The sequence below is a fragment of the Agromyces sp. Marseille-P2726 genome, assembly GCF_902809835.1.
Classification (GTDB): Bacteria; Actinomycetota; Actinomycetes; order Actinomycetales; family Microbacteriaceae; genus Agromyces.
Genome location: NZ_CADDWM010000015.1, coordinates 55,015 through 112,685 on the forward strand (window position 1 = coordinate 55,015; position 57,671 = coordinate 112,685).

General features: G+C 69.4%; 56 protein-coding genes (2 of these 56 only partly in view). 45 read left to right on the plus strand and 11 right to left on the minus strand.

All coding sequences use genetic code 11. The annotated features are described in order from the left end of the window. On the plus strand, positions 1-317 hold the 3' portion of the coding sequence (locus HUS56_RS12870; protein ID WP_173923848.1) for a VOC family protein. The gene continues 190 nt to the left of window position 1, outside the view; the window shows 317 of its 507 coding nt (coding positions 191-507); its start codon lies beyond the left edge, outside the window; it ends in the stop codon at positions 315-317. A gap of 166 nt (positions 318-483) precedes the next feature. Beyond that, a complete protein-coding gene (locus HUS56_RS12875) occupies positions 484-1,320 on the plus strand; it encodes a hypothetical protein (protein WP_173923849.1) in 837 nt (278 codons plus the stop codon). Between the two features lie 13 nt (positions 1,321-1,333). Here HUS56_RS12875 and HUS56_RS12880 read toward each other — a convergent pair whose 3' ends face one another. From HUS56_RS12880 to HUS56_RS12890, 3 genes are all read right to left on the minus strand, one after another. After that, positions 1,334-2,017 (minus strand): NAD(P)H-hydrate epimerase, encoded by a 684-nt coding sequence (locus tag HUS56_RS12880; RefSeq protein WP_173923850.1) that lies wholly within the window; start codon positions 2,015-2,017, stop codon positions 1,334-1,336. Positions 2,018-2,022: 5 nt separating this feature from the next. Continuing rightward, positions 2,023-2,316, minus strand: coding sequence for a GNAT family N-acetyltransferase (locus tag HUS56_RS12885; protein ID WP_173923851.1), 294 nt, complete (start codon positions 2,314-2,316; stop codon positions 2,023-2,025). Positions 2,317-2,383: 67 nt separating this feature from the next. Then, positions 2,384-2,755 (minus strand): RNA-binding S4 domain-containing protein, encoded by a 372-nt coding sequence (locus HUS56_RS12890; RefSeq protein WP_173923852.1) that lies wholly within the window; start codon positions 2,753-2,755, stop codon positions 2,384-2,386. A 77-nt stretch (positions 2,756-2,832) separates the two neighbouring features. On the opposite strand from HUS56_RS12890, the gene HUS56_RS12895 reads away from it, so the two are divergent. Continuing rightward, on the plus strand, positions 2,833-3,282 hold the full coding sequence (locus HUS56_RS12895; RefSeq protein ID WP_254431447.1) for an NUDIX hydrolase: 450 nt from the start codon (positions 2,833-2,835) through the stop codon (positions 3,280-3,282). 7 nt (positions 3,283-3,289) lie between these two features. Here the strand turns inward: HUS56_RS12895 and HUS56_RS17365 are convergent, their stop codons facing one another. Next, positions 3,290-3,484, minus strand: coding sequence for a hypothetical protein (locus HUS56_RS17365; protein WP_254431448.1), 195 nt, complete (start codon positions 3,482-3,484; stop codon positions 3,290-3,292). 227 nt (positions 3,485-3,711) lie between these two features. Here HUS56_RS17365 and HUS56_RS12905 point away from each other — a divergent pair, with 227 nt between their 5' ends. The 4 genes from HUS56_RS12905 to HUS56_RS12920 all read left to right on the plus strand — a co-directional run bounded on the left by HUS56_RS12905 (position 3,712) and on the right by HUS56_RS12920 (position 6,219). Continuing rightward, complete coding sequence (locus HUS56_RS12905) at positions 3,712-4,335, plus strand: CDP-alcohol phosphatidyltransferase family protein (RefSeq protein WP_173923854.1); 624 nt, start codon at positions 3,712-3,714, stop codon at positions 4,333-4,335. 113 nt (positions 4,336-4,448) lie between these two features. Beyond that, a complete protein-coding gene (locus tag HUS56_RS12910; protein ID WP_254431509.1) occupies positions 4,449-4,862 on the plus strand; it encodes an FHA domain-containing protein in 414 nt (137 codons plus the stop codon). Further along, positions 4,862-5,554: a MerR family transcriptional regulator gene (locus HUS56_RS12915; RefSeq protein ID WP_173923855.1), complete on the plus strand. Its 693-nt coding sequence runs from the start codon at positions 4,862-4,864 to the stop codon at positions 5,552-5,554. Before HUS56_RS12910 ends, HUS56_RS12915 begins: the two co-directional genes overlap by 1 nt. A 110-nt stretch (positions 5,555-5,664) precedes the next feature. Continuing rightward, positions 5,665-6,219 carry a MerR family transcriptional regulator gene (locus HUS56_RS12920; protein WP_173923856.1) on the plus strand — a complete coding sequence of 185 codons (555 nt, stop codon included), beginning with the start codon at positions 5,665-5,667 and terminating at the stop codon, positions 6,217-6,219. Between the two features lie 59 nt (positions 6,220-6,278). Here the strand turns inward: HUS56_RS12920 and HUS56_RS12925 are convergent, their stop codons facing one another. Next, complete coding sequence (locus HUS56_RS12925) at positions 6,279-7,112, minus strand: ParA family protein (RefSeq protein WP_173923857.1); 834 nt, start codon at positions 7,110-7,112, stop codon at positions 6,279-6,281. Between the two features lie 75 nt (positions 7,113-7,187). Between HUS56_RS12925 and HUS56_RS12930 the strand changes: the two genes are divergently transcribed. The 3 genes from HUS56_RS12930 to def all read left to right on the plus strand — a co-directional run bounded on the left by HUS56_RS12930 (position 7,188) and on the right by def (position 12,521). Continuing rightward, complete coding sequence (locus tag HUS56_RS12930; protein ID WP_173923858.1) at positions 7,188-10,592, plus strand: pyruvate carboxylase; 3,405 nt, start codon at positions 7,188-7,190, stop codon at positions 10,590-10,592. Between the two features lie 166 nt (positions 10,593-10,758). Continuing rightward, entirely contained in the window at positions 10,759-12,018 is a 1,260-nt protein-coding gene (locus tag HUS56_RS12935) for a MinD/ParA family protein (protein ID WP_173924586.1), read from the plus strand. An 11-nt stretch (positions 12,019-12,029) separates the two neighbouring features. Continuing rightward, positions 12,030-12,521 (plus strand): peptide deformylase, encoded by a 492-nt coding sequence (gene def, locus HUS56_RS12940; RefSeq protein ID WP_173923859.1) that lies wholly within the window; start codon positions 12,030-12,032, stop codon positions 12,519-12,521. Between the two features lie 61 nt (positions 12,522-12,582). Here the strand turns inward: def and HUS56_RS12945 are convergent, their stop codons facing one another. Next, a complete protein-coding gene (locus tag HUS56_RS12945; RefSeq protein WP_173923860.1) occupies positions 12,583-14,415 on the minus strand; it encodes a long-chain fatty acid--CoA ligase in 1,833 nt (610 codons plus the stop codon). Positions 14,416-14,558: 143 nt separating this feature from the next. Here HUS56_RS12945 and HUS56_RS12950 point away from each other — a divergent pair, with 143 nt between their 5' ends. From HUS56_RS12950 to HUS56_RS12960, 3 genes are all read left to right on the plus strand, one after another. Then, positions 14,559-15,509: an ROK family glucokinase gene (locus tag HUS56_RS12950; protein ID WP_173923861.1), complete on the plus strand. Its 951-nt coding sequence runs from the start codon at positions 14,559-14,561 to the stop codon at positions 15,507-15,509. A 126-nt stretch (positions 15,510-15,635) separates the two neighbouring features. Beyond that, positions 15,636-16,325 carry a 1-acyl-sn-glycerol-3-phosphate acyltransferase gene (locus HUS56_RS12955; protein WP_173923862.1) on the plus strand — a complete coding sequence of 230 codons (690 nt, stop codon included), beginning with the start codon at positions 15,636-15,638 and terminating at the stop codon, positions 16,323-16,325. Between the two features lie 80 nt (positions 16,326-16,405). Next, complete coding sequence (locus HUS56_RS12960; protein ID WP_254431450.1) at positions 16,406-17,776, plus strand: class II 3-deoxy-7-phosphoheptulonate synthase; 1,371 nt, start codon at positions 16,406-16,408, stop codon at positions 17,774-17,776. 51 nt (positions 17,777-17,827) lie between these two features. Here HUS56_RS12960 and pknB read toward each other — a convergent pair whose 3' ends face one another. Next, positions 17,828-19,759 (minus strand): Stk1 family PASTA domain-containing Ser/Thr kinase, encoded by a 1,932-nt coding sequence (gene pknB, locus HUS56_RS12965; RefSeq protein WP_254431451.1) that lies wholly within the window; start codon positions 19,757-19,759, stop codon positions 17,828-17,830. Between the two features lie 111 nt (positions 19,760-19,870). Next, positions 19,871-20,905: a LysM peptidoglycan-binding domain-containing protein gene (locus tag HUS56_RS12970; protein ID WP_173923864.1), complete on the minus strand. Its 1,035-nt coding sequence runs from the start codon at positions 20,903-20,905 to the stop codon at positions 19,871-19,873. Between the two features lie 178 nt (positions 20,906-21,083). On the opposite strand from HUS56_RS12970, the gene HUS56_RS17370 reads away from it, so the two are divergent. Further along, positions 21,084-21,422, plus strand: a complete 339-nt coding sequence (locus HUS56_RS17370; RefSeq protein WP_254431452.1) for an Rv2175c family DNA-binding protein — start codon at positions 21,084-21,086, stop codon at positions 21,420-21,422. Positions 21,423-21,445: 23 nt separating this feature from the next. On the opposite strand, the gene HUS56_RS12980 is transcribed toward HUS56_RS17370, so the two are convergent. Then, positions 21,446-22,558 (minus strand): polyprenyl synthetase family protein, encoded by a 1,113-nt coding sequence (locus HUS56_RS12980; protein ID WP_173923866.1) that lies wholly within the window; start codon positions 22,556-22,558, stop codon positions 21,446-21,448. Between the two features lie 74 nt (positions 22,559-22,632). Between HUS56_RS12980 and HUS56_RS12985 the strand changes: the two genes are divergently transcribed. The 24 genes from HUS56_RS12985 to HUS56_RS13100 all read left to right on the plus strand — a co-directional run bounded on the left by HUS56_RS12985 (position 22,633) and on the right by HUS56_RS13100 (position 49,715). Beyond that, a complete protein-coding gene (locus HUS56_RS12985) occupies positions 22,633-23,016 on the plus strand; it encodes a DUF3040 domain-containing protein (protein ID WP_173923867.1) in 384 nt (127 codons plus the stop codon). 310 nt (positions 23,017-23,326) lie between these two features. After that, positions 23,327-23,758 (plus strand): division/cell wall cluster transcriptional repressor MraZ, encoded by a 432-nt coding sequence (gene mraZ, locus HUS56_RS12990; protein ID WP_148735185.1) that lies wholly within the window; start codon positions 23,327-23,329, stop codon positions 23,756-23,758. Positions 23,759-23,856: 98 nt separating this feature from the next. Beyond that, positions 23,857-24,810, plus strand: coding sequence for a 16S rRNA (cytosine(1402)-N(4))-methyltransferase RsmH (gene rsmH, locus HUS56_RS12995; RefSeq protein WP_173923868.1), 954 nt, complete (start codon positions 23,857-23,859; stop codon positions 24,808-24,810). Continuing rightward, on the plus strand, positions 24,807-25,388 hold the full coding sequence (locus HUS56_RS13000) for a hypothetical protein (RefSeq protein WP_173923869.1): 582 nt from the start codon (positions 24,807-24,809) through the stop codon (positions 25,386-25,388). Before rsmH ends, HUS56_RS13000 begins: the two co-directional genes overlap by 4 nt. Positions 25,389-25,410: 22 nt before the next feature. Next, positions 25,411-27,252 carry a penicillin-binding protein 2 gene (locus tag HUS56_RS13005; protein WP_173923870.1) on the plus strand — a complete coding sequence of 614 codons (1,842 nt, stop codon included), beginning with the start codon at positions 25,411-25,413 and terminating at the stop codon, positions 27,250-27,252. A gap of 13 nt (positions 27,253-27,265) precedes the next feature. Continuing rightward, on the plus strand, positions 27,266-28,813 hold the full coding sequence (locus tag HUS56_RS13010) for a Mur ligase family protein (protein ID WP_173923871.1): 1,548 nt from the start codon (positions 27,266-27,268) through the stop codon (positions 28,811-28,813). Further along, a complete protein-coding gene (gene murF, locus HUS56_RS13015; RefSeq protein WP_173923872.1) occupies positions 28,810-30,222 on the plus strand; it encodes a UDP-N-acetylmuramoyl-tripeptide--D-alanyl-D-alanine ligase in 1,413 nt (470 codons plus the stop codon). Before HUS56_RS13010 ends, murF begins: the two co-directional genes overlap by 4 nt. Further along, complete coding sequence (gene mraY / locus HUS56_RS13020; protein WP_173923873.1) at positions 30,219-31,316, plus strand: phospho-N-acetylmuramoyl-pentapeptide-transferase; 1,098 nt, start codon at positions 30,219-30,221, stop codon at positions 31,314-31,316. The genes murF and mraY overlap by 4 nt, the downstream gene beginning before the upstream one ends. Beyond that, on the plus strand, positions 31,301-32,875 hold the full coding sequence (gene murD, locus HUS56_RS13025) for a UDP-N-acetylmuramoyl-L-alanine--D-glutamate ligase (RefSeq protein ID WP_173923874.1): 1,575 nt from the start codon (positions 31,301-31,303) through the stop codon (positions 32,873-32,875). The genes mraY and murD overlap by 16 nt, the downstream gene beginning before the upstream one ends. Next, complete coding sequence (gene ftsW / locus HUS56_RS13030) at positions 32,817-34,088, plus strand: putative lipid II flippase FtsW (protein ID WP_173923875.1); 1,272 nt, start codon at positions 32,817-32,819, stop codon at positions 34,086-34,088. Before murD ends, ftsW begins: the two co-directional genes overlap by 59 nt. Next, entirely contained in the window at positions 34,085-35,185 is a 1,101-nt protein-coding gene (gene murG, locus HUS56_RS13035) for an undecaprenyldiphospho-muramoylpentapeptide beta-N-acetylglucosaminyltransferase (RefSeq protein WP_173923876.1), read from the plus strand. The genes ftsW and murG overlap by 4 nt, the downstream gene beginning before the upstream one ends. Positions 35,186-35,268: 83 nt before the next feature. Next, on the plus strand, positions 35,269-36,669 hold the full coding sequence (gene murC / locus HUS56_RS13040) for a UDP-N-acetylmuramate--L-alanine ligase (RefSeq protein ID WP_173923877.1): 1,401 nt from the start codon (positions 35,269-35,271) through the stop codon (positions 36,667-36,669). 13 nt (positions 36,670-36,682) lie between these two features. Then, positions 36,683-37,735: an FtsQ-type POTRA domain-containing protein gene (locus tag HUS56_RS13045; protein ID WP_254431454.1), complete on the plus strand. Its 1,053-nt coding sequence runs from the start codon at positions 36,683-36,685 to the stop codon at positions 37,733-37,735. A gap of 259 nt (positions 37,736-37,994) precedes the next feature. After that, on the plus strand, positions 37,995-39,203 hold the full coding sequence (gene ftsZ / locus HUS56_RS13050) for a cell division protein FtsZ (RefSeq protein ID WP_173923878.1): 1,209 nt from the start codon (positions 37,995-37,997) through the stop codon (positions 39,201-39,203). 31 nt (positions 39,204-39,234) lie between these two features. Beyond that, positions 39,235-39,906, plus strand: coding sequence for a YggS family pyridoxal phosphate-dependent enzyme (locus HUS56_RS13055; RefSeq protein ID WP_254431455.1), 672 nt, complete (start codon positions 39,235-39,237; stop codon positions 39,904-39,906). Positions 39,907-39,939: 33 nt separating this feature from the next. Next, positions 39,940-40,416, plus strand: a complete 477-nt coding sequence (locus tag HUS56_RS13060; RefSeq protein WP_173923879.1) for a cell division protein SepF — start codon at positions 39,940-39,942, stop codon at positions 40,414-40,416. 9 nt (positions 40,417-40,425) lie between these two features. Further along, the gene (locus tag HUS56_RS13065) at positions 40,426-40,743 is read left to right on the plus strand and encodes a YggT family protein (RefSeq protein WP_173923880.1); all 318 of its coding nucleotides are present in this window, start codon (positions 40,426-40,428) and stop codon (positions 40,741-40,743) included. Between the two features lie 128 nt (positions 40,744-40,871). After that, positions 40,872-41,555, plus strand: coding sequence for a DivIVA domain-containing protein (locus HUS56_RS13070; protein ID WP_173923881.1), 684 nt, complete (start codon positions 40,872-40,874; stop codon positions 41,553-41,555). Then, positions 41,545-42,204: a signal peptidase II gene (lspA, locus tag HUS56_RS13075; RefSeq protein ID WP_256368817.1), complete on the plus strand. Its 660-nt coding sequence runs from the start codon at positions 41,545-41,547 to the stop codon at positions 42,202-42,204. Before HUS56_RS13070 ends, lspA begins: the two co-directional genes overlap by 11 nt. A gap of 2 nt (positions 42,205-42,206) precedes the next feature. Next, positions 42,207-43,127 (plus strand): RluA family pseudouridine synthase, encoded by a 921-nt coding sequence (locus HUS56_RS13080; protein WP_173923882.1) that lies wholly within the window; start codon positions 42,207-42,209, stop codon positions 43,125-43,127. A 156-nt stretch (positions 43,128-43,283) separates the two neighbouring features. Then, positions 43,284-46,754 (plus strand): DNA polymerase III subunit alpha, encoded by a 3,471-nt coding sequence (gene dnaE / locus HUS56_RS13085; protein ID WP_254431512.1) that lies wholly within the window; start codon positions 43,284-43,286, stop codon positions 46,752-46,754. A 22-nt stretch (positions 46,755-46,776) separates the two neighbouring features. Then, complete coding sequence (gene hisD / locus HUS56_RS13090; RefSeq protein WP_173923884.1) at positions 46,777-48,084, plus strand: histidinol dehydrogenase; 1,308 nt, start codon at positions 46,777-46,779, stop codon at positions 48,082-48,084. A gap of 46 nt (positions 48,085-48,130) precedes the next feature. After that, positions 48,131-48,604, plus strand: a complete 474-nt coding sequence (gene nrdR / locus HUS56_RS13095; RefSeq protein ID WP_173923885.1) for a transcriptional regulator NrdR — start codon at positions 48,131-48,133, stop codon at positions 48,602-48,604. A 43-nt stretch (positions 48,605-48,647) separates the two neighbouring features. After that, positions 48,648-49,715, plus strand: coding sequence for a quinone-dependent dihydroorotate dehydrogenase (locus HUS56_RS13100; protein ID WP_173923886.1), 1,068 nt, complete (start codon positions 48,648-48,650; stop codon positions 49,713-49,715). Positions 49,716-49,718: 3 nt separating this feature from the next. Here HUS56_RS13100 and HUS56_RS13105 read toward each other — a convergent pair whose 3' ends face one another. Beyond that, positions 49,719-50,777, minus strand: coding sequence for an App1 family protein (locus HUS56_RS13105; RefSeq protein WP_173923887.1), 1,059 nt, complete (start codon positions 50,775-50,777; stop codon positions 49,719-49,721). 112 nt (positions 50,778-50,889) lie between these two features. On the opposite strand from HUS56_RS13105, the gene HUS56_RS13110 reads away from it, so the two are divergent. From HUS56_RS13110 to HUS56_RS13130, 5 genes are all read left to right on the plus strand, one after another. Further along, entirely contained in the window at positions 50,890-51,552 is a 663-nt protein-coding gene (locus tag HUS56_RS13110; RefSeq protein ID WP_173923888.1) for a TetR/AcrR family transcriptional regulator, read from the plus strand. A 133-nt stretch (positions 51,553-51,685) separates the two neighbouring features. Then, the gene (locus HUS56_RS13115; RefSeq protein ID WP_173923889.1) at positions 51,686-52,498 is read left to right on the plus strand and encodes an ABC transporter ATP-binding protein; all 813 of its coding nucleotides are present in this window, start codon (positions 51,686-51,688) and stop codon (positions 52,496-52,498) included. Continuing rightward, positions 52,495-53,184: an ABC transporter permease gene (locus HUS56_RS13120; protein ID WP_173923890.1), complete on the plus strand. Its 690-nt coding sequence runs from the start codon at positions 52,495-52,497 to the stop codon at positions 53,182-53,184. The genes HUS56_RS13115 and HUS56_RS13120 overlap by 4 nt, the downstream gene beginning before the upstream one ends. Next, entirely contained in the window at positions 53,181-53,924 is a 744-nt protein-coding gene (locus tag HUS56_RS13125; RefSeq protein ID WP_173923891.1) for an ABC transporter permease, read from the plus strand. Before HUS56_RS13120 ends, HUS56_RS13125 begins: the two co-directional genes overlap by 4 nt. Next, the gene (locus HUS56_RS13130; RefSeq protein ID WP_173923892.1) at positions 53,921-54,847 is read left to right on the plus strand and encodes an ABC transporter substrate-binding protein; all 927 of its coding nucleotides are present in this window, start codon (positions 53,921-53,923) and stop codon (positions 54,845-54,847) included. Before HUS56_RS13125 ends, HUS56_RS13130 begins: the two co-directional genes overlap by 4 nt. On the opposite strand, the gene HUS56_RS13135 is transcribed toward HUS56_RS13130, so the two are convergent. After that, positions 54,844-55,722 carry a DedA family protein gene (locus HUS56_RS13135; RefSeq protein WP_371808312.1) on the minus strand — a complete coding sequence of 293 codons (879 nt, stop codon included), beginning with the start codon at positions 55,720-55,722 and terminating at the stop codon, positions 54,844-54,846. The two genes, HUS56_RS13130 and HUS56_RS13135, sit on opposite strands and share 4 nt — an antisense overlap. A 125-nt stretch (positions 55,723-55,847) precedes the next feature. Between HUS56_RS13135 and HUS56_RS13140 the strand changes: the two genes are divergently transcribed. Together HUS56_RS13140 and pabB are read left to right on the plus strand one after the other, a co-directional pair. Next, the gene (locus HUS56_RS13140) at positions 55,848-57,386 is read left to right on the plus strand and encodes a M20/M25/M40 family metallo-hydrolase (RefSeq protein WP_254431456.1); all 1,539 of its coding nucleotides are present in this window, start codon (positions 55,848-55,850) and stop codon (positions 57,384-57,386) included. 77 nt (positions 57,387-57,463) lie between these two features. After that, positions 57,464-57,671: the start of an aminodeoxychorismate synthase component I gene (pabB, locus tag HUS56_RS13145; RefSeq protein ID WP_173923894.1), read on the plus strand. 1,235 nt of this gene lie beyond the right edge of the window; 208 of the gene's 1,443 nt are visible here — the first part of the coding sequence; its start codon is at positions 57,464-57,466; the stop codon falls past the right edge of the window.

Genomic DNA, 57,671 nt, shown 5'->3' on the forward strand with positions numbered 1-57,671 from the left:
TCCACAAGGAGGCGATCGACCGGGTGGAGGCCGGCGGTGCCGAGAGCCCGCACATCCGTCTCGCCTTCGAGGTGACGGACACCGAGGGCATGACCCGGCGACTCGAGGGCGCGGGCGGCCGGGTCATCGCGGAGCCCGTCGTCACGCCCTGGCAGTCCCTCAACTCCCGCCTCGGCGCACCGGCCGGTGTGCAGGTCACGCTGTTCCAGGAGTTGCTCGAATCGGGGGAGCGCGCGGTGCTCGACGGCTTCTCCAGCGAAACGGAGCGTCGCGAGGGCGGCCACCGCCCGAGCGAACGGCCGCCCGCCACCGGGTGACGACCTAGCCGCCTCCGACGGCCGCCCGGGGTGCGATCGGTTCGATGCGCGGACATGGATTGCACAGGCAGGACTGAGGTTCCGTCCAGATTGACAGGGCAGGGTAGGGGACTTGTGTGCTCGCTCGGAGTGCACCCACCCGATTCCCCGAGCCTTTCAGACCCCCATGCGAAACGACGACATCATCACGCCCGAACCCGCCCTCGACTCCCAGCCCGAAACCACCCGGCGAAGCATCCGTCGACGTCGCGTCGGACGGAAGCGTCTCCTGATCGCCGGTGCGGTGGCCGCTGCCGGCCTCGTCGCCGGCACGGGATTCACCGTGCAGAACGCCGTCGCGACGCAGGAGCGCATCGACGCCACGGCAGCGCTGAACGCGACGAGCGGACTTCGCGCCGAGCAGCTCGGCGCCTATCGCGGGATCGCCGAGGCCAAGGCCGTCGACCACGCCGAGGACACCATCACCGCAGCGAATGCCACCCTCGCGGCTGTGGATGGAAAGGTCGACGCCTCGGGGCTTGCGGCATCCGTCGCATCGCTGAGCGAGTACCGCACGATTCCGCTCGACGACCTGGTCGAGCGCACCGCCGCCACCAAGGTCGAGGCCGCCAAGGCCATGGAGGCGGCCGCCGCGTACGACGCCGCGCAGGCCGAGGCCGCCCGAGTCGCCGCCGAGGAGCTCGCGGCCGCCAACACCCCCGACGGTGCTCGCGCATTCGCGGCCGAGCTCGCGGCCTCGAGCTACGGCTGGGGCGCCGACCAGTTCCAGTGCCTCGACAAGCTGTGGCAGAAGGAGTCGGGATGGAACTACCAGGCCTACAACGCGTCCAGCGGCGCGACAGGCATCCCGCAGTCCCTGCCCGGCAGCAAGATGGCGACGGCCGGCGCCGACTGGGAGACCAACGCCAGGACGCAGATCACGTGGGGCCTCGGGTACATCAAGAGCGCCTACGGCACCCCCTGCAGCGCCTGGTCGCACTCGCAGGCCGTCAACTGGTACTGATCATTCGGTCGTGTCAGTGGGTCGTGACGAGCGGCGTCATGCGCGCCAGCTCGTCGCCGAGCCCGAGATCGACGAGGTCCACGCGACCCGCGTAGCGTGACGCGGGTTCGAGCAGCAGACCGGCCTTCACCGCTCCGAACGTCACCGTGACGGTGGCCGGAAGCACGGTGGGATCGGGCACGGTGCCGTCGTCGGGATGGATGCCGCTCGGCAGGTCGACCGCCACGACGGGCGTGCCGCGGCGGGCGACGATCGGGATGGCGGCCGCCCCGATCCCCCCGGCGGCACCGCGCAGCGCGGGCGAGGCGCTCGTGCCCGTACCGAGGATGCCGTCGACGAGGAGCGCGGCCGACTCGATCGCGTCGGTCGCGGCATCCGAGGGCGTCGGTTCGACGAACCGGACCTGCGCGTCACGTGCTGCCTGCTCGCCGGCGGCGTGCCGACGTTCGGATGTCGGTATCGCGATCACCTCGACGCCGTCCTGGGCGAGTTCCGCGCCCGCGAAGAGCGCATCGCCGCCGTTGTCGCCCGACCCGACCAGGAGCACGACCGGCCCGCCCGCCGCGTCGCGCTCTGCGAGCATGCCGCGGATCGTCGCCGCCAGGGCGGTCGCCGCTCGTCGCATGAGCGGTTCACCCGCGGCGAGATGCGGCGCCTCGGCGGCACGGACCTGAGCGGCGGAGTAGCCGGCCACCATGCGAATCACACCGTTCTGGGGTCGAGCATCCCGGCGCGATCGGGGTGCCGGTCGAACCACTCGCCCACGTACCAGCAGCTCGGCACGATGTGCCGCTCCGAATTGGCCTCGACGTCGTCGACTGCGAACGCGACCAGCTCGCCCGCGAGCCCGCTCCCGCGGTAGGGCGGGTTCGTGAAGGTGCGCGTGAACGCGACGGACTCGCCGAGTACGCGGTAGTCGAGCACGCTCGCGATGTCACCGTTGACGCGGAGCACGTATCGGCGGGCATCGGGTTCGTGGGTCAGTTCCTTCTGCACCGTCTCAGGCTAGCCCGGTTCGGATGCCGCGCCGGCACCCCTGGGCCAGCGGCCGGCGACCGTGGGCTCAGCGTCCGCGGAGCCGCTCGAGGTCGCGTCGCTCGCGCTTCGTCGGACGACCGGCGCCACGATCGCGCACGGGAACCATCGGCACCGCCTCGCGAGGTGGTGGCGGCGGCGTCCGGTCCTCCACGGCCGTGGCGGCGATCGCCGCCGAGACGCGCTTCACCAGAGTCTGGCGTACCACCAGCATCCGGTCGAATCCGCCGACCCGGACGCGCACCTCGTCGCCCGGCCGCACTTGCTGCGCGGCCTTCGCACGCTCGCCGTTCACGCGCACGTGCCCGGCGCGACACGCCGCAGTGGCTGCGGAGCGGGTCTTGAACTGCCGCACGGCCCACAGCCACACGTCGATGCGCACGGCGGAGTCGGAGGTCATGATCCCAGCGTAGGCGGGCGAGGGCGCGATGGAGCCCGGCGGCGACGCACCCGCCGATGGTGCGTCATGCTGGAGAGGTGATCAGATCGAGCGGCGACGCCTGGGTCGAGGGCCCCGACGGTGCGCGGTACTGGGGCCGGTTCGGCGCCGCAGGACTGCTCGCCGTGAGTCCGTCGTTCGAGGTGCTGCTGCAACACCGGGCAGCGTGGAGCCACTTCGGCGGCACCTGGGGGATGCCCGGCGGGGCCAGGCACGAGCACGAGAGCGCCGTCGACGCGGCGGTGCGCGAGGCCACCGAGGAGGCCGGCGTACCGGCGACGCTGCTCACGGTGCGCTTCACCTCCGTGCTCGACCTCGGCTACTGGACGTACACGACGGTGGTCGCGGATGCCGCCGAGCGGTTCGCACCCATCATCAGCGACCCCGAGAGCATCGCGCTTCGCTGGGTTGCGGTCGGCGACGTCGACGACCTGCCGTTGCATCCGCGATTCGCGGAGGCCTGGCCGGTTCTGCGCGACCGGCTCTGACTCGCGCTCAGGCGACACGTTCGCCCGCCGTGGCGGCCGGCCGCTTCGGGAACCACGGCACGATCGCCGACGTGCGAGCACGGTACGCGTCGTAGTCGGGGTACTTCGACCGCGACATCGACTCCGTAAGCCTCGTCGAACCGATGAAGAGCAGCGTGAGCAACAGGAGGATGAGCACGTTCTGGGAGATCGAGATGAACACGAGGTTGAACCAGCACGGCCATCACCACGAGTCGCGCATCGAACCCGCTCGCCACGGCGAACAGCCAGACGTATCCGATCGGCGCGACTGACCACACGCGGTCGACCCAGGAGTACTCGCGCGTCACGATCGACAGCACCCAGGTCGCGACGATGAGCGCGAGGCAGATGACGAGACACACGAAGAGCGGGTCCATGGCCGCATTCTAGGGGCCATAGGATCGCAGCGTGACGGGGGAGAACGCGCACGCTGCCGGATCGCAGATCTGGACGATACCGAACGTGCTCAGCATGCTCCGCCTCGCTCTCGTGCCGGTCTTCCTCGTCTTCATCGTGCTCGGCGACTACGTCGCGGCACTCATCACCCTCGTGGTGGCCAGCCTCACCGACCTGCTCGACGGCTACCTTGCGCGCCGCCTGAAGCAGATCACACGACTGGGGCAGATCCTCGACCCCGCGGCAGACCGTCTCTACATCTTCGCCGCCCTCGTCGGGCTGGCCGCGAACCAGCTGGTGCCGTGGTGGATCGTGCTCGTGATCGTGGCCCGCGACGTCCTCCTCCTGGTGCTCGGGGTCGTGCTGGCCAACCACGGATTCGGGCCGCTGCCGGTGCACCAACTGGGCAAGGTCGCGACGTTCGCCCTGTTCTTCGGCCTGCCCGTCATCATGCTCGGGCTGGCCTTCCCGGCGGTCGAGCCACTGAGCGAACCGATCGGTTGGGCCATCACCCTGTGGGGTGCGTTCCTGTACTGGTGGGCCGGCATCATCTACGCGATCGAGACGGTTCGGGTGGTGCATATTCCGCTTGCGGCAGACGAGTCGCGATCCGATACGCTTGAAGAAGGAGGTTAGTCGTGGCGGATACCGACAACACTGAGGCGAGCGGGGCGGGCAAGCGGGCTGACGGCGAGTTCCCCGACGAGACTCCGACGAGCGCGATCGGCAGCGACACCGGCGACACGACGATCGGGTTCAGTCGTGAGGCGGCGGCACAGCTCTCGGCCGTCGACAACGACATCACCGCCGAAGAGCAGGAGGCCATCGCGGCGCTGCCCTCGGGTTCGGCACTGCTCATCGTGCGGCGCGGCCCGAACGCGGGCGCTCGGTTCCTCCTCGACACCGACGTGACCACGGTGGGTCGCCATCCCGACGCCGACATCTTCCTCGACGACGTGACCGTCTCTCGGCGTCACGCGGAGTTCCTCCGCCACGCCACCGCCTTCGAGGTGCGAGACCTCTCCTCGCTGAACGGCACGTACTTCGACGGGGTGCGCATCGAGACGGCCCTCCTGAGCGATGGCGCCGAGGTGCAGATCGGCAAGTTCCGGCTCACCTTCTACGCCTCCCGACGCGACCTGGCGCCACTGGCGAGCGGCTAGTGCCGGGCACCGCCGCCTCCGCACGTGCGAGCGGCCCGTCCCGGCTCCTCGGCATCGGTCAGGTCCTCGCTCTGCTTCAGCCCGAGTTCCCCGAGCTGACGCCGTCGAAGCTGCGGTTCCTCGAAGAGCAGCGACTGATCGCCCCGGCACGCACGGCCGCCGGCTACCGCAAGTTCTCCGAGGCCGACGTCGAGCGCATCACCGTCGTGCTCTCCATGCAGCGCGACCACTACCTGCCGCTCAAGGTCATCCGGGCGCATCTCGAGGCCATCGATGCCGGAGAGACGCCCGCCCTGCCCGGCGCGACGAGTGCATCGTCGTTCCTCACCGGCTCGCGTCGGTTTCGCCGCGACGAGCTCATCGAGGCCGCCGGCGCGACTCGTGCGCTGCTCGACGACGCCGTGTCGGCTTCCATCCTCCCCGCGGCAGAGCACTATGGCGACGACGCCCTCGGCGTGCTCCGCTCGCTGGTGGCCCTGCGCGCCGTCGGCATCGAGCCCCGGCACCTTCGAGGACTCCAGGCGGCAGCCGAGCGTGAGGCGGGGCTCGTCGAACGCGCCATCGCGCCGTCCAGGCGATCGGATGCCGCGGGCAGGGCACGCACGGCAGAGCGCGCCCTCGAGCTCGCCGGGCATCTCGAAACGGTCCGTGGCACGGTCATGCGGCAGGCGCTCGCACGACTCGCGCGCTGAGTCGCGACACGCCGTGACGTTCGGCGCGATGTGTTTGGTGGAGTCACTCGCCCTCGGTAGCGTGGATGACGCGCCATCCGGGTGCCGGCGTGAGAGTGAGGGGCGATCGCATGACTGAGCTCGACCGGAGTGAGCGCGATCGGTACGACCTCGGCCTGCTCTTCACCGACGGCATGCCCGAGCACGACGACGGCGCCGGCTACCGGGGCGCAGTGGCGGCCCGCGCGGCCGGCATCAGCTACCGCCAGCTCGACTACTGGGCTCGCACGCAGTTGGTCGAGCCCACCGTTCGCGGCGCCGCCGGGTCGGGATCGCAGCGGCTCTACGGCTTCCGCGACATCCTGGTGCTGAAGCTCGTGAAGCGGCTGCTCGACACGGGAATCTCACTGCAGCAGATTCGCACCGCAGTGACCCAGCTCCGTGAGGCCGGCATCGAAGACCTCGCCCAGACGACGCTGATGAGCGACGGTGCCAGTGTCTACCTGTGCACGTCCGACGACGAGGTCATCGACCTCGTCAACCGCGGGCAGGGCGTGTTCGGCATCGCCGTCGGAAAGGTGCTCCGCGAGGTCGAGTCCACGCTCGTCGAGCTCGACACCCAACCGGTGGATCCGGTGGATGAGCTCGCGGCGCGCCGAGGGGCGCGTTCACGCAAGATCTCCTGACGCGCGAACCGGCCGCGCCCGCTGCCCAGGCGGCGTAGCGGTGATGTGCCGACGCGTCGTCAGATGACGGGGGACTGGAGCTCGAGGGGAGTGCCCGCGTACTCGCCGATGCGTGCCGTCCGCAGGATGCGGTCGAGCAGCTGGTCGAAGTTGCGCGACATCTCTTCGGCGCTCTCGCCGGGCCACATGTGCAGCGGCTTCGCGGCACCCTGCGCCTGCTGCAGCGACGTGCGCTCGGGCAGCTGGGGCGACAGCACGAGCGGGCCGAACATGTCGCGCAGCTCCTTGATGCGGAACTGGTGCTCGAGCGACTGCACCCGAGCCCGGTTCACGATGATGCCGAGCGGCTGGAGTCGTGGCGAGAGCCCTCGCCGGATCTCCTCGATCGCGCGCAGGGCGCGGTCGGCGGCGGCCACCGAGAAGAGTCCGGGTTCGGTGACGACGGCCACCCGGTCGCTCGCAGCCCAGGCGGTGCGCGTCAAGGCGTTCAGCGAGGGTGCGCAGTCGATGAGCACCAGCTCGTAGTCGGCTTCGACGTTGGCGAGCGCCTCTTCGAGCTTCCAGATGTCGCGGATCGACGGATGCGGGCCGTCGTAGTTGATCGCCGACGGGCTTCCGATCATGACGTCGATGGTCGACTGCGGGTTCGAGCGGGCCCAGCCGCTTGGGGCGATAGCCGAGCGGACGATCTTCTCCTTCGGCGACGCGAGGACGTCGGCGACGTTCAGGTGGCCCGACATCTGGATGTCCATGCCGGTCGAGACGTCGGACTGCGGGTCGAGGTCGACGACCAGGGTACGGACGCCGCGGGCGAAGGCCGCCGACGCCAGTCCGAGGGTGACGGTCGTCTTGCCGACGCCGCCCTTCAGGGAACTGACGGAGAGAACGTGCACGAACAGATACGTTACCTTTACTACTCGGGCGATACCTAAATGTTCGCTGTGCGCAATCCCCTCAGAAAGGGCTGCATGTTCACGAAGATCCTGGTTGCCAATCGCGGTGAGATCGCCATTCGAGCATTTCGTGCGGCCGTCGAGTTGGGGGCGAAGACGGTTGCGGTCTATCCGTTCGAGGATCGGAACTCATTGCATCGCCTGAAGGCCGACGAGGCGTACCAGATCGGCGAGGAGGGGCATCCCGTTCGGGCCTACCTGGACGTGTCTGAGATCATCCGGGTCGCGAAGGAGTCGGGCGCCGATGCGATCTACCCGGGCTACGGATTCCTCTCCGAGAATCCCGAGCTGGCGCAGGCCGCTGCCGAAGCCGGGATCACGTTCATCGGACCCACCAAGCAGGTGCTCGAGATGGCGGGCAACAAGGTCACCGCCAAAGAGCACGCCATCGCCGCGGGGGTGCCCGTGCTCAAGTCGACGCCGCCGTCGAAAGACATCGAGGCGCTGATCGGGCAGGCCGACGACCTCGGCTTCCCCCTCTTCGCGAAGGCGGTGGCCGGCGGCGGCGGTCGTGGCATGCGCCGGGTGAACTCCAGGGACGAACTGCGCCCTGCGCTCGAGGAGGCCATGCGCGAGGCCGGAAGCGCGTTCGGCGACCCGACGATGTTCCTGGAACAGGCGGTCCTGCGACCGCGGCACATCGAGGTGCAGGTGCTGGCGGATGCCTCGGGCGAGACGGTGCACCTGTTCGAGCGCGACTGCTCGGTGCAGCGTCGACACCAGAAGGTCATCGAGATCGCGCCGGCGCCCAACCTGTCCGACGAGATCCGGGAACGCCTCTACCGCGACGCGGTGGAGTTCGCGCGTTCGATCGGGTACGTGAACGCGGGCACGGTCGAGTTCCTGCTCGACACCGCGGGCGAGCGGGCCGGGCAGCACGTCTTCATCGAGATGAACCCGCGTATCCAGGTCGAGCACACGGTGACCGAGGAAGTGACCGATGTCGACCTCGTGGTGTCGCAGATCCGCATCGCGGCGGGGGAGTCGCTGGCCGATCTGGGGCTCCTGCAACCCGACATCCGGCTGCGTGGGGCCGCCCTGCAGTGCCGCATCACCACCGAGGATCCCACCGCCGGGTTCCGGCCCGACACCGGCAAGATCACGACGTACCGATCGCCGGGTGGAGCAGGCATCCGGCTGGACGGCGGTACCGTGAACCCGGGCGCGCAGATCAGTCCCCACTTCGACTCGATGCTGGCGAAGCTGACCTGCCGCGGCCGCGACTACCCGGCCGCGGTGGCGCGCGCGAAACGTGCACTGGCCGAGTTCCGCATCCGCGGCGTCTCGACGAACATCTCCTTCCTGCAGGCGGTGCTGGAGGATCCGGCGTTCGTCTCGGGTGATCTCAGCACGTCGTTCATCGATGAGCGGCCGTGGCTGGTCCGAGGGCGCACGTCGAAGGATCGCGGCACGAAGATCTTGAACTGGCTGGCGGATGTCACGGTGAACCAGCCGAACGGACCGGCTCCCATTCACGTGAGCCCGATCGAGAAGCTTCCGCCCGTCGACCTCGGTGCCGCCGCGCCCGACGGGTCGCGGCAACGGCTCCTCGAGCTGGGGCCGGCCGGGTTCGCGGCGTCGCTGCGCGCGCAGACGCCGCTCGCGGTCACCGAGACCACGTTCCGCGACGCCCACCAGTCGCTGCTGGCGACCCGCGTCCGCACGAAGGACCTGCTCGAGGTCGCGCCGTACGTGGCGCGCACGACGCCCGAGCTGCTGTCGATCGAGGCGTGGGGCGGTGCCACCTACGACGTGGCGCTGCGGTTCCTCGGCGAGGACCCGTGGGAGCGGCTCGCCGCACTGCGCGAGGTGCTGCCGAACATCACGATCCAGATGCTGCTGCGCGGTCGCAACACGGTCGGATACACGCCGTACCCCGCTGAGGTGACCGACGCCTTCGTCCGCGAGGCGGCGTCGACCGGAGTCGACATCTTCCGCATCTTCGACGCGTTGAACGACGTCGACCAGATGCGCCCGGCGATCGACTCGGTGCTCGCCACCGGCCACGGCGTGGCCGAGGTCGCCGTCTGCTACACGGGCGACCTGCTCGACCCCGCCGAGGACCTCTACACGCTGGCCTACTACCTGCGGCTCGCCGACGACATCGTGGGGGCGGGAGCGCACATCCTCGCGATCAAGGACATGGCCGGGCTCCTGCGGCCAGCGGCGGCGGAGAAGCTCGTCACCGCGCTGCGCGAGCGGTTCGACCTCCCCGTGCACCTGCACACGCACGACACCGCGGGCGGCCAGCTCGCCACGCTGCTCGCTGCGAGTCGGGCGGGCGTGGATGCGGTGGATGTGGCGAGCGCGCCCATGGCGGGCACCACCAGCCAGCCGTCCGCGTCGGCGCTCGTCGCGGCGCTGGCGCACACCGAGCGCGACACCGGCATCTCGCTGCAGGCGGTGTCCGACCTCGAGCCGTACTGGGAGGCGGTGCGCCGCATGTACAAGCCGTTCGAGTCCGGGCTGCCCGGCCCGACCGGACGCGTGTACCACCATGAGATCCCCGGCGGGCAGCTCTCGAACCTCCGTCAGCAGGCGATCGCCCTCGGCCTCGCCGACGACTTCGAGCTCATCGAGGACATGTACGCGGCGGCCGACCGGATCCTCGGCCGGGTGCCGAAGGTGACCCCGTCGTCGAAGGTCGTGGGCGACCTCGCCCTGCACCTCGCGGCGGTGAAGGCCGACCCCGCCGATTTCGCCGAGAACCCCGACAAGTACGATGTGCCCGATTCCGTGGTGGGGTTCATGGCCGGGGAGCTCGGTGACCTTCCCGGCGGGTGGCCCGAACCGTTCCGCAGCAAGGTGCTCGCCGGCAGGGACGTGCGCATCGGCGTGACCGAGCTCACCACCGAACAGCGTGAGGCCCTCGAGGCCGACAGCGCCACCCGACGTGCGACGCTGAACATGTTGCTCTTCCCGGCACCCACGCGCCAGTTCGAGCAGATCCGCGAACTGTTCGGCGATCTCTCGGTGGTCGACACGAACGACTACCTGTACGGGCTTCGCCCGGGTTCCGAGCACGTCATCGAGATCGAGAAGGGCGTGCGACTCTACGCCGGGCTCGAGGCCATCGGCGAGGCCGATGACAAGGGCATGCGCACGGTCATGACGGTCCTGAACGGCCAGCTCCGGCCCGTCTTCGTCCGCGATCGCAGCATCGCCGTCGAGTCCCGAGCCGCCGAGAAGGCCGACACCTCGCAGCCCGGTCACGTCGCCGCGCCATTCTCCGGTGTCGTCACCCTCCAGGTCGAAGCGGGTGCCGAGATCGCCGCAGGTCAGGCGGTCGCCTCCATCGAGGCGATGAAGATGGAAGCCGCCATCACGGCACCGATCGCCGGCGTCGTCGACCGCGTCGCGATCCCCAAGACGCAGCAGGTCGAGGCCGGCGACCTGCTCGTCGTTGTGCGTCCGCGCTAGGCTGTTCCTGTGTTCGCACTGATGAGGAGGCGAATCGGTGGCTGAGAAGCGCAGCGATGACGCTCTACCGAAGCGCCGCGCGGCGGCCGGTCGCTCCGAACCGTCCGACCGTGGCGAGCTCCCTCCGTCGTCCGGTGCGCACGCCGCCGACGCCGTTCCCGACAGCATGAACCTGCGCGTCAACCTCCCGCCCGCGCCGAGGCCCGAGGTCCCCGAAGACGAGGTCGCCGTCGCCATCGACGATGTCGCGGTGAATCCGGGTTCGGTCGCAGGCGGAGGCCCTGACACCACGTCGGTTGACGTCGTCACCCCCGCACTCGGCAGCGGGAGCTACCGCGGTTCGTATCGTCGTGACGCCTCTCCCTACAGCGCCCTGCTCGCGACGGATGCCGCGGCAGCGCGCCGTGAGCGGGCGACCACCGAGAGCGGAAGCCATGTGGCCGTCGTCGACGCTCCCGACACCGGCGGGCCCGCCGAGGCGCCCGAGACCTCCGAGTCACTCACGCCCGACCGCCTCATCGATGTCAACCGCGCGACCAAGCCGGCGCCCCACGGCGGCTTGAACCGGTTCCTGTACGAGGCCTCGCTGCATCTCATCAACCTGGGCGACTCGGCCAAGGTGCGGGCGTACAAGGAGTTGAGCGGCCGCATCCAGAAGCGGTTCGAGGGCGGGGCCCGCTTCATTCCCGTGCTCACGCGCAAGGGCGGCGTCGGCAAGACGACCATCACGACCCTGCTGGGAATGGCCCTCGCCGACGCGCGCGACGACCGCATCATCGCGATCGACGCGAACCCCGATCGCGGCACGCTCGCCGAGCGGGTCGACCGCCAGACCCGCGAGACCGTGCGCGACGTCGTGACGAAGGCCCCATCGATCGGCGGCTACACCGACTTCTCCAGGTACGTTTCGCGCGACGAGACCCGCCTCGACATCCTCGCGTCCGACACCGACCCGACGCTCTCCGAGGCGTTCGACGACAACGACTACAACGTCGTCGCCGATCTCGCCGCTCGCTACTACTCGTTCGTCCTGACCGACTGCGGCACCGGCATCGTGCACTCGGTCATGCGGGCGACACTCCAACGGGCCGACTCCGTCGTGATCGTCTCGGGCGGCAGCGTCGATGAGGCACGGCTGGCCTCTGAGACGCTGACGTGGCTCGAGGCCAACGGCTACGGCGACCTCGTCCGCAACGCCGTCGTCGCGATCAACCTCGCGACGCAGGGCACGCACCTCGTCAAGGTCGACGAGATCGAGGCGCACTTCCAATCCCGCGTCCGTGAGATCGTGCGCATCCCGTACGATCCGCAACTCGCCGCCGGCTCCGTCGTGCACTGGAGCGATCTCCGTCCGGTCACCCGGCAATCGGCGCGCGAGCTCGCGGCACTCGTGGTGGAAGGCCTGCCCGCCGACCGCGGGCATTGAACGGAGCACAATTGCCGGAACGTCCCATTCGCCTGTTCGGCGACCCTGTCCTGAAGACCGTCTCCGTCCCCGTCGAGCAGATCGACGATGGCGTGCGCGCGCTCGTCACCGACCTCCTCGACAGCGTGAAGCTGCCGGGTCGCGCCGGGGTCGCCGCGTCACAGATCGGCGTGAACGTTCGCGCCTTCAGCTACAACGTCGACGGCGAGATCGGATACGTGCTGAACCCCGAGCTCGTCGAGGTGTCGGGAGAGATCGCGCTCATCGACGAGGGATGTCTCTCAGTGCCCGGGTTGTGGCACAAGACCCCGCGTCATCCGTTCGCGCGGGTGCGGGGAACTGATCTCGACGGCAACGAGATCGAGATCTCGGGCACGGGTCTCATGGCGCAGGCACTCCAGCACGAGACCGACCATCTCGACGGCATCCTCTATCTCGACCGTCTCGAGAAGGACGAACGGCGTGCCGCCATGAAGGCGGTCCGCGAGTCCGACTGGTTCTGATCTGCCGACGTCGAAGCGCCCCGCGGATGCCGCGGGGCGCTCGAACCTGGCAGGCACCGACTCAGCGGACGATCGAGTGCCCCTCGGTCGCCGGTGCGCCCGAGTACATGCCCTCGATCTCACCCGCGAAGTCCTCGAGGATCACGTTGCGCTTGATGCTGAGCTTCGGCGTGAGGTGGCCGCTGGCCTCGGTGAGCTCGGTCGGCAGGATGGTGAACTTGCGGATGGACTCGGCGCGCGACACGTGCTCGTTCGCCGCGTCGATCGCGCGCTGCACCTCGGCGAGGACGGCCGGATTCTTCGTGGCCTCCTCGAGGCTCATGCCGGCGTCTTCGTCGTTGTTGTTGAGCCAGACCGGAAGCATCTCGGAGTCGAGGGTGACGAGGGCCGAGATGAACGGCTTCTTGTCGCCGACGACGACCACCTGGCCGACGAGCGGGTTGGCGCGGATGGGGTCCTCCAGCGCGGCGGGAGCGACGTTCTTGCCGCCCGCCGTGACGATGATCTCCTTCTTCCGACCGGTGATCGTGAGGAAGCCGTCACTGTCGAAGGAACCGAGGTCGCCGGTCTTCAGCCATTCGCCGTCGAACGCCGCGGCCGTTGCCTCGGGGTTCTTCCAGTACTCCTTGAAGACGTCGATGCCCTTCACGAGGATCTCGCCGTCGTCGGCGATGCGCACGCCGACCCCGGGAAGAGCGGGTCCGACCGTGCCGATCTTCGACTTGTGCACCAGGTTCACGGTGGCGGGTGCGGTGGTCTCGGTGAGGCCGTACCCCTCGAGGATCGTGATGCCGAGCGCGTGGTAGAAGTGGCCCAGACGCGGCCCGAGCGGCGCGGACCCCGAAACGGCGTACTTCACCTTGCCGCCCATCGCCGCGCGGAGCTTGCCGTAGACGAGGCGGTCGAACAGCGCGAACTTGGCCCTGAGGCCGAACGGCACCTTGCCGGACTCCTTCGCCATGGAGTAGGCGACCGCGGTGTCGGCTGCGGCCCGGAAGATCTTGCCCTTGCCGCCGGCCTCGGCCTTCTGCTCCGAGACGTTGTAGACCTTCTCGAACACGCGCGGCACGGCGAGGAGGAAGGTCGGCTTGAAGCTCGCGAGCGAGGGGAGGAGCTGCTTCGTGTCGGGCTGGTGGCCGACCCGGACACCGGCATGCACGCACAGCACCGTGATGAACCGGGCGAACACGTGCGCGGTGGTGATGAAGAGCAGCGTCGAGGCGCCGTCGGGATCGAGAACGACCTCCTCGAGCGCGACCGCCGCATTGCGGGAGAGCTCGACGAAGTTGGAGTGGGTGAGGACGCAGCCCTTGGGCTTGCCGGTGGAGCCCGACGTGTAGATCAGGGTTGCGATGTCGGAGCCGACCGCCAGGTTGCGCCGGCGCTCGATCTCTTCATCGGTGACCCCGCTGCCCGATGCGGCGAGCTTGTCGAGATCGCCGAGGTCGATCTGCCACACGTTGCGGATGGCGGGGAGTTCGGGGTGCACCTCGTCGAACCGAGCGAAGTGATCGGGCGTCTCGACGATGACGGCGATCGCCTCGGAATCGCTGAGGTTCCACTTGACCTGCCCCGGGGAGCTCGTCTCGTAGATCGGCACGAGGACGGCGCCCGCGAACCACGCGGCGAAGTCGATGAGCGTCCACTCGTAGCGGGTCTTGGACATGAGCCCGATCTTGTCGCCCGGCTGGATGCCGGCTGCGACCAGCCCCTTGGCGAGGGCGATGACCTGGTCGTAGAACTGTCGAGTCGTGACCGGCGACCACCCGCCGTCACCCGTGGGAAGTGAGAACAGCACTGCGTCGGGGGTCGCCGCGACGCGCTGCACGAGCAGGTCGGTCGTATTCGCTTGGGGATCGGGCGTGACGACGGCGGGAGTCTCGAATTCGATCACGGTAGCTCCTTCGGCACCGGGGGAGGTTCAGCGGGCGGGGCGCACGTGAAGCCTCGACATTGGGGTCGCTTACACTCTAGTCGGTGCCCGAGCGGCCTTCAGGCCCCCGATGACCGCCCTCACCCCGTCGAAAGGCAGTATCCGTGCACGCGATCGGTATCGACATCGGCGGAACGAAGATCGCCGGCGCGGTCGTCGACGAACTCGGCACCATCATCCGGAGTGAGCGCGTTCCCACGCCAGCCGGCGATCCGCAGCTCCTCGAGGACTCGGTCGCGACGATGATCGAGTCGCTGTCGACCGATGCGTCGATCGTCGCTGTCGGCGTCGCGGCCGCGGGATTCATCGATGCCGCCCAGTCCACCGTCTACTACGCCCCGAACATCAACTGGCGCAACGAGCCCTTCCGCGAGAAGCTCGAGGCTCGCGTCGGCACAGCCGTCGTCGTCGACAACGATGCGAATGCGGCCGGCTGGGCGGAGTTCCGATTCGGCGCCGGCCGGATGGTCAGCGACATGGTCATGCTCACGATCGGCACGGGCGTCGGCGGGGCGATCGTGGCGGGCGACCGACTGTTCCGCGGCGGCTTCGGTGCCGGTGCAGAGCTGGGGCACCTCCGAATCGTTCCCGAGGGCATCGCCTGCGGCTGCGGCCAGCGCGGATGCCTCGAGCAGTACGGCTCGGGTCGCGCCCTGCTGCGCACCGCCAACGAGATCGCCGACGCCGGTGGCATCGGCGTCGGCCTGGCGAACGCCCGCGCCGAGCACGGCGCCCTCGACGGCCCCGTGGTGGCCGCGCTCATCCGAGCGGGCGACCCGGGCGCACTCGCCGCGCTCCACGAGCTCGGACAGTGGCTCGGCCCGGCGGCGGCATCGCTCTCCGCGGTGCTCGACCCGCAACGATTCGTGTTCGGCGGCGGGGTCGCCGCCGCCGGCGAGCTGCTGCTCGGCCCGGTCCGCGAGGCCTACCTCGAGCACCTGCCCGCGCGTGGCTACCACCCCGAGCCCGACTTCGTCATCGCGGAGCTCGTGAACGACGCCGGCGTGGTGGGTGCCGCCGACCTCGCCCGCGTCTGGGTCGACGAGCACGCGTGAGCATTCGGCGGCGTGTACGGCGAATGGGAACGTCGCGCCGCAGGGGCGGCGGCGCACGAACAGGACACAGCGTTCGGCTCGGCGTTAAGCTGAGTCGTCGACGGACCGCCGGAGGGGATGCGCACGGTGTTCTACTGGATCATGAAGCACATCGTGGTGGGTCCCATCCTGCTCGCGATCTTCCGCCCCTGGGTGGTCGGGCTCGAGAATGTGCCGAAGCAGGGCGCCGTGGTGCTCGCATCCAATCACCTGTCCTTCATCGACTCGATCTTCCTGCCGCTCGTCGTCGATCGTCCGGTCGTGTTCCTCGCCAAGAGCGAGTACTTCACGGGCAAGGGCCTGAAGGGCTGGGCGACCCGGGTCTTCTTCCAGGCGGCGGGTCAGCTGCCCATCGACCGGTCGGGGGGCAAGGCGTCGGAGGCCTCGCTCGAGACGGGTCTCCGCGTGCTCCGCGAGGGCGGCATCCTCGGCATCTACCCTGAGGGCACCCGTAGCCCCGACGCCCGCCTGTACCGCGGTCGCACCGGAGTCGCCCGCATGGTGCTCGAAGCCGGAGTTCCCGTCATCCCGGTCGCGATGCTCGGCACCGAGAAGGTGATGCCGATCGGCACCCGGCTCCCCAGGGTGCGTCGCATCGGCATCATCATCGGCCGACCACTCGACTTCACGAGATTCGAGGGGATGGAGGGCGACCGGTTCGTGCTGCGCTCGGTGACCGATGAGCTCGTGTACGAGCTTCGGGCGCTCAGCGGACAGCAGTACGTCGACGTCTACGCGAGCTCGGTCAGGGAGCAACGAGCCGCCCAGACGCGGTAGGCTCGAGGAGGCGGCGGCGCGACGTGCGTTGCCGCATTCCCGTTCCGGCGCCGTAGCGCCCGCACCCTCAGGACAGTCCAGTGGTACAGCTCGTCGAGCCCGTCGTCTCCCCAGATCCCTCAGTGATCGACGGCCTCGACTATTGGCGCACGCTGCCGATCAAGCAGCAGCCCGTCTGGCCCGATCCCGACGCCGCGCACGCGGCGGCCGCCGAGCTCGCGACCCTGCCGCCGCTCGTCTTCGCCGGCGAGGTCGACATGCTGCGCACCCGGTTGGCGTCGGCGTCGCGGGGCGAGGCGTTCCTGCTGCAGGGTGGCGATTGTGCAGAGACGTTCGCCGGCGCCACTGCCGATCAGATCCGCAACCGGGTGAAGACCGTGCTGCAGATGGCCGTCGTGCTCACCTACGGTGCCTCGATGCCGGTCGTCAAGATGGGTCGTATGGCGGGCCAGTTCGCGAAGCCCCGCTCGAGCGACACCGAGACCCGTGGCGAGGTCACCCTGCCCGCCTACCGCGGCGACATCGTCAACGGCTACGACTTCACCCCCGAGTCGCGGCAGGCCGATCCCGCCCGCATGGTGCGCGGCTACCACATGGCGGCATCGACGCTGAACCTCATCCGCGCCTTCACCCAGGGCGGGTTCGCCGACCTGCGGCAGGTGCACTCGTGGAACCAGGGGTTCGCGGCCAACCCGGCGAACGCCAGGTACGAGTCGCTCGCCCGAGAGATCGACCGCGCCATCAAGTTCATGGACGCGTGCGGCGCCGACTTCGAGGCGCTGAAGCACACCGAGTTCTACACGGGCCACGAGGGCCTCCTGATGGACTACGAGCGGCCGATGACGCGCATCGACTCGCGCACGGGCACGCCGTACGACACGTCGGGTCACTTCATCTGGATCGGCGAGCGCACACGCGACCTCGACGGCGCCCACGTCGACTTCCTGTCGCGCGTCCGCAACCCCATCGGCGTGAAGCTCGGGCCCACCACCACGCCCGAGACCATGCTCGAACTCGTCGAGAAGCTCGACCCCCACCGCGAGCCCGGCCGCCTCACGTTCATCACTCGCATGGGGTCCGAGAAGATCCGCGACGCACTGCCGCCACTGCTCGAGGCCATCACGCGCAGCGACGCGAATCCGCTCTGGGTCACCGATCCGATGCACGGCAACGGCATCACCACGCCGACCGGCTACAAGACCCGACGCTTCGACGACGTGGTCGACGAGGTCAAGGGATTCTTCGAGGCCCATCGCGCTGCCGGAACGAACCCGGGCGGCATCCATGTGGAGCTCACCGGCGACGACGTCACCGAGTGCCTCGGCGGATCCGAGCAGATCGACGAGGAGACCCTGGCCACCCGTTACGAGTCGCTCTGCGATCCGCGGTTGAACCACATGCAGTCGCTCGAGCTCGCATTCCTCGTGGCCGAGCAGCTCGCCGCGCGGTGACGCCCGAGCGCCCGCTCGGCCCGTGCCCGGGCGGGCGCCGGTGACCGGGCGTCACGGCTGGAAGTTCACCGTGATCTCCGAGCCGCGTTTCAACGTCTCGCCGGCAGCAGGGCTCTGAACCGATGCCACCACGGCACCCTCGAGGAACTGCGGCACGTTCGACGTGACGACGAAGCCGAGCGCCTCGAGCTGTTCCCGCGCCTGGGCGATGGTCTGGCCGGTGATGACGTTCGGCACCGCGACGAGGTCGGGACCCTTCGACGTCGTCAGCACGACGGAGTCGCCCGGGTGCATCGGGTCGTTCGTGTAGGTCGCCGTGATCACGTGATCCGCCGGAACCTCGTCGTGGAACTCGGGGTCGGCGAACTCCACGACCAGTCCGACGCCCTCGAGTGCGCCCTGGGCCTCCCCGACGGGCAGGCCCTCGACAGGCGGGATCGCGCCGACGGAGACGACGAGGGCGACGTCGCCGAGCTCGGGGTAATCGGCACCGGCCTCGACGATGTTGCCGTCGGCGCCGAGCACGGCGATGACCGTGCCCTCTGCGGCATCCGATGAGAACTGCTGGACGTTCTGCTCGGCGACCGTGAACTGTTCGAGGGCCACACGGGCGTCGGCTTCAGCCTGTCCGATCACGTCGGGCATCGGGATGAGGCTCGGCCCGAGCGAGACGAACATGGTGACGGCCGATCCGCGCTGTGCCTGCTCACCGGCGGCGGGGTCGGTGCCCGAGATCTGGCCCTGCGGGACGAGCGGGTCGTTGCGTTCGCCGGGGACGACCTGGAAGCCTTCCTGCTCGAGCACCTGCTGGGCCTCTTCGGGGAGGAGGGTCGACACGTCGGGAACCGTGACGAGGGCTCCGGGCCCGACTCCGAAGTACCAGCCCGTTCCGGCGGCGAGGCCGGTCAGCAGCAGGACGAGGGCGAAGATCCAGTAGCCCCGCCGCTTGCGCCGCTCGGTCGTCGCGGTCAGCGCGGCGGTGTCCTCGCCGACCTCGGACGCCTCGAGCGTCGGGGCCGCGAGCACGGGCACACCGCCGCCGAGGATCGCCGTCTCGGCCGTCGCGCCGGCCATCGGCGCCGCGGCGTTCGGGACCACCATGGTCGGTTGGGTGGCGCGCACCACGACCCCGGGAGCGCGGATCGCCGGCTCCACCTCGTGGAGGCGGTCGAGCATGGCACGGGCGTCGTGCGGTCGACGCTCGGGATCGCGCGCGGTCGCCCACAGCACGAGCTCGTCGAGTTCGGCGGGCACGGCGGGGGTCTTCGTGCTCGGGGCGGGAACCGAGTCGTTCGCGTGCTGGTAGGCGATCTGCATCGGGGCTTCGCCGACGTACGGCTGCTCGCCGGTTAGCATCTCGTACATCATGATGCCGACGGCGTACACATCGCTCCTGGCGTCGGCCACGCCGCGCGTGACGAGCTCGGGGGAGAGGTAGGCGATCGTGCCGAGCAGCGCTTGGCCCGTGGCGGTGTTGGCGCTGGCGGCTCGGGCGAGTCCGAAGTCGCCGAGCTTGATCCGACCGTCGTCGGCCAGCATGACGTTCTCGGGTTTCAGGTCGCGGTGCACGATGCCGGCCTTGTGGGCGGCCGCGAGGCCCGACAGGACGGCGTCGAGGATGTCGACCGTCTGCTCTGGCGTGAGCTTCTTGTAGTCCTTGAGCAGATCGCGGAGGGTGATGCCCGGCAGGTACTCCATCACGAGGTACGCCGTCTCCGCGTCCTGCCCCTGGTCGAAGACGTTGACCACATTGGGGTGGGCGAGCCGCGCGGCCGAACGCGCCTCTTGCACGAACCGAGTCTTGAACGTGTTGTCGTCGGCGAGGTGGCCGTGCATGATCTTGATCGCGACCCGTCGTTCGAGGCGCAGGTCGGTCGCGAGGTAGACCGTCGCCATGCCGCCTCGGGCGATCCGCGAGCGCACCTGATAGCGGCCGTCGATGAGACGGCCGATCATCGGGTCGGCGGGCGCGGTGGTCACCATTCGAGTCTACGAAGGCGTATATGCCCGCCGGGTGTCAAACGCCGCGAACGTCGCACATCGCAACGGCTTCGTGATGACGGGATGCCGCGACGCGTCGCGGCATCGGACGCGTCACCCCAGCTCCGAGAGCCAAGCCGTCGCAGCGGCCTCCCACTTCGCGAAGTGGTCGGGATGCGCCGAGAGCTGCACCGCTTGCGCCGCCTCGGTGACGGTCATCGTCTCCCAGCCGGGAATGTCGAGGAGGCCACGGGTGCGGCCCGCGTTCGGGTTCGCCTCGCCTCCGTAGAATGCGTGGGTCGCGCGCACGGGATCGAGGACCTCGTCGATCGAGCCCCAGCCCTGGCTCGGGCGCTGCTGGAAGAGCCCCAGTGAGTCGCGGTCGCCGTGGCGCAGGTTCTTCAGTCCCGACTCCTGGGCGGCCGCGGCGAGCGCGACGACGAGGCCGCGATCGGGCACGCCGAGTGCGCGTCCCACTTCGATGATGAGCCGGGCGTTCGACCGCATCTCGTCGTCGAGGGGCATGCTGACGGATGCCACGGGAAGCATGTGCTCCGTCTCGGGGATGGTGGCCGCTGGGCCCGGGTCGGGTTCGACCTGCGGAGGCGCGGGCGCCGTCGCGGCGACATCCGGTGCCGTCCCCGTCAGCGGGAGGACGATCGACTCGCCGGGGAAGATGAGGCTCGACGGCCCGAGCCCGTTCGCGCTGAGAACGCTCGCCAGGTCGAGTCCGTACGCCGACGCGATGCCGCTCAGCGTGTCACCCGCGACGACCACGTGCTTCGCGATGTCGGGCGGCGGGCCTGCAGCAGGTGCCTGCGCCGGTGCGCCGGGAAGGGCGAGTCGCTGGCCGGGGAAGATGGGGCTCGACCAGCTCAGGCCGTTGTGGGCGAGCACCTCGGCGGTGGCGAGGCCGAAGTGCTCGGCGATTCCGCTCACGGTGTCGCCTTCGACGACGGTGTACTCCGCGGGTGCAGCGGCCGCCGGCGAGGTCTGGGCGGTCCGAACGCCCGCCGGCTGGGTCTTCGCCTTCGCCTGCCGCTTGGCCGGCTGCGGCACTGCCTCGGCGGGGTGCGCGATGCCGAGGGTCACCGCGACGGTGCTCACGACGGCGAGCGGGACGCTCAGTGCTCGACGGAAGCTCCCCATCGTTCCCCCTCCGCCGACGTGGTTCCTCGGCGTTTGCGGTCACCGTCGCACAGGGCCGGAGTCGAGTCAACGACCTCGCCGCGCGTCTTCCGAGTCCGTGCTCCGACGGGTGTCGACGGCCCGGGCTCCGTGCGGATGTCGGCTTCCTCCGGCGCCGGAGGTCTGGCAATCTGGTGACGTGACCGACGCCGAACAGACCGAGTGGCTCACCGTTCCCGAGCTCGTCGAGTTGCTCGGGCAGAGCCCCAGCCGAATCCGCCGCCTCATCGACGACCGCCATCTGCTCGCCACACGCGTCGACGGCGTGCTGAAGGTTCCGGCCCTGTTCCTGCGAGACGGCGCTCCCTTGCCCGAGCTGCACGGGACGGCCATCGTGCTCGCCGACGGCGGCTTCAGCGACGGCGAGGCGCTCGAGTGGCTGCTCTCCGAGGAGGACAGCCTCGGCACGACGCCCATCGCCGCGCTCCGTGCCGGCCGCAAGTCCGAGGTCCGCCGGGTCGCGCAGGCGCTGGCCTGATCGCGACCCCGGCCCGATCAGCCTCAGCTCGATCGCCGCGCGACCGCGTTCGCGAGCGATCCGAGCTCGGACTTCGCCTCCCGGGTGAGGCTGGCGTCGGAGAGCACGGCGGTCGCTCGTGCGACGTGGTCGGCGATGAGGCGCTCGACCTCGTCGACGGCACCCGATTCGGTGATCGTGCGCTGCAGCATCCGCACCTGCTCGGGATCGAGGGCGGGGTCGCCCAGCAGTTCATCGAGGAGTCGGCGCTGACCGGGGGCGAGGCGCTCGCGCGCGAGCGCGACGAGCACCGTGCGCTTGCCCTCCCGGAGGTCGTCGCCGCTCGGCTTCCCGGTCACCTCGGGGTCGCCGTAGACGCCGAGGAGGTCATCGCGCAGCTGATATGCCATGCCGAGGGGGAGGCCGAAGCCGCGCAGCGCATCGAGTTGGGCGGTGGATGCGCCCGCGATGGCTCCACCGATGGCCAGCGGCGCCTCCACGGAGTACTTGGCGGACTTGTAGGTGATGACGAGTTCGGCCCTCGCGCGCTGTTCCTCCTCGGATCGCGTGAGCCAGGCGCGTTCCTCGAGGATGTCGAGGTACTGCCCGGCGGTCACCTCCATGCGCATGCGGATGAACTCGTCGCGAGCAGCACGGGCTGCGGCACGGTCGGACAGGCGATCGAGTCCCTCGTCGAGCAGTTCATCGCTCCATCCCAGCAACAGGTCGCCGAGCAGGATCGCGGCGGCGCGACCGAACTCGACCGAGCCCCCCGCCCAGCCGCGGTCGGCGTGCAGCCGTTCGAACAGCCGGTGCGCTGCGGGAGCACCGCGTCGCGTATCGGAGTTGTCGATGATGTCGTCGTGCACGAGCGCGGCGGCATGGAAGAGCTCGAGCGCCGATGCCGCGGACACGACCGGGTACGTGTCGGCACGTTCCTCCGATGCGAACGGATCGAACCCGTGCCCCTCGACCGCCGCCCAGCCCCAGTAGCAGAACAGCGCACGGAAGCGCTTGCCACCGCTGAGAAACCGCTCTGAGATCGATGTCAACGGGGCCAGATCCGAGCTGATCGAGCGGACAATGGAAGAGCGTTCTCCGAGGAATTCCTCGATGCGCGCCTGGACGATATCGACCAGCCGGGAACCGTGAGTCACCCGCCTAGCCTAGCGAGGCGGCGGCGGGCTAGAATGGACTCGGATGCGTCGATCCCGAGCCTGAGGGGAATGAGATGCCGCTTTCAGAGCAGGAGCAACGTCTTCTCGAGGAGATGGAGCGGAACCTCTACCGCAATGACGCGGACTTCGTGCATGCCGTCGGCGGTGTGCGTGGTCGACGTCCCAACTACCGAGCCATCGTGCTCGGCGTGCTGCTCGCGGTAGCCGGCGTCGGCGCCCTCATCGCAGGTGTGGCGCTCCAGTTGCTCATCGTCGGCATCATCGGCTTCGCGCTCATGTTCGCCGGCGTGCTCATCGCCATCACGCCCAGCAAGCGCGGTGCACCCGGTGCCGTGCCAGGGGCGCCTCAGACGGCAGCGAAGATGCAACGATCCCGCGGAGGATTCATGGACCGCCTGAACGAGCGGTGGGACCGGCGTCAAGAGGGCCGCGACTGAGTCCCTCCACTTCGCACCACTTCGACGGGTCGATCTTCGGATCGGCCCGTTTTTCGTCGTCTTCGGCCGACGTGCACCGGCGGGAGATCCGCTGGAAGCAGGTCGTGCGGCCGTCCTCGGGCTGACTCGCGCCGAGCGCTGGTGCCGCTGCACCGCGAAACTCCATTTCCCTCCACCTCCCGAATCCCGCGGATTCACAGGGTTCTCACACGTTCGTGCGCCCGAAATCGAGCGAATGTCGTTGTTGGGTGGATGAGAGTGGAGTAAAGTGGGGTCACCTGGATCCTGGCCGGAGGAAGGGGGTGATGCGATGTTCCTCGGGACCTACGAACCGAAGCTCGATGAGAAAGGTCGCGTCATTCTTCCGGCGAAGTTCCGGGAGGAGCTCTCGACCGGCCTCGTGCTCACGCGCGGCCAAGAGCGCTGCATCTACGTGTTCAGCGCACGCGAGTTCGAGCAGATGAGCGACAAGATCCGCCAAGCCCCCGTGACGAGCAAGCAGGCGCGCGACTACATGCGCGTCTTCCTCTCGGGGGCGTCCGCGGAGACCCCCGACAAGCAGCATCGAGTCACCATCCCGGCCACGCTCCGCAGCTATGCGGGGCTCGACCGAGACCTCGCGGTCATCGGCGCCGGCAGCAGGGTGGAGATCTGGGATGCCGAGGCATGGCAGACATACCTCGCCGAGCAGGAGGCGGCCTTCGCGGAGACGGCGGAGGAGGTGATCCCCGGGCTGTTCTAGTCCCGGACTGCGACTCCCAGCCGTGCGCGCCTGGTGCACTTCCCCGCATCAGGACGAACGGATGGGGATCGGAGTCCGGGACCCATCCCGAAGGAATCATGGACATCGAACGCATCCACACCCCCGTCATGCTCGAGCGCACCGTCGAGCTGCTCGCTCCCGCCATCGAGGGTGAGCACGCCGTGCTGGTCGATGCCACCCTCGGCATGGGCGGGCACAGCCGGGCGTTCCTCGAGCGGTTCCCGAAGCTCACCGTCATCGGCCTCGACCGCGACACCGACGCGCTGGCGATCGCCCGTGAGCGCCTCGCCCCATTCGGCGACCGCGCTCGATTCGTGCACACCGTCTACGACGGCATCGCCCAGGCGATCCGGTCGGAGGGCTTCGACGAGGTGCAGGGCGTGCTCTTCGACCTCGGGGTCTCATCGCTGCAGCTCGACCGCGCCGAGCGCGGGTTCGCTTACGCGAAGGATGCCCCGCTCGACATGCGCATGGACTCGAGTCGCGGTCGCACGGCCGCCGACGTCATCGCCGAGTCGAGCGAGCAGGAGCTGCGCCGCATCTTCCAGGAGTACGGCGAGGAGAAGCTCGCGCAGCGCTACGCCCGTGCGATCGTCACGGCCCGTGCCGAGGCGCCGATCACGCGCTCCGCTCAGCTCGTCGCCATCCTCACCGACGCGACGCCCGTCGCGGTGCAGCGGCAGGGCCACCCGGCCAAGCGCGTCTTCCAGGCGCTGCGCATCGAGGTGAACGAGGAGCTCTCGGTGCTCGAACGCGCCGTTCCCGCAGCCCTCGACGCCGTCGCCATCGGAGGGCGGATCGTCGTGCCGGCGTACCAATCGCTCGAGGATCGCATCGTGAAGCGAGCGCTGCAGGTCGCCTCGGGCTCGACGGCTCCGGCCGGGCTTCCGATGGAACTGCCCGAACACCGCCCGCAGTTCCGGCTCCTCGTCCGAGGCGCCGAGCTCGCGAGCGAATCCGAGCAGGCGGAGAACCCGCGTGCCAAGCCAGTGCGGCTGCGCGCCGCCGAACGAGTGAGGAGGCCGTCGTGACTGTACTGCCGGCCCGATCCCTTCCCGAACCCCGCCCGAGCGGGCCGAAGCCGCCACGGCGACTGCGGCCGGTCCCCGAACCGGCGCAGCGGCGTGCGAAGCCGAGACTCGTCTACGCCATCGTCGCACTCGGCGGCGTGGCCGTGATCGTGGTCGCCCAACTGCTCCTCTCGATCGCGGTGGCCCAGGGCGCATACGAGATCGACGGCTACCAGCTCCGGCAGGCGGTGCTGGCGAGGGAGGAGCAGAAGCTTTCGGAGGACCTCGACCGCGTGCAGTCCCCGCAGTACCTGGCCATGAACGCCGAAGCGCTGGGAATGGTGCCGAACACGAGTCCGGTGTACCTGCGGCTCTCCGACGGTGCCGTGCTCGGCGAGCCGACCCCTGCGACCGGTGGGGTCGCGGCATCCGGCCCGCTCGTGCCGAATGCCCTCCTCGACGGCGTGCCGCCCGTCACCGAGCAGGCGGGGCAGACTCCGAACGGGGCAGCATCGAGCGAGGCGCAACCCGCAGCGCCCGAGACGCCCCCGGTCGTCCCGCCGCCGAGCGACGGCCTGCCGACACCCGCAACGCACTGAGCGCCGAACCGGAAGGGACTCGATGAATCGCACGACGACCCGGCATCCCATGCGCAGGATCGTCCTGGCGGCCGTCCTGCTCGTCGCCATGGTGGCCGTGTTCGTCGTCCGACTCGTCGATCTCCAGGTCGTGCGGGCGGCCGAGCTGAGCGAGGAGGCCCAGGGCCGGCGGTCGGTGACCGTACCGGTCTACGGGGCCCGCGGCGACATCGTCGACGCCGACGGCACCATCCTCGCCGACACCGTCATGCGCTACGACATCGCGCTGTCGCCGAAGAACGCGACGGCCGGACCGATCACGCGATACGAGCCCGACCCGTCCGACCCAGACTCGTCGAGATCCGTCGACATCCCGCTGGAGCAGACCGCCGAAGAGCTCGGATCGGTCGTGGGGCTCACCGGTGAACAGGTGCAGGGCATCATCTCGGCGGCACTCGCCGACGATCCCGAGTCCGACTTCGCGTACGTCGCGAAACTCGTCGACACGGCGACGTACGAGAAGGTGAAGGAGCTCGACATCCCGTGGGTCGTGCCGTACCCGCACCCGAGCCGGACCTACCCCAACGGTGCGGTCGCGGGCAATCTGCTCGGCTTCGTCCGGGCCGACGACGGCCAACCGCTGGCGGGTGTCGAGCTCTCCGAGGACGCATGCCTCGCCGGGCGAAACGGCGAGGTGAGCTGGCTGCACAGCCTCGAGGACTGGGTGCAGATCCCGGGCACGGAGGTCGTCCACGAGCAGGCCCGCGACGGCGGCACACTCCGCCTCACGATCGACTCCGACCTGCAGTGGATGGTGCAGCGCATCGCCGAGGCCCAGGTGCAGGCGACCGGTGCCGAGTGGGCGACGGTGACGGTCATGGAGGCGAAGACGGGGCGCCTCCTCGCGGTCGCCGACGTGCCGACCATCGATCCGAACGAGCCGACGGCCACCGCCGAGGGTGATCGCGGCTCCCGCGCGTTCACGGCCCCCTACGAGCCCGGATCGACGTTCAAGTCGCTGACCGCGGCATCCGTCATCGATGCCGGCAAGGCGGATGCGCTGAGCCAGATCATCTCGGGTTACCAGTACCTCCCGCCGAACGGCGCCGACATCACCGACAGCTTCTTCCACGAGGACACGCCGTACACGCTCACGGGCGTGCTCATCGATTCCTCGAACACGGGGATGTCGCGATTCGGCGAGCGGCTCACCGACGACCAGCGGTACGAGTACATGCAGCGGTTCGGGCTCGGCGAGGTCACCGAGGTCGGATTCCCTGGCGAGGAGCCGGGCGATCTCCACGGCGGGCCCGAGGCGTGGGACAACCAGACGCAGTACGCAACGATGTTCGGACAGGGCCTGACGACCACTGCGGTGCAGATCGCGAGCATCTACCAGACGATCGCCAACGGGGGCGTCCGGATGCCCGTGCGGCTCGTCGACGGCTGCGGCGATGAGGCGGCGGGCGACGCGACGGGCGAGGCCGTCGGATCCGCCGACGGGGAGGACGGGCCCGTTGGAACGCGCGTCATCTCCGAAGACGCGGCCGATCAGACGGCCGCGATGCTCGAGCGCGTGTACCTCGAGGGATGGCTCGCCGACGAGTGGGAGATCCCCGGATACCGGGTCGCGGCGAAGACCGGCACCGCACAGGTTCCCGACGGCAACGGCGGCTACCTCAGCGGCTACCTCGTCTCGGTGTCGGGATTCGCCCCGGCCGATGACCCCCGCTTCGTCGTTTCGGTGAGCATCATGAATCCCGTTAAGATGAACTCGTCCGCCGCATCCGCTCCCGTCTTCCAACAGGTGATGAGTCAGGTGCTGAAGAAGTATCGGACGGTTCCATCCGGCGCTCCGGCGCCCGAGCTGCCAGCCACCTGGTGAGAAAGTTGGGTTCGTGACCGGATCGCCTCCAACGGCCCTCCGGCCGCAGCATCCGAGCCCCCGATCCCTGCACGGCTTGGCCGAGGCGTTCGATCTCGACGTGCGCGGCGACATCTCCGGGCTCGAGGTGACCGGCGTGGTCCTCGCCTCTTCGGCCGTGCAACCGGGCGACCTGTACGTGGGAGTGCCGGGCCGCAACGTGCACGGCGCATCGTTCGCGGCGGCCGCCCGCGACGCCCGAGCGGTGGCGGTGCTGACGGATGCCGCGGGCGCCGAGCTCGCCGCCGACGCGGGCCTGCCCATCCTCGTGACCGACGACGCCCGCGCCGCCCTGGGCGACGTGGCGGCCTGGATCCACCGCACGGCCGAGAACCCGGCGACGCTCTTCGCCGTCACGGGCACGAACGGCAAGACGAGCGTGGTGTACCTCCTGTACGGCATCCTCCGCCAGCTCGGCGTGGTGGCTGGGCTCACCTCGACCGCCGAGCGCCGCATCGGCGACGAAGCAGTCACGAGCTCGCTCACGACCCCCGAGGCCAGCGAGCTCCACGCCCTGTTGGCGCGCATGCGGGAGGTCGACGTGCGCGGCGTCGGCATCGAGGTCTCAGCTCAGGCGCTGAGCCGTCACCGGGTCGACGGCCTCGTCTTCGACGTCGTCGGGTTCACGAACCTGAGCCACGACCACCTCGACGACTACGCGTCGATGGACGTCTACTTCGAGGCCAAGCGGGAGCTCTTCCAGCCCGAGCGGTCGCGTCGCGGCGTCGTCACCATCGATTCCGACTGGGGCCGCCGCCTCGTCTCCGAATCCCGCATCCCCGTCACGACGCTCAGCACGAATCCCGAGGTCGAGGCCGATTGGCGCCTCGTCGTGCTCGACGAGACCGCGACCCACACCTCATTCGTGCTCGAAGGTGCCGATGGCAGGCGCCTCCAGACCAGGGTTCCCCTGATCGGCCGGTTCATGGCCGCCAACGCCGCCCTCGCGATCGTCATGCTCGTCGAATCGGGGTACGACCTCGACCAGGTCGCGCACGTGCTCGAGCGCGACGGCGGCATCGACGCGTACATCCCTGGCCGTGCCGAACGCGTCTCCGGCGAGAGCGGACCCATCGTCTACATCGACTACGGCCACACTCCCGACGCGTTCCAGCAGACCCTCGACGCCATCCGCCGCATCGCGACGGGCCGGCTCATCATGCTGTTCGGCGCCGACGGCGACCGAGACAGCACGAAGCGCGCCGAGATGGGCGCCATCGCGGCACGCGGCGCCGACATCGTCGTCATCACCGACTTCCATCCGCGCTTCGAGGATCCCGCCGCGATCCGGGCCGCGCTCATCTCCGGGGCTCGAGCGGCCGTGCCCGACCGTGAGATCCACGAGGTCCCCGACCCGAGGGCGGCATTCCGGCAGGCACTCGCTCTCGCGAGCGAGAACGATGTCATCCTCTACGCTGGTCCCGGCCACGAGGAGTACCACGAGGTGAAGGGCGTGAAGATCCCATACTCGGCACGAGACGACGCGAAGCAGGCCCTGCGTGAGGCGGGCTGGCCCGCATGATCGCCCTGACCCTCGCCGAGATCGCATCGGCGGTCGGCGGCACGCTGCGCACCGACCGTACGGATGCCGCCCCTGAGACGGTGATCGACGGCGCCGTCACCACCGACTCCCGCGAGATCGTCCCCGGTGGGGTCTTCTTCGCCAAGCGCGGCGAGTTCGACGACGGCCACCGGTTCGCTCCGGCGGCAGTCGAGCATGGCGCGGCCCTCGTCGTCGTCGAGCACGAACTGGACCTCGCCGTTCCGCAGGTCGTCGTCGCAGACACGGTCGACGCTCTCGGTGCCCTGGCCGCCGAGGTGGTACGCCGCGTGCGCGACGGTGGCGACCTCCGCATCGTCGGGGTCACGGGTTCGAACGGCAAGACCACCACGAAGAACCTCCTGCGCACGGTGCTCGAACGCGTCGGCCCGACGGTCGCCGCGCGAGCCTCGTTCAACAACGAGGTGGGGGCGCCGATCACGATGCTCGAGCTCACCCACCAGACCCGGTTCCTCGTGGCCGAGATGGGCGCGTCGGCCGTCGGCGAGATCGCACGCCTCGTGCGGATGGCGCGTCCCGACGTGGGCATCGTCCTGAAGGTCGGCCTGGCGCACGCCGGCGAGTTCGGCGGCATCGAGCAGACGGTGCGTGCCAAGTCCGAGATGGTGACCGACCTACTGGAATCGGATGTCGCGGTGCTGAACGCCGACGATCCTCGGGTCGCGCCCATGGCCGATCTCACGAGGGCCCGGGTCGTCAGATTCGGGCTGGGGCCCGACGCCGACGTCCGCGCGGTCGACGTCGTGACGCATGCCCGCGGTACCGACTTCACGGTGCAGCTCGCGACCGGCGAGTCCGCGCGCGTGCGCTTCGGGGTGCTCGGTGAGCACCATGTCATGAACGCCCTGGCGGCGGTCGCGGCATCCGTCGAGCTCGGCGTGCCGCTGCCGACCATCGTCGAGGGCCTCGAATCGGTGACGCTCGCCGAACGCTGGCGAATGCAGGTGATGGGTGGCCGCGACGGCATCACGGTCATCAACGACGCGTACAACGCGAGCCCCGATTCGATGTCGGCGGCGTTGAAGACCCTCGCCCAGGTGAAGGCGCCCGGAACGCGCACGATCGCCGTGCTGGGCGAGATGAGCGAACTCGGCGAGTTCTCGGGGGAGGAGCACGACGCCATCGGCCTCCTGGCGGTGCGGCTCGGCATCTCGCAGCTCGTGGTCGTGGGGCAGGGTGCGCGTCGCCTGCACATCTCGGCGATCAACGAGGGCTCGTGGGACGGCGAGTCGGCCTTCGTCGAGTCCGCCGACGAGGCCTTCGACCTCGTCGTCTCCATGGCGCGCCCGGGTGACACGGTGCTCGTGAAATCGTCGAACGCGGCGGGTCTGCGCCTCCTCGGCGACCGACTGGGAGAATGGTTCGCGTGAGAGCACTGTTGTCCGCCGGGGCGTTGTCCCTCGCCTTCACGCTCTTCCTGACCCCGCTGTTCATCCGCCTCTTCACGCGGATCGGCTGGGGACAGTTCATTCGAGACGATGGCCCCAAGAGCCACCACGTCAAGCGCGGCACGCCCACGATGGGCGGCATCATCTTCATCCTGGGCACCCTCTTCGGGTACTTCACGGCGACCCTCGTGGTGAGCAACGAACCGCCGACCGCGTCGGGCCTGCTCGTCCTGCTCATGATGGTGGGGCTCGGGCTCGTCGGCTTCATCGACGACTTCCTGAAGACCCGCAAGAAGCAGAGCCTGGGTCTCGGTGGCTGGGCGAAGGTCGCGGGCCAGGTGGTGGTCGCGACGGTCTTCGCGCTGCTCGCCCTGCAGTTCCCCAACGAGCAGAACGTGACGCCCGCCAACACGAGCATCTCGTTCATCCGCGATCTGCCGCTCGACTTCATGGTGTTCGGCACGGTGGTCGGCATCATCCTGTACGTCATCTGGATCTGCCTCCTCACGGTGGGCGCCTCCAACGCGGTGAACGTGACCGACGGCCTCGACGGGCTGGCGGGTGGGGCATCGATCCTCGCGATCGGCTCGTTCGTCATCATCGGGTTCTGGCAGTTCAACCAGTCGTGCTTCAGCGAGAACCTCAACCCGAGCGACGCGTACCGGTGCTACGAGGTCCGCGATCCACTCGACCTGGCGATCGTCGCCACGGCCATCGTGGGCGGGCTCATCGGCTTCCTCTGGTGGAACACCAATCCGGCGCACATCTACATGGGCGACACCGGCTCGCTCGCGCTCGGCGGCGCCCTCGCTGCACTCGGCATCGTCAGCCACACCGAGCTGCTCCTCGTGCTCATCGGCGGTCTCTTCGTCATCGAGACCGGATCGGTGATCGTGCAGCGGGCGTACTTCAAGCTCACCGGGGGTAAACGCATCTTCCTGATGAGTCCGATCCACCACCACTTCGAGCTCAAGGGCTGGGCCGAGGTCACCATCGTCGTGCGCTTCTGGATCATCGGCGGCCTGCTCGTGGCGGCGGGCGTCGGCAGCTTCTACTTCGAATGGCTGCAGAGTTGAGCACGACGGATGCCGCGGCAGCCGCCGCTCGTCTCGATTCGCTCACCAGCTGGAACGCCGACTGGGGCGGGCTCCGCGTGGCGGTCCTCGGGCTCGGTGTCACGGGGTTCGCCGTGGCCGACACCCTGACCGAGCTGGGCGCCGACGTGCTCGTGCTCGCGCCCGAGGTCGACGACGATCGCGCGCGAATCCTCGAGGTCATCGGGGCGCGCCTCGTGCGGCATCCGCTCGATTCGGTGCCTGCCGAGCTCACCGAGTTCGGGCCCGAGCTCATGATCGCCTCGCCGGGCTTCCACCCCGACCACCCCGTGCTCGAATGGGCGGCGACGACGGGTGTCGCCGTCTGGGGCGACATCGAACTCGCCTGGCGGGTGCGCGACAAGGTCGACGCGGCCGACTGGATCCTCGTCACGGGGACGAACGGCAAGACCACCACCGTGCAGCTGGCGGCGACGTTCCTCGCGGCGAACGGGCTGCGCGCCGCGCCGTGCGGCAACATCGGCGTGCCCGTGCTCCACGCCGTGCGCGACCCGGGAGGGTTCGACGTGCTCGTCGTGGAGCTCTCGAGCTTCCAGCTGCACCACCTGCCGAAGACGGGCCCGGGTGCGCTGCACCCCTGGGCGAGCGTCGTGCTCAACGTGGCCGACGACCACATCGACTGGCACGGATCGCTCGACGCGTATCGCGCGGCCAAGGCGACCGTGTACGAGAACACGAAGGTCGCCTGCGTGTACAACCGCGCCGACGAGGCGACCATGCACATGGTCGAGGAGGCCGAGGTCGAGGAGGGTGCGCGCGCCATCGGATTCGGCCTCGACGTACCCGGTCCCAGCGACTTCGGCGTCGTCGAGGGCATCCTCTGCGACCGTGCCTTCCTCGACGAGCGCCGCACCGCCGCGCTCGAGATCATCACGCTCGGCGAGCTCGAGCCGCATGGGCTCGCCGCGCCGCACATCGTGCAGAACATCCTCGCGGCGGCGGCCCTGGCTCGTTCGTACGGCGTGCCCGTCGGCGTGATCCACGATGCGCTCGGCGACTTCCGGCTCGATGAGCACCGTATCCAGCTGGTCGCGGTCGCCGGCGGGATCCGGTGGATCGACGACTCGAAGGCCACCAACCCCCATGCCGCCGAGGCATCCCTGCGGGCCTTCGGACGAGTGGTGTGGATCGTCGGCGGGCTTCTGAAGGGCGTCGACGCCGATGCCCTCGTCGCGGCCCACGTCGATCGGCTGCGGGCGGCGATCGTCATCGGCGTCGATCGAGCGGCCCTCGTCGCGGCGTTCGGGCGACACGCGCCTGATCTGCCGCTGTTCGAGGTGGTGGCGGATGACACTGAGACGGTGATGCCCGACGCGGTCGCACTGGCCGCGGCCGTCGCCGAATCCGGAGACACCGTGCTCCTCGCGCCGGCGGCGGCATCGATGGACCAGTTCGCCGACTACGCCGATCGCGGTCGGCGATTCCACGAGGCGGTCAGAGCGAGGCTGGGAGGTGAGGCGGATGGCGAATCCGCCCCGAACGGCCCGGCCGGCCCGGCCGCCCCGAACGCCGAAGTCTGAGGCCGGCGGCGTCTCGGCGGCTCGCATCCGGCTGGGTCGCGTCTTCAGGGTCGAGTCGAAGGACTACTTCCTGCTGCTCGGCACCACGCTCTTCCTTGTGGTCTTCGGCCTCGTCATGGTGCTCTCGTCCTCGTCGGTCGAGTCCAACCTCGAAGAGGGCGGATTCTTCGTCCAGGCCACGCGGCAGGGGGTCTACGCCCTCTTCGGCGTCCCGATCATGCTCATCTCCAGCCGCATGCCCGAACGCGTATGGATGCGCATCGCCTGGCCGCTGCTCCTCGTCGCCTGCGTCCTCCAGGTGCTCGTCATCGCTACGCCCCTCGGCATCACCGTCGGCGGCAACACGAACTGGCTGGCGCTCGGCCCCATTCCGCCGTTCCAGCCGTCGGAGCTCATCAAGGTGGCGCTCGTCATCTGGCTCGGGCTCATCGTCACGAAGAAGCAGGCGCAGCTCGACGACTTCGGCCATGGCATCGTGCCCATCCTGCTCATCGGGGGGGTCGCGATCGCCCTCGTGCTCATCGGCGGTGACCTCGGCACCGTCATGATCATGGGGGCGATGCTGCTCGGAGCCCTCTTCCTCATCGGCGTTCGATTCCGGCTCCTGCTGCCGCCCGTGCTCCTCGGCGCCGCGATCTTCGTGATCGTGGCGGTCTCGAGTGACAGCCGGATGCGGCGCATCACCGCATTTCTGCAGGAGAACTGCACGCAGTTCGACACAGAGGACTGCTGGCAGATCCAGCACGGACGCTTCGCCCTCGCCAACGGTGGGATCTTCGGCGTCGGTCTCGGCAACTCGACCGCGAAGTGGTCGTGGCTCCCGGCGGCGGACAACGACTTCATCTTCGCGATCATCGGCGAGGAACTCGGGCTGATCGGCGGGATCGTCGTGATCGGGCTTTTCGTCGTGCTCGCGATCGCCTTCGCACGCGTACTCCGGGCGGCACGCACCCCGTTCGCCAAGGCCGTCACGGCCGTCGTGCTCGTGTGGGTGGTCGGCCAGGCATGTGTCAATATCGGAGTCGTGCTCGGAGTGTTCCCCGTCCTCGGCGTACCGTTGCCGCTCGTCTCGGCCGGCGGTACCGCCCTGCTCACCACGCTCTTCGCGATCGGGGTCGTACTCTCCGTCGCGCGCGATCCCGAAGCGCAGGCCCGCACGGCCGCTCGCGCAGAGGCGCGCGCCGCCGCGAAGGCGTTGCGGACGCCTCGATGACCGTCTACCTCCTCGCCGGCGGGGGAACTGCCGGCCACGTGAATCCACTGCTCGCCGTGGCCGACCGTCTTCGCGAGCGGCATCCCGACGACGAGGTGCTCGTGCTCGGCACGGCCGAGGGGCTCGAGTCCCGACTCGTCCCGGCGCGCGGCTACGAGCTGCTCACGATCGCGAAGGTCCCGTTCCCACGCCGGCCGAACCGGGCAGCGCTCGCATTCCCCGGCCGGTTCCTGCGATCGATCCGCGACGTGCAGGAGATCATCGACCGCCGAGGCGTCGACGTCGTCGTCGGCTTCGGCGGATACGTGTCGACACCCGCGTACCTCGCCGCCCGGCGGGCGCGCGTGCCCGTCGTCATCCATGAGGCGAACGCCCGGCCCGGTCTCGCCAACCGGCTGGGGGCGCGATGGGCCGCGGCCGTCGGAATCGCGTTCAGCCGGACGCGGTTGCGGAACGCCCAGCTCGTCGGCATGCCATTGCGGCGCGAGATCGAGACGCTCGACCGCGATGCGGGCCGTGCGGAGGCCGCCCGGTACTTCGAGCTCGACGCCGCGCGCCCGGTGCTCCTCGCCACGGGCGGCTCGCTCGGGGCGCGGCGCATCAATCGCACGATGGTCGAGAGCGCCGACGCCGTCACGGCGGCGGGGTGGCAGGTGCTCCACATCACCGGCGCGTCCTCCGACGTGACCGATCCCGGCGTGCTCGATTACCGCATGGTCGAGTATGCCGACCGCATGGACCTCGCCCTGTCGATCGCCGACGCCGCCGTCTCGCGGGCAGGGGCCGCCACGGTGAGCGAACTCGCGGCCCTCGGGATCCCAGCGGTCTACGTGCCATATCCCGTCGGCAACGGCGAGCAGCGGTTCAACGCCGCCGACGTGATCGACGCCGGCGGGGGCATCCTCGTCGACGATGCCGACTTCGTTCCGACGTGGGTTTCGGGGGAGCTCGTGCCGCTGCTCCGCGACGAGCCACGCGTCGAGGCCATGGCGGCGGCCGCGGCATCCGTGGGTCGTCGCGACGGCACCGATCGCATGGTGGCACTCATCGACGGGGCGCTCGGCGGGGGTGCCGGCGACCGCGCCCGCAGCGCGTAACGTGGAGGCAGCGGATGCCGCGGCATCCCGTCCGACCCTGACCCGCCCCGCACCCAGACACTCGCCCAGGAAGACCGCCGCTCGTGACCATCAAGCCCGACCTCAACGCCAACATTCCCGCCGAGCTCGGCTCGGTGCACTTCGTCGGCATCGGAGGATCGGGGATGAGCGGCATCGCGCGGCTCTTCCTCGGCGCCGGTCACCGGGTGACCGGTTCCGACGTCCGAGACTCCGACAACATCACCGCCCTGCGCGAGCTCGGCGCGGAGATCGCGATCGGCCACGACGCTGCGAACGTGGGCGACGCCGAGGCGGTGGTGGTGACCGGAGCACTCTGGCAGGACAACCCCGAGTACCAGTTGGCCCTCGAGCGCGGGTTGCCCGTGCTGCATCGGTCGCAGGCGCTGGCGTGGCTGATCGCCGGGAAGCGACTCGTCTCGGTCGCCGGCGCCCACGGCAAGACGACCTCGACGGGCATGATCATCACGGCGCTCCTGGAGCTGGGTGCCGACCCGAGCTTCGTCAACGGCGGCGTGATCGAGGAGCTCGGGGTGAGCTCGTCCGCCGGCACCGCCGATCTCTTCGTCGTCGAGGCCGACGAGTCCGACGGCTCGTTCCTGCTCTACGACACGTCGGTCGCCCTCATCACCAATGTCGACCCCGACCATCTCGACCATTACGGCTCGCTCGACGCGTTCGAGCAGGCGTTCGTCGATTTCGCCGACCGCGCTCGCGAGTTCGTCGTCATCTCCTCCGACGACGCCGGCGCGGTCCGCGTCACCGAGCGGCTCTCGCATCCGCGCGTCATCAGCTTCGGGGAGGCGCCGCATGCGACCGTGCGACTGCACTCCATCGAGACCGACGGGCCCGTCTCGTTCGCGATCGCATACGAGGACGCGGAATACCGCGCGACCCTTCGCATCCCCGGGCGGCACAACGCGATCAACGCCGCGGGCGCCTTCGCCGTGCTGGTGGGGCTCGGCTTCGACCCCGAGGCCTCGCTCGCGGGCATCGAGCGCTTCGCGGGCACGGGCAGACGCTTCGAACTGCACGGCACGGTCGGCGGAGTCAGCGTCTACGACGACTACGCCCATCACCCGACGGAGGTCGCCGCGGCCCTGTCGGCCGCGCGCACCGTCGTGGGCAGGGGCCGGATCATCGCGGTGCACCAGCCCCATCTCTACAGCCGCACCCGACTCTTCGCCAAGGAGTTCGCCGAAGTACTCGAGCGCTACGCCGACGAGACCGTCGTGCTGGACGTGTACGGCGCCCGCGAGGACCCCGAGCCCGGTGTCACCGGCGCACTCGTGAGCGAGCGCTTCGAGGATCCGTCGCACGTCGCGTTCGTGCCCGACTGGCAGGAGGCGGCCGACCACACCGCCCGCATCGCACGCGAGGGCGACTTCGTCATCACCCTGGGCTGCGGCGACGTGTACCGCATCGTGCCGCAGCTGCTCGGCTCGCTCGAACGGGAGCGCGCATGAGGCGGCACGGCGCGTGAAGCGACCGCAGGGGTTCGACCGGCCGCCCGCGCCCCGGGCGGCGGTGCGAACCCCGCCGGGCAAGCCGCCCAGCCGGCCGCACGACACTCCGCCGCCCGAGGTCCTCGGTCGGCGCGGGCAGTTCGACTCGGACAGTGTGCCCACCGACCCGATTCCCGTGCTGGGAGGCGATGGCCTCGATCGACCCGAGGGAGCTGCGGCACCCGCGCGGCACGACGCCGAATCCGATGCCGACGGCGAACGATCCGACGCTCCCGTCCCGTCGGCAGCGAATCCGCTGAGCGATCGCGCCGCTCGCCGTGCCCTCGCGGCCGCCGCCCGTGAGCGACGACGCTACGAGCGCCAGGAGGTGCGACGGTTCACCAAGCGGTCGCGGCGCCGTCGCATCACCTGGGCAGTCGTCGCCGGGTCGATCGTGGCGCTGGTCGCCACCATCGCGATCGGCGCCTATTCACCGCTGATGGCGCTCCGCGAGGTGCGCGTCGAGGGGGCTCAGCGCATCCCTGCGGCGGAGGTGCAGCAGGCGTTCGCGGGCATCGTCGGCACGCCGCTGCCGCTCATCGACGGGGCGGAGGTGTACTCCGCCCTGTCGAAGTTCCCGCTCATCGAGACGTACGCGACCGAGACGATCCCACCCGGAACGCTCGTCGTGCGCATCGTGGAGCGGACCCCGGTGGGCGTGATCGAGACGGACTCGGGGCTCGAGCTCGTGGATGCCGCGGGCGTGGTCATCGACCGTCCGACCGAGGTGCCCGAGGGGCAGCCGCTCATCGAGACCGAAGGCGGGGTGGCCGACGAGGGATTCCGGGCGGTCGCGGCGGTCGTGCGCAGCCTGCCTGCTGAGGTGCGGGCCCAGGTGGTCGGCGCGACCGCAGACACGGCAGACGACGTCGAACTCGACCTCGCCGCCGGCGCGAGGGTCGTGTGGGGGAGTGCCGAGGACTCCGAGCTGAAGGCCGACGTGCTCGCATCGCTCATGCTCGCCGCTCCGCCCGACACGGTGTCGCGGTACGACGTCTCGGCCCCGACGAGCCCCGTCACCGAGTGAGCCCAGCCGGCCTGGCCGGTGGGCGAGGAATCGGGACTCGAGATCGCCCGAACCGGAGGAACTCGGAGTCCGAGGACGCCTCCGAGCCGCGGTCGGCCGCTGTATCCGTGACTCTGCTCGACGGATCGCACGACACGCGGGGACTGCTGCCGGATGCGTGGCGCGCGGCACCTACCTTCGAATCAGGAATTGCATACTCAGCAAAACTTTAACCTTCCACTAGAGGTTCAAGGTTCAGAGTTCGCACGGAGGGCCGGAGATGTCGACTAACCAGAACTACCTCGCCGTGATCAAGGTCGTCGGCATCGGCGGCGGCGGCGTGAACGCCGTCAACCGCATGATCGAGCTCGGCCTCCGGGGAGTCGAGTTCATCGCGATCAACACCGATGCCCAGGCGCTCCTGATGAGCGACGCCGACGTCAAGCTCGATGTCGGCCGCGACCTCACCCGCGGCCTCGGCGCCGGTGCCGATCCCGAGGTGGGGCGCCGGGCCGCCGAAGACCACGCCGAGGAGATCGAGGAGGCGCTGGCCGGAGCCGACATGGTGTTCGTCACGGCGGGCGAGGGCGGTGGCACCGGCACCGGCGGCGCTCCGGTCGTCGCCCGGATCGCGAAATCCATCGGCGCACTCACCATCGGCGTGGTGACGAAGCCGTTCGGGTTCGAGGGCAAGCGCCGCCAGACCCAGGCCGAGCAGGGGGTCGCGCGGCTCAAGGAAGAGGTCGACACCCTCATCGTCGTGCCGAACGATCGCCTGCTGGAGATCAGCGATCGCGGGATCTCGATGCTCGAGGCGTTCGCCACCGCCGACCAGGTGCTCCTCGCCGGTGTCCAGGGCATCACCGACCTCATCACCACGCCCGGACTCATCAACCTCGACTTCGCCGATGTGAAGTCGGTCATGCAGGGCGCCGGGTCGGCGCTCATGGGCATCGGCTCCTCCCGAGGGGCCGACCGGTCGATCAAGGCGGCCGAGCTCGCGGTCGCGAGTCCGCTGCTCGAGGCGTCCATCGATGGCGCGCACGGCGTGCTGCTCTCCATCCAGGGCGGGTCGAACCTCGGCATCTTCGAGATCAACGACGCCGCTCGTCTCGTGCAGGAGGCGGTGCACCCCGAGGCCAACATCATCTTCGGCGCGGTCATCGACGACACCCTCGGCGACGAGGTGCGCGTCACCGTGATCGCCGCCGGCTTCGACGGCGGGGAGCCGAACGCGAAGCCGGTGCAGGTCGAGGCGAGGCGCTCGAGCTTCGTGCCCGCGGCGGTCGGCGCGGCGGTCGGTGCCGGCGTCGGCGGGTCCACGGCCGGCGATGAGACCGCCGACGTGATCGGCGAGATCGACATCGAGGAACTCGTCGAGACCGCGAACTGGGGCGACGCCCCCACGGCCGCGGCCGACCAGATCGTGACGGATCCGGCGTTCAAGGACGATGACGACGACCTCGACATCCCCGACTTCCTGAAGTGATGACGAGTGCGCCGGCGGATCGGGAGCACGGGTGACGACGCTCGAGGATCGGCTCGCCTCGGTGAGGGCGAGCATTGCGGATGCCGCGCGCGACGCCGAGCGGAACCCCGCCGAGATCACGACGATCGTCGTGACGAAGTTCCAGCCGGCGTCGCTCGTGGCCGAGCTCGCCGGGCTCGGGGTCCGCGACTTCGGCGAGAATCGGCACCAGGAGGCGCAGGCGAAGGCCGCGGCCCTCGCGGACCTCGACCTGACATGGCACTTCGTCGGGCAGCTGCAGAGCAAGAAGGCGCGGCAGGTCCGGGCGTACGCGAGCGTCATCCACTCGGTCGACCGGCCCTCGCTCGTCGAGGCCCTGCGATCGGATGAGGCGTCCGTCGACACCCTCGTGCAGGTCAACCTCACCCCCGACCCGGCCCGAGGCGGGGTCCAACCCGACGAGGTGGAGCAGCTCGTCGAGCAGATGCTCGGCACGCCCGGACTGCGATTGCGCGGGCTGATGGCCGTGGCGCCGCTGGGCGAACCGGCTCGTCCGGCGTTCGCGCGAGTGCGACTGCTCTCGGAACGCGTTCGCGTCATGGCGCCCGATGCCACGTGGTTGTCGATGGGCATGACGGAGGACTTCCGCGAGGCCATCCTGGAGGGTGCGACACACCTCCGGATCGGCACGGCAATCACCGGGAATCGGCCGGACGCCGGTTAGCCTCGAACAGACGGAAACCAGACGGAGGCAGCGATGTCGAACCCGCTCAAGAAGACCATGGTCTACCTCGGACTCGCCGACGAGGAGCTCGAGCAGGAGGCCGCGCCGCCGGCTCCGGCTCCCGCCCCCGTCGTGCACACGCCCCCGGTGGCGACGCCCAAGACGGGTGCGGCGGTGACGCCGCTCCGCAAGCACAATGTCCAACCGACCACAACGCAGGCGGAGATGAACGAGATCCTCACCGTGCACCCGCGCCAGTACCGTGACGCCCAGGTGATCGCCGAATCCTTCCGTGACGGCGTGCCCGTCATCATCAACCTGTCGCAGATGTCCGACGGCGACGCCCGTCGACTGATCGACTTCGCCAGCGGCCTGTCGCAGGGCCTGTACGGCAAGATCGAGCGGGTGACGAGCAAGGTCTTCCTGCTCTCACCGGCGCATGTCGTGGTCTCGGGCGAGGCCGGCGAGGCCGAGGGCGACGTCGACGCCTCGTTCTTCACGCACGCATAACATAGCGGGGTGGGCGCTCTCTCCGTCATCTGGAACATCCTCTACACGCTGCTCCTCATCTACTTCTTCGTCATGTGGGCGCGCTTCGTACTCGACCTCGTGCGCACGTTCAACCGGTCATGGCGACCGCGCGGGGCGTGGCTCGTGATCGTCGAGACGATCTACAGCGTCACCGATCCGCCCGTTCGCTTCTTCCGGCGGATCGTCCCGCCGATCCGTATCGGCCAGGTCGCACTCGACCTCGGGTGGAGCCTCGCCATGCTGCTCGTCATCGTCGCCATGACGGTCGTGTCGTGGCTCGCAGCGTCGTCCGCGGCCGCCGGCTGACGATCTCCTGCGAGGGAGTCGGGGCGTGACGAACGGCACTGCGGCTGGCATGCGGTGTTTGCTACCGTTAGCAGAACGTGATCCGAACAGTTCGACACGCAGTTCGACAGAATCGAGGGTGGGAAGCCATGGCGCTAACTCCGGAAGATGTGGTCAACAAGCGCTTCCAGGCGACGAAGTTCCGCGAGGGATACGACCAGGACGAGGTCGATGACTTCCTCGACGAGGTCGTCGTCGAACTGCGTCGGCTGAACCAGGAGAACGACGACCTCCGCCAGCGCCTCGCCGCTGCCGAGGCCCGTGCCGCAGAGTCGTCCAAGGGCGCCCCCTCGGCGCCGACGCCCGCGCCGGTCTACAACGAGCCGGCCGCTCCGCCGCCGCCCACCGTCGCGGTTCCCGCGCAGACGCCCACGCCGCAGTCCGAGATCGACGAGCAGACGTCGACGACGAATCTGCTCCAGCTCGCCCGCCGGCTCCACGAGGAGCACGTGCGCGAGGGCATCGAGAAGCGCGACGCCCTCATCGCCGAGGGTCACGCCACCGCGGCTCGCGTGGTCGCCGAGGCCGAGGCCAAGCAGCGTCAGCAGATGGGCATCCTCGACCAGGAGCGCCTCGCCCTCGAGAAGCGCGTCGACGAACTGCGCGTGTTCGAGCGCGACTACCGCGCCAAGCTCAAGAGCTACATCGAGGGCCAGCTGCGCGAGCTCGACACGGCGGCGCCGGTGCAGGTATCGGGGAACCAGGGCTTCTCGTCGCCCGTGAACGCGTCCGAGCAGGCACCTGCACCGACGTTCCAGGGCTTTGGCGGCTGAGCGGGCCGCGAAGGTCGGCACCACCACCGCACTCATCATCCTGGTCGCCGCCGCCATCGTGGTGTACGGCGTCGACCAGTCGACCAAGTTCCTCGTCGTCACGAACCTCACCGAGGGCGAAGTCGTGCCGGTGCTCGGATACGTGCTGCAATGGCAGTTCGTGCGGAACCCTGGTGCGGCATTCTCCCTCGCCAGCGGCATGACGTGGATCTTCACGATCCTCGCCGCCGGCGTGATCACGTTCATCGTGTGGTTCGCACGGCGCATCCGCTCGATAGCCTGGGCACTCGTCTTCGGGCTCCTCCTCGGCGGCGTCCTCGGCAACCTGACCGACCGGCTCTTCCGGGAGCCGAGCTTCGGTCTCGGCCACGTCATCGACTTCATCTCGACGCCGTGGATGCTCCCCGCGATCTACAACATCGCCGACATCGCGATCGTCTCGAGCATGGTGCTCTTCATGATCCTGACGATCCGGGGCGTCGGCCTCGACGGCACACGCGAATCCAGGCGAGCGGATGCCACGACCGACGCGGCGCCCGCAGCCGACGTCGAGGCTCCGGGAGCGGCGCCGACCGACGGATCCGACGCCCCGCCGTCCGGCGACGGGCGCCCTCCGCTCGCCGGCTCGCAGCTCGCGGCCGAGTCCTGAGCATGGAGCACCGCTCGTTCCCCGTTCCCGACGGGCTCGACGGCGTGCGTGTCGACCAGGGGCTGGCCAAGCTGCTGGGTTTCTCCCGCACGCAGGCGGCGGACATCGCATCCGCCGGGGGAGCCGTGCTCGACGGGGCATCCGTCGAGAAGTCCGACCGCCTTCGCGCGGGCGGCTGGCTCGAGGTGAGCTGGGAGCCGGCGCGCACGCTTCAGGTCGAGGCGATCCCGGTGCCCGAACTCGGGATCGTGCACGACGACGACGACATCGTGGTGGTCGACAAGCCGGCCGGCGTCGCCGCGCACCCCTCGCTCGGCTGGGAGGGGCCGACCGTCGTCGGCGCACTCGCCGCCGCCGGGTACCGCATCTCGACCTCGGGGGCACCCGAACGACAGGGCGTCGTGCACCGGCTCGACGCAGGCACCAGCGGGCTCATGGTGGTGGCGAAGTCGGAACGCGCCTACACCGACCTGAAACGGCAGTTCCACGACCGCGAGGTCGACAAGATCTACCACACGGTGGTGCAGGGACATCCCGACCCGCTCGCCGGAACGATCGACGCCCCGGTCGGGCGCCACCCTCGTTCCGATTGGAAGTTCGCCGTGGTAGCGGGCGGCAAGAACGCCGTCACCCACTACGAGACGATCGAGGCGTTTCCGTACGCGTCCCTGCTCGAAGTACACCTCGAGACCGGTCGCACCCATCAGATCCGGGTGCACATGGCGGCCCAGCGGCATCCCTGCGTCGGCGACGGGATGTACGGGGCCGACCCCACGCTCACCGCGCGGCTCGCCCTCACCCGACAGTGGTTGCACGCCAAGGAGCTCTCGTTCGCGCACCCCGGAGCCGGCAGCTGGACGACGTTCGAGTCGGAGTACCCGGCCGACCTGGCGCACGCGCTCGAGCTGCTGCGCGGCGACTGACGCGGTCGGGTCGCGCACCGGCGCGCGTCCTCGCCGTCGCGTCGCACGGTCACCGTAGACTCGGATCACCCCAGAGACCAGCCTCGCAGTACTTCGATGAGGAGCCCCGTGGCCGCCGATTCCTTCGTCCACCTGCACGTCCACTCCGAGTACTCGATGCTCGACGGCGCGGCGCGGGTGGGGGAGCTCATCCAGGCCGCGAAGAACCAGGGCATGTCCGCCGTGGCGGTCACCGATCACGGCAACATGTTCGGCGCCTACGACTTCTGGAAGCAGGCGACCGACGCCGGTGTCAAGCCGATCATCGGCACCGAGGCGTACATCACGCCGGGCACGCATCGCAGCGACCGCACCCGGGTGCGATGGGGCGGGGGCGGCGAAGACGACGTGTCGGGCTCGGGCGCCTACACGCACATGACCCTGCTCTCCGAGACGACCGAGGGCATGCACAACCTGTTCCGCCTCTCGAGCCTCGCGTCGATCGAGGGGTACTACTTCAAGCCGCGCATGGACCGCGAGCTCCTCCAGACCTACTCCACAGGACTCATCGCCACGACCGGATGCCCCTCGGGCGAGGTGCAGACCCGCCTGCGGCTCGGGCAGTACGACGAGGCGCTGAAGGCGGCGTCCGACTATCGCGACATCTTCGGCCCCGAGAACTACTTCGCCGAGATCATGGACCACGGCCTCGGCATCGAGAAGCGCATCATGGACGACCTCCTGCGGCTCGCGAAGCAGCTCGGCCTGCCGTTGGTCGCCACGAACGACCTGCACTACACCCACGCCCACGACGCGAAGAGCCACGCCGCCCTCCTCTGCGTGCAGTCGGGGTCGACGCTCGACGACCCCAATCGGTTCAAGTTCGACGCCGACGAGTTCTACCTGAAGACCGCCGCCGAGATGCGGCACGTGTTCCGCGACCATCCCGAGGCCTGCGACGCCACGCTCGAGATCGCAGAGCGGTGCGACGTGCGGTTCGACACCAGTGCCAACTACATGCCCCGCTTCCCGGTGCCCGAGGGCGAGAGCGAGGAGAGCTGGTTCGTGAAGGAGGTCGAGCGGGGCCTGCACCTGCGATACCCGGCCGGCATCCCCGACGAGGTACGCAAGCAGGCCGACTACGAGGTCGGCGTGATCACGCAGATGGGCTTCCCGGGCTACTTCCTCGTCGTCGCCGACTTCATCAACTGGTCGAAGAACCACGGCATCCGCGTGGGTCCCGGCCGCGGCTCGGGAGCCGGGTCGATGGCCGCGTACGCGATGCGCATCACCGACCTCGATCCGCTGCAGCACGGACTGATCTTCGAGCGCTTCCTCAATCCCGACCGCGTCTCGATGCCCGACTTCGACGTCGACTTCGACGAGCGTCGTCGCGGTGAGGTGATCAAGTACGTCACCGACAAGTACGGAGACGAGCGCGTCGCCCAGATCGTCACGTACGGCACGATCAAGGCGAAGCAGGCCCTGAAGGACTCGAGCCGAGTGCTCGGATTCCCGTTCGGCATGGGGGAGAAGCTCACCAAGGCGATGCCGCCGGCCGTCATGGGCAAGGACATCCCCCTGTCGGGAATCCTCGACACGCGGCATCCGCGGTACAAGGAGGCCGGTGACATCCGTGCCCTCATCGAGACCGATGCCGAGGCCAAGACGGTCTTCGAGACGGCACTCGGTCTCGAGAACCTGAAGCGCCAGTGGGGCGTGCACGCCGCCGGCGTGATCATGTCGAGCGACCCCCTGATCGACATCATCCCGATCATGAAGCGGGAACAAGACGGCCAGATCGTCACGCAGTTCGACTACCCCGCCTGCGAGGCGCTCGGGCTGATCAAGATGGACTTCCTCGGGCTGCGCAACCTCACGATCATCGACGACGCCCTCGACAACATCGAGGCGAACCGGGGGTTCCGGCCCGTGCTCGAAGACCTCGCGCTCGACGACGCCGGGGCCTACGAGCTGCTCGCACGGGGTGACACGCTCGGCGTCTTCCAGCTCGACGGGGGGCCCATGCGTTCCCTGCTCCGACAGATGAAGCCCGACAACTTCGAGGACATCTCGGCGGTCATCGCGCTGTACCGCCCGGGTCCGATGGGCGCGAACTCGCACATCAACTATGCGCTGCGCAAGAACGGGCTGCAGCCGATCACGCCGATCCACCCCGAGCTCGAAGAGCCGCTGCGAGACATCCTCGACACCAGCTACGGCCTCATCATCTACCAGGAGCAGGTCATGGCGATCGCGCAGCGCGTCGCCGGATTCTCGCTGGGGCAGGCCGACATCCTGCGTCGGGCCATGGGCAAGAAGAAGAAGTCCGAGCTCGACAAGCAGTACGAGGGCTTCTCCGCGGGCATGAAGGCCAACGGCTATTCGGATGCTGCGGTGCAGACGCTCTGGGACATCCTGCTCCCGTTCTCCGACTATGCGTTCAACAAGGCGCACTCGGCCGCGTACGGGGTCTTGAGCTACTGGACGGCGTACCTCAAGGCGCATTATCCGGCCGAGTACATGGCGGCACTGCTGACCAGCGTCGGCGACGCGCGCGACAAGCTCGCGCTGTACCTCAACGAGTGCCGCCGCATGGGCATCCGGGTGCTGCCGCCCGACGTGAACGAGTCCATCGGGTTCTTCGCGGCGGTCGGCGACGACATCCGATTCGGGCTGGGCGCGGTTCGGAACGTGGGCTTCAACGTCGTCGACGCGATCCGGGCCGCCCGAGAGGAGAAGGGCCGGTTCGAGTCGTTCCACGACTTCCTCAAGAAGGTGCCCATCCAGGTGGCGAACAAGCGCACCGTCGAATCGCTCGTGAAGGCGGGCGCCTTCGACTCGCTGGGTGCGACTCGTCGTGCGCTCATCGAGATCCACGAGGGCGCGGTCGAATCCGCGGTGAAGGAGAAGCGCGCCGAGGAGGTCGGCGACATCGGATTCGACTTCGACAGCCTGTTCGAAGACCACGAGCGCGACGCGGTTCCGTCGCTGGTACCCGATCGTCCCGAGTGGACCAAGCGCGACAAGCTGGCGTTCGAGCGCGAGATGCTCGGCCTGTACGTCTCCGATCACCCGCTCGCGGGGCTCGAGGCGCCGCTCGCCAAGCACGCCACGACGTCGATCACGGAGCTCATGAGCTCGGATGCGACGCAAGACGGCGACACCGTCACGATCGCGGGTCTCGTGACGAGCGTTCAGCACCGGGTGGCGCGGCAGAGCGGCAACCAGTACGGCATGATCCAGGTCGAGGACTTCTCGGGCGAGATCACGGTGATGTTCATGGGCAAGGCGTATCAGGAGTTCGCGCCGGCGCTGAAGAGCGACTCGATCGTCGTCGTGCGCGGTCGGGTGAGCCTGCGCGACGACGGCATGAACCTGCACGCCTACAGCGTCTTCTCGCCCGAGCTGGGCCAGGGCGACGAGTCGGGTCCGGTCGTCATCTCATTGCCCGACGTTCGCGCGACGACCGACACCATCAGCGCGCTCGGCGACGTGCTCGTGCGGCACCGCGGCGAGACCGAGGTGCGGCTGCGCCTGGTGAGGGGCCGCACGGCTCGCGTCTTCGAGGTGCCGCATCCCGTGGAGGTCACCGCCGACCTCTACGGCGAGCTGAAGAGCCTCCTCGGCCCGAACTGCCTGGTGTAGCGGCCGGTAGGCTGGCCCGGTCATGCTTCGAACCCTCGACCTTCGCGGTTCCCGCCCGTCGCCGACCGACCTGCTCGGCCTCGTGCCGCGCGCCGCCATGGATGTCACCGCTGCGCTCGATGCCGCGCGCGGGCTCATCGACGCCGTCCGCGAGCACGGCGAAGCCGCCCTGCTCGAGCAGGCGGAGCGCTTCGACGGCGTGCGCCCTGCGACGGTACGCGTTCCGGCCGAAGACCTCCAGGCCGCGCTCGACATCCTCGATCCCGACGTGCGCTCGGCGCTCGAGTCGACGATCACGCGAGTGCGGGCGGCCAGCGCCGCACAGGTTCCCCCCTTCGAGCGAACGCAGCTCGCCGACGGCGCGGTCGTCGAGCAGCGCTGGCAGCCCGTGGGCCGTGTCGGCCTCTACGTGCCCGGCGGCAAGGCGGTCTACCCGTCGAGCGTCGTGATGAATGTGGTCCCGGCGCAGGTCGCGGGAGTGCGCTCGATCGCGCTCGCGTCGCCCGCGCAGGCCGCCTTCGGCGGACGCATCCATCCGACCATCGCCGCCGCCGCAGCGCTGCTCGGCATCACCGAGGTCTACGCGATGGGCGGCGCCGGCGCCGTCGGCGCGTTCGCCTACGGTGTTCCGGCGCTGGGCCTCGAGCCCGTGCAGCGCGTGACCGGCCCGGGCAACGTCTACGTCGCGGCCGCGAAGCGACTCGTGCAGGGCGTCACGGGCATCGACGCCGAAGCGGGCCCCACCGACATCCTCGTGATCGCCGACGACACCGCCGATGCCGACCTCGTGGCCGCCGACCTCGTGAGCCAGGCCGAGCACGACGAACTCGCGGCATCCGTGCTCGTCACCGACTCAACCGACCTGGCCGACCTCGTGCGTGCACGACTGGCCGAACGGGTCGCCGCGACCAAGCACTCGGCTCGCGTGCGCACGGCACTCGAGGGCGTGCAGTCGGCCGTGGTGCTGGTCGACGACCTCGAGCAGGCCGCCGACTTCTCGAACGCCTTCGGTCCCGAGCACCTCGAGATCCAGGTGCGCGATGCCGACGCCATGCTCGCCCGCATCGAGAACGCCGGCGCGGTCTTCATCGGACCGTACTCGCCGGTCAGTCTCGGCGACTACGCGGCGGGCTCGACCCCCGTCCTCCCCACCGGCGGACAGGCGCGCTCGACCGCCGGCCTGTCCGCGGCGACATTCCTCCGGCCCCAGCAGGTGGTCCGCTACGACGAGGGCGCCCTCCGCGAGGTGGCGCCGGTGATCGCGGCGCTCTCGGCCGAAGAGGACCTGCCGGCGCATGGCGAGGCGGTGACGGCCCGGTTCCGCCGCTGAGCACGGCGGCGGAGGCGTCCCGCCGCGCCACTAGGCTGAGAGCACCATGTACTGTCCGTTCTGCCGCCACCCCGACTCTCGGGTCATCGACTCGCGCACGAGCGACGACGGCCTCTCGATCCGGCGCCGACGGCAGTGCCCCGAGTGCGGGCGTCGGTTCTCGACCACCGAGACGGCGAGCCTCGCCGTGATCAAGCGCAGCGGCGTCATCGAGCCCTTCAGTCGGGAGAAGGTGGTCGCGGGCGTGAAGAAGGCCTGCCAGGGCCGCCCGGTGACCGACTCCGACCTCGCGCTGCTCGCCCAGAAGGTCGAGGAGACCATCCGCTCGACCGGCGCCTCGCAGATCGAGGCGAACGACATCGGACTCGCCATCCTGCCACCGCTTCGCGAGCTCGACGAGGTCGCCTACCTTCGGTTCGCGAGCGTCTACCAGGCGTTCGAGTCGCTCGACGACTTCGAGTCGGCCATCGGAGCGCTCAGGGCCGAGCACGGCAGGCTGCCGGCCCGTCCCGTGGAGTGACGAGGCCACGTCGCGACGGGCGCCCCGATACCCTGAGTCCGGCATGTATCGACTCCTCTTCTCCCTCGTCCTGTCCCGCATGGATCCCGAGGACGCGCATCACCTCGCCTTCCGTGTCATCAGAATGCTCCCGGCGCTCGGGATCGGCGGGCTCGTCGAGCGGTTCACCGAGCCCGACGCGTCGCTCGCCGTCGAGGCGCTCGGACTCCGGTTCCCGTCCCCCTTCGGCGTGGCCGCGGGATTCGACAAGGACGGCCATGCCGTGCGGGGCCTCGGCCAGCTCGGGTTCGGGCACGTCGAGGTCGGCACGATCACCGCGATCGCGCAGCCGGGCAACGAGCGCCCGCGGCTCTTCCGGCTCATCGGCGATCGCGCACTCGTCAACCGGATGGGATTCAACAACGGCGGTGCGGATGCCGCAGCGGGGCGCCTCTCGCGCCTGAGCCGGCGATCCCGGCGACCCGTGCTCGGTGTGAACATCGGCAAGAGCCGGGTGACCCCCGTCGACGACGCGGTCGCCGACTACGAGCGCAGCGCGCGCGTCCTCGCCCCGTACGCCGATTACCTCGTGGTGAACGTCAGCTCGCCGAACACGCCAGGGCTCCGTGGGCTGCAAGAGTTGGACGCGCTCGCGCCGCTCCTGCGAACGGTGCGCGCCGTCGCCGGCCCGACTCCGCTCCTCGTGAAGATCGCGCCCGACCTCAGCGACGAAGAGATCATCCGGATCTGCGAGCTGGTCACCGCGCTCGGCCTCGACGGCATCATCGCCACGAACACCACGATCTCGCGGGAAGGACTCAGGGCTCCGGCATCCGTCGTCGAGGCGATCGGTGCCGGCGGCCTCTCGGGCGCCCCGCTCGCGGCGCGGTCGAGCGCGGTGCTGCGGATCGTGCGGGCGCACGTGCCCGCCACGCTCTGCGTGATCTCGGTCGGCGGCGTCGAGACGGCGGCCGACGTGCAGGATCGCCTCGATGCCGGGGCGACCCTCGTGCAGGGCTACTCCGCGTTCGTCTACCGGGGTCCGCTCTGGGCTCGCCACATCAATCGCGGCCTCGCTCGGATCCGTCGCGATCGCGCGGAGCACGGTGCTCCGGCGGCCACTGCCGCCTGAGGGCTACAGGATGCCGATGTCGGCGAGCCGGTCGGCGAGGGTGGCGCCGTCGCTCGCCGAGACCCACGCGACGTCGGCGCCGTGCTGTTCGGCCTTGGTACGGCCCCCGGCGAGCACCGCCTCGCCCGTGGAGAGGCGACGGATGGCAACGGCGGCGACCCGCTCGGGATGCTCGGCGGCGAATCGCGCGTACAGCTCCTCGTCGTGCTGGCCGTCGTCGCCCACCAGGAGCCAGCGCACGTGCGGGAACTCGTCGGCGAGGCGCCGGAGGCTGTCCTCCTTGTGCTCGCGTCCGCTGCGGAACCAGCGGTCGTGCGTCGGGCCCCAGTCGGTGAGGAGCAGGGGCCCGGCAGGATACAGGTTGCGCGAGAGGAACCGGGTGAGCGTCGGTGCGACGTTCCAGGCGCCGGTGGACAGGTAGACGACCGGCGCGCCCGGGTGAGCTCTGACGAGGCGCTCGTAGAGCACCGCCATGCCCGGGGTCGGGCTGCGCGCGTGCTCGTCCAGCACGAAGGTGTTCCAGAACGCCACGAACGGGCGGGGCAGCGCCGTCACCATGACGGTGTCGTCCACGTCGGAGATGATGCCGAAGTGCACATCGGGCCCGACGATCCAGATGGGTGCCTCCACCTGTTCCGAGCCCTCCACCTGCAGCGTGGCCCGATGCCATCCGGGCGTGAGCGAGACGGGGACCTTCGTGTCGATGACTCCGCCGCGGTCGGCGAGGACCTCGAGGCGTTCTCCGCCGATCTCGATCATGACGGGCACGTCGCCGACGGGCACGCTGGTGAAGCTGCGCCAGCCGCGGATGCCCTGCTCGCGTCGTCGCCGACGCCGCTTCGATGGTTCATCGGCGGAGATCGGCCGGCTGAGCAGCACGCGGCAGAGGATTCGGGCCCATTCGGTCGAGCCGTACCCCGTGTACGGGACGACGGTCGGGACGTGTCCGCGTCGCCTGGCCCAGCGCTCGCGCACGTCGTGGATCCAGTCCTCGAGGCGCGCCGCGCGGTGCCGGACCTGACGTTCTTGGGATCCGGCCGGGGTCGGGGGGGTCGCCGGCATCCACTCAGTCTGTCATGCGTGACGGGTGGGTCGCGAAACGCGCCGGGCCTGACGATGGTCGGTTCGAACGCGGCGGTCCCGCTAGAGTGGAGCCGCAAATGAGGGAGGTTCCGTGGCGAATGTCGACCTGATCCGGAGGGCCGAGACCAGCCGCAAGCGCTCGATCCGAACCGAGCCGACGCAGCGACGCAGCACCCAGCGACTCAATGCGCTGCTCGATGCCGCGGCCGAGATCGTCGACGAAACCGGATTCGACCGGCTCACCACCCAGATGGTCGCCGAGCGCGCCGGCGCCTCGATCGGCACGGTATATCGGTACTTCCCCGACCGGGTCGCGGTGCTGCACGCGCTGCGCGAACGGGCCATCCGGCGCTTCCGGGAGCGGGTCGCCGACGAGATGGAACGCGCCGAACTCGAGACGTGGCGCGACGTGGTCGATGTCGCACTCGACGCGTGCGCGACCCTCTATCGCGATGAGCCCGGCTTCACGGTCGTGCACGCCGGCCAGCGCGAGACGGCCGAAGACGACATCGAACCCGAGTTCGCGCACCGTATGGCGCAGCTCATCGAGGACGGTTTCGACGTCGAAACCGACGAGCCCGAGCTCCGGTTCCGGCTCGGGGTCGCCCTCGAGATCGCCGACGCACTGATCAGCCGGGCGTTCGAACGCGACCCCGCCGGAGATGAGCGCTACCTCGCAGAGGCGAAACGACTCGTGCACCACTACCTCGCCGAGCACCTCGACGGCGTTCGTGCCGTGAGCAGCGTCGCCTGACCCGCCCTCGACGCCGAGCGTTCAGCGGGCCGCACCCTCCACGCGGCGTGATCGCGTTGCCTCGCGCCGAGAATGATGTTTGGCTGGAACTCTGCATCCGGGTGATCGTGCCCGAGTCGGGATAGAGGCGGCGATGATCGAGTTCCGTGGCGTCACCAAGCAGTTCCCTGACGGCACCGTTGCGGTGGAGAACGTCGACATCGTCATTCCACCCCACAAGACCACCGTGCTCGTCGGGTCGTCCGGCTCCGGGAAGACGACGCTCCTGCGCATGATCAACCGCATGGTCGACCCCACCGCGGGCGCGGTCCTCATCGACGGCACGGATGTCGCGACCGTCGACCCGGTGCAGCTGCGGCGCGGCATCGGCTACGTCATGCAGAACTCGGGGCTCCTGCCGCATCGCCGGGTCATCGACAACGTGGCGACGGTGCCGTTGCTCCGCGGCACGAGGAAGCGCGAGGCGTACGATCGCGCGCTCGCCCTGCTCGACACGGTCGGGCTGGACCGATCGCTCGCCGACAAGTACCCGAGCCAGCTCTCGGGCGGTCAGCAGCAGCGGGTGGGGGTCGCGCGCGGGCTCGCGGTCGATCCGAACATCCTGCTCATGGACGAGCCGTTCGGCGCCGTGGACCCGATCGTGCGGGCCGAGCTCCAGCAGGAGCTCCTGCGGCTGCAGGGTCAGCTCGGGAAGACGGTGGTGTTCGTGACCCACGACATCGACGAGGCGTTCCTGCTCGGCGACCAGGTCGTGATCATGCAACATGGCGGCAAGATCTCGCAGGCCGCATCGCCCGGCGAGATCCTCGCGCATCCGGCCGACGCGTTCGTGGCCGACTTCGTCGGAGCCGACCGCGGCAAACGGGCGCTGCACGTGAGGGAGGTCGACGGGCGTCGACTGGTCGTCGACGCCGACGGGCGTCCTGCAGGGGTTCTCGCCTCGTGAACTGGCTCTGGTCGAACCTCGACCTGATCGGCGAGCTGACACTCGTTCACCTGGAATTGTCGGTGCCCGCGATCATACTGAGCTTCGTGATCTCGATTCCGATCGGGTGGCTCGCGCACCGCTTCCGGTGGTCGCGCGGCGTGCTGCTGTCGCTCTGCGCGCTGCTCTACGCCGTGCCGTCGCTGGCCCTCTTCGTGATGCTTCCCCCGATCACGGGCTTCGATCTCCGTTCACCGCTCAATCTCGTGCTCGCGCTCACGCTCTACGGCATCGCGGTGATCGTGCGCACCGCCGCCGACGCATTCGACTCGGTCTCGCCCGACGTGCGCCAGTCGGCGACGGCCGTGGGCTACTCCACGGTCCGACGGTTCTGGGGCGTCGAGCTGCCCCTCGCGGGCCCTGTGCTCCTCTCGGGCCTCCGCGTCGTCATCGTGAGCACGGTGAGCCTCGTCACCGTAGGTGCGGTGATCGGCGTGCCGAGCCTCGGAAGCCTCTTCACCGACGGGTTCCAACGCGGCATCCAGGCCGAGATCATCGCCGGCATCGTCGCGACCGTCCTGCTCGCCCTGGTGCTCGATGGAGCGAGCGTGCTCCTCGGTCGGCTGCTCATGCCGTGGTCGAGAGCCGACGGGGCGACGGGCCGGGCCGCCGCCACGACCCTCGTGAAGCAGGCTGGCACGGCATGAACCTCTTCTTCGACGCCATCGCCTGGATCCTCGATCCCGTGAACTGGACGGGTGCGGGCAGCATCCCCGACCGCATCGTCCAGCACCTCGCGGTATCAGGTGCGGTTCTGCTCATCGCAGCGGCCATCGCGCTTCCGCTCGGCGGCGTCGTGGGGCACACGGGGCGTGGCAAGAACCTCGCAGTCATGGTCTCGGGCGGGTTGCGGGCCCTGCCGACCCTCGGGTTGCTGACCCTCTTCGGCATCTGGATCGGCATCGGTCTCACGGCGCCGGTCATCGCGCTCGTCATCCTCGCGATCCCGCCCCTGCTCGCGGGCGCGTACGCGGGCTTCGAATCGGTCGATCGTCGAACGGTCGACGCCGCGCGGGCGGTGGGCATGCGCGAATCCCAGATCGTGGGCAAGGTGGAGCTTCCGCTCGGCATGCCGATCGTCGTCGGCGGCATCCGTTCCGCCACGCTGCAGATCATCGCCACGGCGACACTCGCGGCCTACATCGCCGACGAAGGGCTGGGCCGGTTCATCTTCGAGGGATTGAAGACGCGCGACTACCCCGAGATGCTCGGCGGCTCGATCCTCGTGATCATCCTGGCGCTCGTCGTCGACGGCGCCTTCGCGCTCACCCAGCGCGTGGTGGTGCCCGCCGGGGTGCGAGCATCGCGAACGAGAGAGCTCCGTTCCCGGCCGACCCGGTCGCGAACGGTCGTGGGGCGACCCATCCATGAAGGGAATCGACAATGATCACAGCAGGAAAAGGCCGGCTCGTTGCGCTCGCAGCAGTCGCGGTCGGGGCGACAGTGGCCCTGGCAGGGTGTGCGTCGGGCGATCCGCTCGACGGCGGGTCAGATGAGCAGAGCGGAGCCTCCGAGACCATCGTCGTCGGCTCCCAGGACTACTACTCGAACGAGATCATCGCCGAGATCTACGCTCAGGCGCTCGAGCAGAACGGGTTCACGGTCGACCGGCAGTTCCGCATCGGCCAGCGTGAGGTGTACATCCCCGAGATCGAAGACGGCTCGATCGACGTCTTCCCCGAGTACACCGGAAACCTGCTCCAGTACTACGTTCCCGACACCACCGCGACCGCGAGCGACGACGTCTATGCCGAGCTCGAGACGTCCCTTCCCGAAGGGCTCCGGGTGCTCGACCAGTCGCCGGCGACCGACCAGGATTCGTACAACGTCACGCAGGCGTTCTCCGATGAGAACGGCGTGACGAGCCTCGCCGACCTGAAAGACGTGACGACGCCGATCACGCTCGGCGGCAACTCCGAGCTCGCCACCCGTCCGTATGGTCCCGAGGGGCTCAAAGAGGTGTACGGCGTCGACGTCGCCTTCACGCCCATCGAAGACAGCGGCGGACCGCTCACCCTCAAGGCGCTCGTCGACAACCAGGTGCAGATGGTGAACATCTTCAGCGCCGATCCCAAGATCGCCGCGAACGACCTCGTGACCCTCGAAGACCCCGAAGGGCTCTTCCTGGCTTCGCATGTGGTTCCGGTCGTGAGCGAGAAGGTCACCGACGAGATGGCGGAGATCATCAACACCGTGAGCGCTGCCCTCACGGCCGAAGACCTCGTCGCCCTCAACGCGCTGAGCGTCGATGAGCAGCAGTCCGCCGAGCAGATCGCGAGCGACTGGCTCGCCGACCAGTCGCTCTTCTAGCGGTCGCGATCGTGTTTCGAGGGGTCGGATGCCGCGGCATCCGACCCCTCGTCGTCGAGGTCGGCCGACACGACGTCGACCGAACGGAGCACGATGCCGCCCGAATCCTCCGCTGCCATCGAGCCTCGGGCTGGCGGCTCGGCCGTCGCCATGTGCCGGGCCTCCGAACGCACGATGAGCTTCTTCACACCCCACACCACGAGCAGGAAGAGGGCGATCACCGCGACGAACACGTACCCCGCCCAGTGCAGCTCGCGGCTCACCTCACGGTATCCTCCCGCGGCGAGCGAGCCGACGGTCACGTAGGCGAACGCCCAGATGACGCACGCCGGCGCGGTCCAGGCGATGAACCGCCGGTACCGCATGGTGCTCATGCCGACGGTGAGTGGGATGAGCGAGTGCAGCACCGGGAGGAATCGGGAGATGAAGACGGCCGGGCCGCCGCGCCGGTCGAGGTATCGCTGGGCTCGCGCCCAGTTCTCTTCGCCGATCCTGCGGCCGAGCCGCGAATGCTGGATGCGCGGTCCGAACCAGCGCCCGAGGCCGAAGCCGATGCTCTCACCGACCAGCGCTCCCACGATGACGGCGAAGGTGAGAGCGAAATACTGGATGGTGCCCTCGACCCCGGTGGAGGCGACGAGCACGATCGTGTCGCCGGGCACCACGAGGCCGATGAGGACCGACGTCTCGAGCATGATGCCCAGCCCGGCGATGAGCGTGCGCGCGACCGGATCCACGGACTGCACCGTTTCGAGGATCCAGTCGAGGAGCTCGTTCACCGTTCGAGCGTATCGACGGCGGCCACGGCTCGCGTCACTCTCGGGGACGATTCCGAGGATGACGAGGTACGCGGCGAGCCGGAGGGCGATGAGCACGACGCTCTTCCCATCGCCTCGGGCGTGAGTTAGCCTCACCTGCAGCGGTCTGCTCATCGGAGAGCAGGCCGCGCGGCACTCGTCCGAGTTGCCGCATGCACGTCTGCTGCGACGAAGGAGCAACTGTGAATCATCGAACTCGAACCGGCCTGAAGGTCGGGGCGATCACGGCATCGGCCGCGGTGTGCGGGTCGCTGGCCCTGGCATTGCCGGCTCAGGCCGCCGTGCCGACCGATACCGAGCCCCTGCGCGACGCCGTCACCGTCGAGGGCGTCATGGAGCACCTCGAGGAGTTCCAAGAGATCGCGGAGGCGAACGGCGGCAATCGTGCCGCGGGCACGTCGGGCCACGAAGCGTCGGTCGACTACATCGAAAGCCAACTGGAGGCCGCCGGCTACACGACCACTCGCCAGGAGTTCACCTACGAGCGCACGAACTTCACTGGGACGTCGCTCTCGCGCACGTCGCCCGACCCCGACGTGCAGTACACGCTCGGCGTCGACTACTTCCCCATGGACTTCACCGGCGGCGGCACTGTCAGCGCCCCGGTGACGGCGGTCGACGTGAACCTCGCCGGCGACCGCAGCTCGACGAGCGGCTGCGAGTCGAGCGACTTCGCGGGCTTCCCGGCCGGGAACATCGCTCTCATCCAGCGTGGCTCGTGCGACTTCGCGGTGAAGGCCGCGAACGCCCTCGCCGCCCAGGCCAGCGGCGTGATCATCTTCAACCAGGGCAATGTCGTGCCCGGAGACGACCGTCTCGGGCTGTTCGGCGGCACCCTGGGGTCGATCATCGACCCCGATCTCCCGGTCGTCAGCGCGCCATTCGCGCTCGGTGAGGAGTGGGTGAACACGCCCGGTCTCGAGATGACCCTCAGCGTCCAGATCACCATCGAAGAGGTCACCACCGAGAACATCTGGGCCGACACCAGCGGTCGCGCCGATCGTACGGTCGTCGTGGGTGGCCACCTCGACTCAGTTGCCGAAGGTCCTGGCATCAACGACAACGGCTCGGGCACGGCCGCGATCCTCGAGACGGCGATCCAGATGGCCGAGCTCGGCATCGAGCCCGAGAACCGCGTGCGGTTCGCCTTCTGGAGCGGCGAGGAGGACGGACTCATCGGCTCCAGCTACTACGTGTCGCAGCTGCCGAAGAAGGAGCTGAAGGGCACCGCCGTGAACCTGAACTTCGACATGATCGGGTCGGTCAACGCGGTGAACTTCATCTACGACGGCGACGGCGACGCCCTCGGCGTGGCGGGTCCGAACGGCTCCGGCACGATCGAGGGTGTCTTCGAGGACTTCTTCGAGTCGGAGAGTGAGCCGTTCGAGCCGACCGACTTCGACGGTCGCAGCGACTACTTCGGCTTCATCGAAGCGGGCATCCCGGCGGGTGGTCTCTTCACGGGTGCCGAGGGCATCAAGTCGGCCGAGCAGGCGGCCGTCTTCGGCGGTACCGCCGGAGTGGCGTACGACCCGTGCTACCACGCGGCGTGCGACACGCTGGCGAACATCGACGAGGACACGCTCGCCCTGATGTCCGACGCCGTCGCGCACTCGACGCTCGTCTTCGCAGAGACGTCGTCTGCGGTCAACGGCACCGGCAAGGGCAAGGCCCTTGGACAGTTCAAGCCCGACTTCAAGGGACACCAGGCGATCCGCTAGAAGGGCTGATCGCGGAAGGGGCGGTGCGGGCAGCCGCATCGTCCCTTCACCGTGCCGGCGCGCCCTACGCTGGGAGGATGCGCCGCATCTGCACCCGTCGACTGGTGGGCTGGCGCGATCCCGAGGTCGTCTTCCGTGCGTGGTTCGCGGATGCCGCGTACACCGTCTGGCTCGATGGCGGTTCGGATGCCGCGACGGGCGTCAGCGTGCTCGCCACGGCGCACGCCGGCAGCGAGTTCGTCACCGCTGACGCAGGGCGTGGCACCGTCAGCCGCGTCGCGCCGC

Bases quoted from the DNA above. Each gene is read 5' to 3' on its own strand.
- pknB (WP_254431451.1), bottom strand. From the start codon at position 19,759: ATGGTGACCACCGCGCCCGCCGACCCGATGATCGGCCGTCTCATCGAC.
- murG (WP_173923876.1), top strand. From the start codon at position 34,085: ATGACCGTCTACCTCCTCGCCGGCGGGGGAACTGCCGGCCACGTGAAT.
- HUS56_RS12880 (WP_173923850.1), bottom strand. From the start codon at position 2,017: ATGGTGGCCGGCTACTCCGCCGCTCAGGTCCGTGCCGCCGAGGCGCCG.
- HUS56_RS13125 (WP_173923891.1), top strand. From the start codon at position 53,181: ATGAACCTCTTCTTCGACGCCATCGCCTGGATCCTCGATCCCGTGAAC.
- murD (WP_173923874.1), top strand. From the start codon at position 31,301: ATGGCTGCAGAGTTGAGCACGACGGATGCCGCGGCAGCCGCCGCTCGT.
- ftsZ (WP_173923878.1), top strand. From the start codon at position 37,995: ATGTCGACTAACCAGAACTACCTCGCCGTGATCAAGGTCGTCGGCATC.
- HUS56_RS12930 (WP_173923858.1), top strand. From the start codon at position 7,188: ATGTTCACGAAGATCCTGGTTGCCAATCGCGGTGAGATCGCCATTCGA.
- HUS56_RS13060 (WP_173923879.1), top strand. From the start codon at position 39,940: ATGTCGAACCCGCTCAAGAAGACCATGGTCTACCTCGGACTCGCCGAC.
- dnaE (WP_254431512.1), top strand. From the start codon at position 43,284: ATGCTCGACGGCGCGGCGCGGGTGGGGGAGCTCATCCAGGCCGCGAAG.
- mraZ (WP_148735185.1), top strand. From the start codon at position 23,327: ATGTTCCTCGGGACCTACGAACCGAAGCTCGATGAGAAAGGTCGCGTC.
- HUS56_RS13070 (WP_173923881.1), top strand. From the start codon at position 40,872: ATGGCGCTAACTCCGGAAGATGTGGTCAACAAGCGCTTCCAGGCGACG.
- nrdR (WP_173923885.1), top strand. From the start codon at position 48,131: ATGTACTGTCCGTTCTGCCGCCACCCCGACTCTCGGGTCATCGACTCG.
- HUS56_RS13005 (WP_173923870.1), top strand. From the start codon at position 25,411: ATGAATCGCACGACGACCCGGCATCCCATGCGCAGGATCGTCCTGGCG.
- HUS56_RS13115 (WP_173923889.1), top strand. From the start codon at position 51,686: ATGATCGAGTTCCGTGGCGTCACCAAGCAGTTCCCTGACGGCACCGTT.
- HUS56_RS13100 (WP_173923886.1), top strand. From the start codon at position 48,648: ATGTATCGACTCCTCTTCTCCCTCGTCCTGTCCCGCATGGATCCCGAG.
- HUS56_RS12875 (WP_173923849.1), top strand. From the start codon at position 484: ATGCGAAACGACGACATCATCACGCCCGAACCCGCCCTCGACTCCCAG.
- HUS56_RS12920 (WP_173923856.1), top strand. From the start codon at position 5,665: ATGACTGAGCTCGACCGGAGTGAGCGCGATCGGTACGACCTCGGCCTG.
- HUS56_RS12970 (WP_173923864.1), bottom strand. From the start codon at position 20,905: ATGGGGAGCTTCCGTCGAGCACTGAGCGTCCCGCTCGCCGTCGTGAGC.
- HUS56_RS12890 (WP_173923852.1), bottom strand. From the start codon at position 2,755: ATGACCTCCGACTCCGCCGTGCGCATCGACGTGTGGCTGTGGGCCGTG.
- HUS56_RS12985 (WP_173923867.1), top strand. From the start codon at position 22,633: ATGCCGCTTTCAGAGCAGGAGCAACGTCTTCTCGAGGAGATGGAGCGG.
- murF (WP_173923872.1), top strand. From the start codon at position 28,810: ATGATCGCCCTGACCCTCGCCGAGATCGCATCGGCGGTCGGCGGCACG.
- HUS56_RS12935 (WP_173924586.1), top strand. From the start codon at position 10,759: ATGAACCTGCGCGTCAACCTCCCGCCCGCGCCGAGGCCCGAGGTCCCC.
- rsmH (WP_173923868.1), top strand. From the start codon at position 23,857: ATGGACATCGAACGCATCCACACCCCCGTCATGCTCGAGCGCACCGTC.
- ftsW (WP_173923875.1), top strand. From the start codon at position 32,817: ATGGCGAATCCGCCCCGAACGGCCCGGCCGGCCCGGCCGCCCCGAACG.
- HUS56_RS13130 (WP_173923892.1), top strand. From the start codon at position 53,921: ATGATCACAGCAGGAAAAGGCCGGCTCGTTGCGCTCGCAGCAGTCGCG.
- HUS56_RS13080 (WP_173923882.1), top strand. From the start codon at position 42,207: ATGGAGCACCGCTCGTTCCCCGTTCCCGACGGGCTCGACGGCGTGCGT.
- hisD (WP_173923884.1), top strand. From the start codon at position 46,777: ATGCTTCGAACCCTCGACCTTCGCGGTTCCCGCCCGTCGCCGACCGAC.
- HUS56_RS13105 (WP_173923887.1), bottom strand. From the start codon at position 50,777: ATGCCGGCGACCCCCCCGACCCCGGCCGGATCCCAAGAACGTCAGGTC.